Origin of the sequence: Pectobacterium versatile (genome assembly GCF_003932035.1) — a bacterium.
Lineage (GTDB): Bacteria > Pseudomonadota > Gammaproteobacteria > Enterobacterales > Enterobacteriaceae > Pectobacterium > Pectobacterium versatile.
On the sequence record NZ_CP034276.1, the window covers coordinates 288357 to 346027 of the forward strand.

Here is a 57671-nt window from a genome sequence, read left to right on the forward strand (position 1 = left end):
TCGTATCGGCAATGTGCAGCATGTCATCCTCCCGCGATTGCCTGAAAAAGCAAAATATCATCACCGTCTTGCACCTGATGCTGTGACCAGGTGGCGTGCGGGATAATGGTTTGGTTGATGGCCAGCGCTGTTCCAGGCTGGAGCCGATTTATCTGGCTCAGCAGCGCTTCAACTGTGGTGGCCTCTGGGCATTCAAAGGGTTCATCATTTAGCGTGATTTTCATGCTCCCCTCCACATACTGGGCAATGGGGCGCACGCGTCAGCTGGAGCGTGTTCCAACTCTGCTGTTTGCCATTGAACATCCTCAGCTTGCCGTCTAGCGCAGACGGTATGCCGGCCAGCAGTTTGATCGCTTCCAGCGCCTGAAGCGTGCCAATAACGCCGACCACCGGACCCAGCACGCCAGCGGTGCGGCAATTGCGCTGTGGTTCGGTCGTATCGGGGTACAGGCAGGCGTAGCAGCCAGCGTGATAAGGCGGTGCGAAGACCGCGAGCTGGCCGCTGAAACCGACGGCGCTCCCGCTGATGAGCGGCTTGCCTGCGCTAAAGCAGGCGGCGTTAACCGCATGGCGAGTTGTCATGTTGTCGCTGCAATCCAGCACCAGATCGACGCGGCTGACGGCGCTGTATAACGCGTCACCGCTGAGCCTTTCGGTAATCGCAATCGCTTCTGAGTGCGGATTTAATGCCTGTAGCTGACGCTGCGCCAACACGGCTTTGGGTTTGTCGGTGTCGCTGGTGCGATACAGAATCTGGCGTTGCAGGTTGCTGATGTGCAGTGAGTCATCGTCGGCAAGCAGTAGCGTGCCGACTCCAGCGGCGGCCAGATAGAGCGAGGCGGGCGCCCCTAGCCCACCCAGCCCAACCAGCAGAACGCGGGCGGCTTTGAGTTTCTCCTGACCTTCCGGGCCAATATCTTCCAGCATCAGTTGGCGGCTGTAGCGCATGAATTCGCTATCGCTCAGTCCGGCAGGCGTTGGATGGTGAGTTGTTACCATGTCATGCCTCCCGTCCTTCAATCATTTTGAGCAGCGTCGTGGTGGCTTGCTGCCAGTCTGGTGCCTGAGTAATGGCGCTGACGACAGCAATGCTGCCGACGCCCGTTGCCAGCACCGCAGGTACTCTGTCGATGCTGATGCCGCCAATTGCAACGGTAGGAAAACGGTCTTGCAGATCGGCAATGTGTCGGGTCAACTCGGCCAGCCCCTGCGGCGCTGATGGCATATCCTTGGTTTGCGTCGGGAAAATATGTCCCAGCGCGATATAGGACGGGTTTATCGCCACCGCGCGTGCCAGTTCACGATCGTCATGCGTGGAGACGCCTAAGCGCAGACCCGCTTTTTTAATGGCGGCCAGATCGGCAGTATCCAGGTCTTCCTGACCCAGATGTACGCCGTATGCCTGATGTTTTACCGCTAATTTCCAGTAGTCATTGATGAAGAGTTGCGCCTGATAGCGGTGACCCAATGCGATCGCCTGGATCACATCGGTTTCGGCTTGTTCATCTGACCGATCTTTGATCCTGAGCTGGATCGTTTTCACCCCGACGCTGAGTAGTCGCTCGATCCACTCCACGCTATCAACGACGGGATAAAGCCCCAGTCGCTGTGCCGTTGGGGCAAAAGGCGTCGAGTCCGTCATTTGCTTTCCTCGGTTTGCAGGCTGGTGGCGCTGTGATAAAGCTCGCCGCCGCGCGAGCGGAATTCTTGCGACATCTGCGCCATACCCACTTCAACCGGTTTGGCTTCTGCTTCCTGTTTCGCGGCGTAGTCGCGTACTTCCTGTGAGATTTTCATGGAACAGAATTTAGGGCCGCACATGGAACAGAAGTGGGCGACTTTGCCGGATTCCTGCGGCAGCGTTTCATCGTGGTAGGCACGGGCCGTTTGGGGATCGAGCGCCAGATTGAACTGGTCTTCCCAGCGGAATTCGAAACGTGCTTTTGACATGGCGTTATCACGGATCTGCGCACCGGGGTGGCCTTTCGCCAGATCGGCGGCGTGAGCGGCGATCTTGTAGGTAATCAGCCCCTGTTTGACGTCTTCTTTGTTCGGCAAGCCAAGATGTTCCTTCGGCGTCACGTAACAGAGCATTGCACAGCCGAACCAGCCGATCATGGCGGCACCGATGCCAGAGGTGAAGTGATCGTAACCCGGTGCGATATCGGTGGTCAGCGGGCCGAGCGTATAGAATGGTGCTTCGTGGCAGTGTTCCAGCTCTTCGGTCATATTGCGGCGGATCATCTGCATCGGAACGTGGCCGGGGCCTTCGATCATCACCTGTACGTCGTATTCCCAGGCGATTTTGGTCAGCTCGCCCAGCGTATGCAGCTCGGCAAACTGGGCTTCGTCGTTGGCATCCTGAATGGAGCCCGGACGTAAACCGTCACCCAGCGACAACGCGACATCGTAAGCGGCACAAATTTCACAGATTTCCCGGAAGTGCTCGTACAGGAAGCTCTCTTTGTGATGCGACAGGCACCACTTCGCCATAATGGAACCGCCGCGGGAGACGATGCCGGTCAGGCGTTTGGCCGTCATCGGCACATAGCGCAACAGCACGCCAGCGTGGATGGTGAAATAGTCCACGCCCTGTTCTGCTTGCTCCAGCAGCGTATCGCGGAACATTTCCCAGTTCAGGTTTTCCGCCACGCCGTTCACTTTTTCCAGCGCCTGATAAATCGGTACTGTCCCGATCGGCACGGGGCTGTTACGCAGAATCCATTCGCGCGTTTCGTGAATATAGCGGCCGGTTGAGAGATCCATCACCGTATCCGCGCCCCAGCGGGTAGACCAGACCAGCTTTTCCACCTCTTCTTCGATGGAAGACGTCACGGCGGAATTACCGATATTGGCGTTAACCTTCACCAGAAAATTGCGCCCGATAATCATCGGCTCTGATTCAGGGTGATTGATGTTTGAGGGAATAATTGCGCGCCCGGCAGCCACTTCCTGACGGACAAATTCCGGCGTGATATTTTCTGGCAGAAGGGCGCCAAAACTTTGCCCTGGATGCTGCTGGCGCAGTACCTCGCCGCGAATACGCTCGCGCCCCATATTTTCGCGAATGGCGATAAATTCCATTTCGGGCGTAATCATGCCCTGCCGCGCATAGTGGAGCTGGGTGACGCGTTTGCCCGCTTTGGCACGCAAAGGTCGTGGCAGGTGTTCGAAACGCAGATGATCCAGACCCGCATCCGCCAGACGCTGTTGGGTGAAGTCGGAGCTGACGCCGGATAACGCTTCGGTGTCGTGACGTTCTGCAATCCAGCTGGCGCGCAGCTTCGCTAGCCCAACGCGGACATCGGGTTGCGCAGCCGGATCGCCATAAGGCCCTGAAGTATCGTAAACCGGGATTGGCTCATTGGGTTCGTATTGGGGGTTGTCTTTACTGCCGCCAAGCAACGTCGGGCTAAGCTGAATCTCCCGCATCGGTACGTGGATGTCATCGCGTGAACCTGTCAGGTAAATGCGTTTGGAATTGGGAAAGGCGGTTCCCTGTAAGGTTTCAATAAACTGCTGGGCGGCGGCACGCTGTTCACGGCGACCGGATTTGGATGACACTGCTTTTATAGACAAGGGTTCTGTAGACATAGCAAGTTCCTGTAAGACGTAAAGGGAAGATTGCTTGTCTGGAGCCGGAGGGAGTAATAATGATATTGAGCGTCAGAGCAGGTATGTGGGAATACACAGCCTTGGGCTCAATGAGGTGCATTACTCTTGTTCCCTTCGCAGGTATTAACCCGATCAGGTTCCGCGGATCCCGAATTAACGGTCTCAGCCTGTGCGCTCATAAGTTTTGTCATAACGATTGATTTCGTAAAACAAAACACGAGCACGCTAGGCACTCCGACAAGATATGCCCGTCTCTTAAACGGGCCAATAAAACCCCTACACTGTATGTCGGCAAAACGCAGATGTCAAAGCGTGCCGCTGTTGCCTTTACAGTGTGTGATGATTTACTTAAATAGCGTCAAATGACCACTATTTGTCGTAAACCTGCTGGATCATGTTGTCTTCTAACGTAAAACGCTCTTCCAATGCTTCGCCGACGTGAGAGAGTGCGTGCTGGAATTCGAGGCAGTTATCATGGTCGATGGCTGCCGCCAGGTGGCTATCGTAAAACGCCATAATTTGCTGCGTGTTATTTTGCAGGGCGAGGTCGAGCTGGGTGGAAAGCGCTAATACTTGTTCGCTGTGCGTCGCTGCTTCATGCAGCATTTTTTCGTATAAGTGAAAGTGGCCGGTAGAAAGATAATCCACCAGATTCTGGCAAAAATTATCCAATGCCTCTTCATCCAAAAGAGAAAGCGCTTCCTTGTTCGGCTTGATGCCAACCAGATGATAGTAAGCCACCAGAAGCCGCTTACGCGCTTGTAGCCATTGGTCGATTAACGCATTATTGCCACCAACGTATTCAGTTAGACTTTGTAGCTGGTTTAGCATTGTTGACTCCGTGAACGGTAAGAAATAACTGAAATCCCAGTTATAAAACTTATGTAATCACTCTGAATGTAAAATGCCAGTGAAGTGGCAGTGGAGCAATAAAAAGATATGGAACAGACGCTAAAAGGTGATGAAACCGGCTGGTGGGTGGTTAGCGACGCGGTACAAATCTGGTTACCTCAGGGAGAATTGCCGCGCGGAACGGCAATAGAGTGGTCGTTGCAGGGGAAAACGGCTCGCCAAATCGGCGAATGGCAAGGGCTGCCTGTCTGGCTGGTCTGTCAGGGACGAGATTCCGATATGGCATCAGTTCGCCAGTTGCTCGATCAGGACGTGGGCTTATTCCAGCTCGCGGGGCGAGGCGTACAGTTGGCTGAGTTCTATCGTTCTCATCGTTTTTGTGGTTACTGCGGCCATGAAATGGTGCGGAGCAAAACGGAACTGGCGTGCTTATGTCACCATTGCAAAGAACGCTATTATCCGCAGATCGCGCCTTGCATCATCGTCGCGATTCGCCGTGGCGATGAGATTCTGCTGGCGCAGCACAATCGGCATCGCGGAAACATGTACACCGTGCTGGCCGGGTTTGTTGAAGTGGGCGAAACGCTGGAGCAGACGGTCGTACGTGAGGTGATGGAAGAGAGCCAAATTCAGATAAAAAACCTGCGTTACGTGAGTTCGCAGCCTTGGCCATTCCCTCATTCTCTGATGATGGCGTTTATGGCCGATTATGCGGGTGGAGACATCAAGCACGATCCGAAAGAGCTGCGTGATGCAGGCTGGTTCCGCTATGACCAACTCCCGCAGTTGCCTCCACCGGGCACCGTCGCGCGTCGGCTTATTGAAGATACGGTGGTACTTTGCCGCACTTATCACGAGAACGAAGGCTGACGTGGTACTATTTGCGTCATAAAGCGTTTGCCTTATAACGCATCCGTTTCATCACATCTACCCGGTGTAGAACCGCCGTGAGGTTGAAAGGAAAAGAACATGACTGATCTGAAAAACGATCGCTATTTGCGGGCGTTATTACGCCAACCCGTTGATGTCACCCCGGTGTGGATGATGCGTCAGGCGGGGCGTTATCTGCCAGAATATAAGGCAACGCGCGCACAGGCGGGTGATTTTATGTCGCTGTGTAAAAACGCAGAGCTGGCTTGTGAAGTCACGTTACAACCTTTACGGCGCTATGCGTTAGACGCTGCGATCTTGTTCTCTGACATTCTCACTATCCCTGATGCCATGGGGTTAGGGCTTTATTTTGAAGCGGGGGAAGGCCCACGTTTTCACTCCCCGATCACGTCGCATGCCGATGTGGTTAAACTGCCTGTCCCTGATCCAGAACAGGAACTCGGGTATGTGATGAACGCGGTGCGGACGATCCGTAAAAATCTCGCGGGTGAAGTACCGCTTATCGGTTTCTCGGGCAGTCCGTGGACGCTGGCAACCTATATGGTTGAAGGCGGTAGCAGCAAAGCGTTTACCGTCATCAAGAAAATGATGTTCGCCGAGCCTAAAACGCTACACCTGTTGTTGGATAAGCTGGCTGATAGCGTCATTCTTTATCTCAACGCGCAGATTCGCGCGGGTGCGCAGGCGGTGATGGTCTTCGATACCTGGGGCGGCGCGCTGAGCGGACGCGACTACAAAGAATTTTCTCTGCATTACATGCACAAGATCGTTGATGGTTTGCAGCGCGAGAATGAAGGTCGCCGTGTGCCCGTGACGCTCTTCACTAAAGGTGGCGGCCAGTGGCTGGAAGCGATGGCAGAAACGGGCTGCGACGCGTTGGGGCTAGACTGGACGAGCGATATTGCTGACGCACGCCGTCGCGTAGGCGATAAAGTCGCGCTACAGGGAAACATGGATCCGTCGATGTTGTATGCCGATCCGGCACGGATCGAGCAGGAAGTGGCATCGATCCTGGCTGGATTTGGACAAGGCAACGGCCATGTTTTCAATCTGGGTCACGGCATTCATCAGGATGTGCCGCCGGAGCATGCGGGCGTTTTTGTTGAGGCCGTGCATCGGTTGTCCCGCGCTTATCACGCATGATTCACAGGAGGTGATGTGATTGATACACAACAGCTGCGGACTGAGCAGTTGGCCCGCGCTTCTGATGTGATTCGCCACGACGATTTACCTTTTGAGCAACCCGCGTTTATCGCGGGTGCGGATGTTGGCTTTGAGCAAGAAGGCTCAGTAACCCGTGCTGCGATTGCGGTAATGCGCTATCCTTCGTTGGAACTGATAGAATACAAGATTGCGCGTATCAGCACGACAATGCCTTATATCCCCGGCTTTCTTTCGTTTCGTGAATGTCCTGGGCTGCTCGCTGCGTGGGCGTTGCTTGAACAGAAACCGGATCTGCTGTTTGTCGATGGGCATGGGATTTCCCATCCGCGTCGTCTCGGCGTTGCCAGCCATTTTGGTCTGCTAGTTGATGTGCCGACGATTGGCGTAGCGAAAAGTCGGCTTTGTGGCCGATTTGAGCCATTGGCAGAGCGTGTTGGCAGCCAGCAGCCGTTACTGGATAAGGGCGAGCAGATTGGCTGGGTATGGCGCAGTAAAGCGCGCTGTAATCCACTGTTTGTGGCGACGGGGCATCGAGTCAGTCAGGATAGTGCATTGTACTGGGTGCAATCTTGTATGCGTGGCTACCGTTTACCGGAGCCGACTCGTTGGGCTGATGCTGTCGCATCAAACCGTCCCGCATTTGTGCGTTGGCAACGGCAGCAAGCGGCTAACGTATTGTCGTAAAACTTTAGGAATTCAGGCATAGGGCGTCACTGTGATTTCAGGTACACTGCCGTCCGTCGCCGTTAATGAGCATAAAAATGTTACGTAACCCCATTCATTTACGTCTGGAAAAGCTGACGAGCTGGCAACATGTCACTTTCATGGCATGTCTTTGTGAACGTATGTACCCAAATTACCACGAGTTTTGTCGTCAAACAGAATTCGGCGACGCGATGGTTTACCGTCGCATTCTCGATCTGGTATGGGAAACATTGGTTGTTAAAGATGCGAAGGTCAATTTCGATAGCCAGTTGGAAAAGCTGGAAGAAGCGGTTCCCGCTGCTGAAGATTACGATCTTTACGGCGTCTACCCGGCTATTGATGCCTGCATCGCACTGGGCGAGCTGATTCATTCGCGTTTAAGCGGTGAAACGCTGGAACATGCGATAGCGATTAGCGAAACGTCTATCCGCACGGTTGCCATGCTGGAAATGACGCAGGTGGGCAAAGAAATGACCGACGATGAGCTCAAGGTTTTGCCTGCAATTGAAGAAGAATGGGACATCCAATGGGAGATTTTTCGCCTGTTGGCGGCTTGTGAAGAACGCGACATTGAGCTGATCAAAGGGCTCCGTTCTGATGTGCGCGAGGCCGGAAGTAGTAACATCGGGATAAATTTGCATCAATAACGCGATAAAACGTGATTTAAGGCCTGAAATGGCCTGTCTTAAGGCTTCACATTCGCACCCTGTCTGGTCTACATTTGGGGGGCGTAAAAAAAGTGGCTGTCGGTGCGTGTATGCAGGAGAGTGCTATTACACCCTGAAACGGGAAAGGGCATATCCGTCGCACTCGATGCTTAGCAAGCGATAAACACACTGTAAGGATAACTTATGAATAAGACTCAACTGATTGATGTAATTGCGGACAAAGCTGATCTGTCAAAAGCACAGGCTAAAGCAGCTCTGGAATCAACTTTGGCGGCAATTACCGAGTCTCTGAAAGAAGGTGATGCAGTACAATTAGTTGGTTTTGGTACGTTTAAAGTGAACCATCGTAATGAGCGCACTGGCCGCAACCCACAAACCGGTAAAGAAATCAAAATTGCTGCTGCCAACGTGCCAGCGTTTGTTTCTGGCAAGGCTCTGAAAGACGCTGTTAAATAAGCCCATGCCGGTTAAAAGTTTAAGCAGAGGGGCGTTTTCGCCCCTTTTGCTTTTACGACGTTTGTGTGGCGCAGGCCTCGTGCTGATAGCCGTGGTGGCCTGTAGTAGCCGCACCGCACCGCCGGAAGTGTTCGCCAGCGGTTACGTTGCCGATCGTGGTGTTGTGCGTTTGTGGCGTAAGGATGATGCGCAGAATACGACGGCACTGACCACCGTGTACAACCCGCTTCAAGGTAATGGTCTGGTGGTGACTCGCTATACGTTCCAACAGGATAAGCTACGCGAGATACAGCGTAATCAGCTCGGGGCGCAACAAGAAGATATGCGTTTGCGCTTTGCAGAAGATGGCACTGTCAGCTTTATGCAGCGGCAGCTTGCCGAAAGACGTGAATCGGTTTCTGATGATGAAATCGCACTCTATCAGTTTGATGCTAAGCGCATGCTGGAATTGAGCGATGTATTGCGTGCAGGTAAGGTGAGGCTAAAGCAAGGAAAATGGCTGGAAGGACAGGTGCAGTCTTGTGACGGTACGATGGTTCGCCCTGATTTTGACAACGATTCACGTGAATGGATCGCGCAGCAAAAAGCGCATGCAACGCGCCCGCTAAACGTCGCGTGGCTGGAAGCGCCAGAAGGGACGCAGTTATTGCTGGTGGTGGAAGATGATGTCTGCCAGTGGCAGCCCAAATAGCTATTAGCCATAAAAAATCTGGCTATAAAAAACCCGGATTTCTCCGGGCTTCAGTATTTATCAGACAATCGTTATCGCATCACTTATCAGGCTTGCTCGCGCTCAATAGCACGGTAGCCGATGTCTTTTCGACAGAATACCCCTTGCCACTGAATACCTGCTGCTATTTCATAAGCGCGCTGTTGCGCTTCAGCGACGGTATTACCTAATGCAGTGACGCACAGTACGCGGCCGCCGTTGGTGACGACATCAATGCCGTTCAACTTGGTACCAGCGTGGAAGACTTTGCCATCTTCGGCATCCTGCTGTGGTAAACCGGAAATCACATCGCCCGTATTGTAGTCAGCCGGGTAACCGCCCGCAGCCAATACCACGCCCAGAGACGGACGTTCATCCCAGACAGAATCTTTCTGATCCAGCGTGCCGTCACAGGCTGCCAGACACAACTCCACCAGATCGGAACGCAGGCGCAGCATAATTGGCTGTGTTTCTGGATCGCCAAAGCGGCAGTTGAATTCGATCACTTTTGGCTGGCCATCGGCAGAAATCATCAGGCCGGCATACAGGAAACCGACGTAGGTATTTCCCTCAGTGGCCATGCCGTTCACGGTCGGCCAAATTACCTGATCCATCACTCGCTGGTGGATTTCATCGGTCACGACCGGAGCCGGCGAATAAGCGCCCATGCCACCGGTATTCGGGCCAGTGTCTTTATCCCCGACGCGTTTATGATCCTGACTGGTTGCCATCGGCAGCACATTCTTGCCATCCACCATGACGATGAAGCTGGCTTCTTCGCCATCAAGGAACTCTTCCACCACGATACGGTGTCCGGCATCGCCGAATGCATTTCCCGCTAGCATATCCTGAATGGCGTTTTCCGCTTCCTGCAAAGTCATGGCGACAATCACGCCTTTGCCAGCGGCTAATCCGTCAGCCTTGATGACGATTGGTGCACCTTTGCTGCGAACATAAGCCAGTGCGGGTTCCACTTCGGTGAAGTTCTGGTATTCCGCTGTCGGGATGTTATGGCGTGCCAGGAAATCTTTAGTAAAGGCTTTAGAGCCTTCTAACTGTGCAGCGCCTTGCGTTGGACCAAAGATTTTTAGACCAGCGCTCAGAAACGCATCCACAACACCGATAACTAACGGTGTTTCTGGGCCAACGATGGTTAGATCGATGTGGTTTGCCTGCGCAAAAGCGACTAACGCTGGAATATCCGTTGCGGCGATATCGACGTTGGTCAGCGCAGGTTCAAGTGCGGTGCCCGCGTTTCCCGGAGCAACATAAACATGTTTCGCCAGCGGTGACTGTGAGGCTTTCCAGGCCAGCGCGTGTTCGCGTCCGCCATTACCAATTACTAAAATGTTCATTTCGGTCAGCTCCAGAATTAATGGCGGAAATGGCGCATGTCGGTAAAGATCATCGCAATGCCGTGTTCGTTGGCGGCGGCAATGACTTCATCATCACGAATAGACCCGCCCGGTTGGATCACGCAGGTAATGCCAACGGCAGCTGCGGCATCAATACCATCACGGAATGGGAAGAACGCATCAGACGCCATAGCGGAACCTTTTACTTCCAGCCCTTCATCGCTCGCTTTGATTCCGGCGATTTTCGCTGAGTAAACGCGGCTCATCTGGCCAGCACCTATCCCAATGGTCATGTTATCGCGTGCGTACACAATCGCATTGGATTTAACGAACTTAGCCACTTTCCAGCAGAAAAGGGCATCACGTAATTCCTGTTCGCTCGGCTGGCGCTCGGTCACGACACGCAGTTGAGATGCATCGACCATGCCCAGATCGCGATCCTGTACCAGCAAACCGCCGTTGACGCGTTTGAAATCCAGACCAGGAACGCGTTGCTGCCAGCTACCGCTGGTCAGGACACGTACGTTTTGTTTGGCTGCGGTCACCTTCAATGCGGCATCACTGGCAGATGGGGCAATAATGACTTCGACAAACTGGCGGCTGATGATGGTCTGCGCCGTCTCTTCATCCAGTTCGCGGTTGAAAGCGATAATGCCGCCGAATGCAGATGTCGGGTCAGTTTTATAGGCGCGTTCGTAGGCATCAAGAATTGAACTGCCAATCGCTACGCCGCACGGATTCGCGTGTTTAACGATAACGCAGGCTGGCTCGGCAAATTCTTTCACACATTCCAGCGCCGCATCGGTGTCGGCGATGTTGTTATAAGACAGCGCTTTGCCTTGTAACTGTGTAGAAGTGGCGACAGAGGCCTCGTGAATATTCTCTTCTATATAGAAGGCCGCTTGCTGATGGCTGTTCTCGCCGTAGCGCATGTCCTGCTTTTTGATGTAGTTCAGGTTCAACGTGCGCGGGAAGTGGCCCGATGGTTTATCGGTATCACCGTGGTAAGGCGGAACCAGTGCACCAAAGTAGTTGGCAATCATACTGTCGTAAGTGGCAGTGTGTTCGAAGGCTTTAATGGCTAAATCGAAACGGGTTTCGTAGGTCAGTGAACCTTCGTTAGCGTCGATTTCATTAATGATGGTGCTGTAGTCGCTGCTCTTGACTACGATAGCCACATCTTTATGGTTCTTGGCGGCGGAGCGGACCATCGTCGGGCCACCGATATCGATATTCTCAACCGCATCTTCTAACGTGCAGTTCTCACGGGCGACGGTCTGAGCAAACGGATACAAATTCACAACGACGATATCAATCGGTTTGATGTCGTGCTGCGTCATGATCGCATCATCTTGATCGCGCCGTCCCAGAATGCCGCCATGTACTTTTGGGTGCAGGGTCTTCACACGCCCATCCATCATTTCCGGGAAACCGGTGTAGTCAGAGACTTCTGTCACCGCTAACCCAGCATCGGCCAGCAAACGGGCTGTTCCACCCGTTGAAAGGAGCTCGACGCCACGGTGGGACAGAGCTTGAGCAAATTCGACAATACCTGCTTTGTCAGAAACGCTGAGCAGAGCGCGGCGAATTGGACGGCGTTGTTGCATGATGATGTTATCCCCTGGATTTGGGTAGTCAGTAAAGAACGGTATGTGAATATCGTCTTTGTCAGAGCAATAATTGCGGAATAAAGAGAAATATTCAGTTAGCGTTCGCAAAATACGACGATTTTGAACGGGGTGAATTGTAGCGAAAACGTTTGCGTGATGCTCGTCAATTTTTGAGTAGAATGCTTTCTGTGGATAAGTTTGTGCAAAAATAGGTATAAAGCGGGGTTTTGCTGTGGAATGCAGCAAACAGTTATTTTTCTTTAAAACACCTATTGCGGCCTGACGAGAAGTCCCTATAATGCGCATCCACTGACACGGCAACAGCGATACGCGGTTGTGGTGACAGCAAAAAGATTCAACGAAGCAGTCAGTAATGACTTGACTTCACAGCGGAAAAGCATAGCATATGCAGCCGCGCCACCGATGAAGTGGCACTGCTCTTTAACAATTTAATCAGACAATCTGTGTGGGCACTCACAAGACCGTATCTTAACGATATAAAAAAGTCTTGAAGAGTGAACAACAGTAAAATTCATTACGAATGAACAGTTACTAATTCTTTGAGCATCGCTGGCGAGTTCAGCAAATCAAACAAATCTTAAATTGAAGAGTTTGATCATGGCTCAGATTGAACGCTGGCGGCAGGCCTAACACATGCAAGTCGAGCGGTAGCACAGGAGAGCTTGCTCTCTGGGTGACGAGCGGCGGACGGGTGAGTAATGTCTGGGAAACTGCCTGATGGAGGGGGATAACTACTGGAAACGGTAGCTAATACCGCATAACCTCGCAAGAGCAAAGAGGGGGACCTTAGGGCCTCTCGCCATCAGATGTGCCCAGATGGGATTAGCTAGTAGGTGAGGTAATGGCTCACCTAGGCGACGATCCCTAGCTGGTCTGAGAGGATGACCAGCCACACTGGAACTGAGACACGGTCCAGACTCCTACGGGAGGCAGCAGTGGGGAATATTGCACAATGGGCGCAAGCCTGATGCAGCCATGCCGCGTGTGTGAAGAAGGCCTTCGGGTTGTAAAGCACTTTCAGCGAGGAGGAAGGCGGTAAGGTTAATAACCTTATCGATTGACGTTACTCGCAGAAGAAGCACCGGCTAACTCCGTGCCAGCAGCCGCGGTAATACGGAGGGTGCAAGCGTTAATCGGAATGACTGGGCGTAAAGCGCACGCAGGCGGTCTGTTAAGTTGGATGTGAAATCCCCGGGCTTAACCTGGGAACTGCATTCAAAACTGACAGGCTAGAGTCTTGTAGAGGGGGGTAGAATTCCAGGTGTAGCGGTGAAATGCGTAGAGATCTGGAGGAATACCGGTGGCGAAGGCGGCCCCCTGGACAAAGACTGACGCTCAGGTGCGAAAGCGTGGGGAGCAAACAGGATTAGATACCCTGGTAGTCCACGCTGTAAACGATGTCGATTTGGAGGTTGTGCCCTTGAGGCGTGGCTTCCGGAGCTAACGCGTTAAATCGACCGCCTGGGGAGTACGGCCGCAAGGTTAAAACTCAAATGAATTGACGGGGGCCCGCACAAGCGGTGGAGCATGTGGTTTAATTCGATGCAACGCGAAGAACCTTACCTACTCTTGACATCCAGAGAATTAGCTAGAGATAGCTGAGTGCCTTCGGGAACTCTGAGACAGGTGCTGCATGGCTGTCGTCAGCTCGTGTTGTGAAATGTTGGGTTAAGTCCCGCAACGAGCGCAACCCTTATCCTTTGTTGCCAGCGATTCGGTCGGGAACTCAAAGGAGACTGCCGGTGATAAACCGGAGGAAGGTGGGGATGACGTCAAGTCATCATGGCCCTTACGAGTAGGGCTACACACGTGCTACAATGGCGTATACAAAGAGAAGCGACCTCGCGAGAGCAAGCGGACCTCATAAAGTACGTCGTAGTCCGGATTGGAGTCTGCAACTCGACTCCATGAAGTCGGAATCGCTAGTAATCGTAGATCAGAATGCTACGGTGAATACGTTCCCGGGCCTTGTACACACCGCCCGTCACACCATGGGAGTGGGTTGCAAAAGAAGTAGGTAGCTTAACCTTCGGGAGGGCGCTTACCACTTTGTGATTCATGACTGGGGTGAAGTCGTAACAAGGTAACCGTAGGGGAACCTGCGGTTGGATCACCTCCTTACCAAGAAGATGTGTGTTAAGTGAAGTGCTCACACAGATTGTCTGATGAAAATACTGAGCAAGCGCACCTGTTGATGCGATGAGTGTAAACTCATGCTGACGCGATAGTGCCGAATTTCTGATTCGGTACGGATTTTTCGTGTCCCCATCGTCTAGAGGCCTAGGACACTGCCCTTTCACGGCTGTAACAGGGGTTCGAATCCCCTTGGGGACGCCAATCCGATAATGAGTGAAAGACATTATCATGAATATCTTAAAGATGATTCTTCGGAGTCATGTTTACGATATTGCTCTTTAACAATCTGGAACAAGCTGAAAATTGAAACATGACAGCTGAACATGCATTGGTACCTGCGGGTATGAATGGTGTATCAGTGTGTCAATGAGTCTCTCAAATAATCGCAGCACGACAGTGACTTTGATTAATCAAAGACACCTTCGGGTTGTGAGGTTAAGCGACTAAGCGTACACGGTGGATGCCTAGGCAGTCAGAGGCGATGAAGGGCGTGCTAATCTGCGATAAGCGTCGGTAAGCTGATATGAAGCGTTATACCCGACGATACCCGAATGGGGAAACCCAGTGTGTTTCGACACACTATCATTACGTGAATACATAGCGTAATGAGGCGAACCGGGGGAACTGAAACATCTCAGTACCCCGAGGAAAAGAAATCAACCGAGATTCCCCTAGTAGCGGCGAGCGAACGGGGAGGAGCCCAGAACCTGAATCAGTTTGTGTGTTAGTGGAAGCGTCTGGAAAGTCGCACAGTAAAGGGTGATAGTCCCGTACACAAAAATGCACAGATTGTGAGTTCGATGAGTAGGGCGGGACACGTGACATCCTGTCTGAATATGGGGGGACCATCCTCCAAGGCTAAATACTCCTGACTGACCGATAGTGAACCAGTACCGTGAGGGAAAGGCGAAAAGAACCCCGGCGAGGGGAGTGAAATAGAACCTGAAACCGTGTACGTACAAGCAGTGGGAGCCTTGATTAATCAGGGTGACTGCGTACCTTTTGTATAATGGGTCAGCGACTTATATTCTGTAGCAAGGTTAACCGTATAGGGGAGCCGTAGGGAAACCGAGTCTTAACTGGGCGTTAAGTTGCAGGGTATAGACCCGAAACCCGGTGATCTAGCCATGGGCAGGTTGAAGGTTGGGTAACACTAACTGGAGGACCGAACCGACTAATGTTGAAAAATTAGCGGATGACTTGTGGCTGGGGGTGAAAGGCCAATCAAACCGGGAGATAGCTGGTTCTCCCCGAAAGCTATTTAGGTAGCGCCTCGTGAATTCATCTTCGGGGGTAGAGCACTGTTTCGGCTAGGGGGTCATCCCGACTTACCAACCCGATGCAAACTACGAATACCGAAGAATGTTATCACGGGAGACACACGGCGGGTGCTAACGTTCGTCGTGAAGAGGGAAACAACCCAGACCGCCAGCTAAGGTCCCAAAGTCATGGTTAAGTGGGAAACGATGTGGGAAGGCACAGACAGCCAGGATGTTGGCTTAGAAGCAGCCATCATTTAAAGAAAGCGTAATAGCTCACTGGTCGAGTCGGCCTGCGCGGAAGATGTAACGGGGCTAAACCATGCACCGAAGCTGCGGCAGCGACACTCAGGTGTTGTTGGGTAGGGGAGCGTTCTGTAAGCCGTCGAAGGTGACCTGTGAGGGTTGCTGGAGGTATCAGAAGTGCGAATGCTGACATAAGTAACGATAATGCGGGTGAAAAACCCGCACGCCGGAAGACCAAGGGTTCCTGTCCAACGTTAATCGGGGCAGGGTGAGTCGACCCCTAAGGCGAGGCTGAAAAGCGTAGTCGATGGGAAACAGGTTAATATTCCTGTACTCGGTGTTACTGCGAAGGGGGGACGGAGAAAGCTAGGTTATCCGGGCGACGGTTGTCCCGGTTTAAGCGTGAAGGTGGATGACTTTGGTAAATCCGGGTCGTCATTAACACTGAGGCGTGATGACGAGTCACTACGGTGATGAAGTAACCAATGCTACGCTTCCAGGAAAAGCCTCTAAGCTCCAGGTAACATCAAATCGTACCCCAAACCGACACAGGTGGTCAGGTAGAGAATACTCAGGCGCTTGAGAGAACTCGGGTGAAGGAACTAGGCAAAATGGTGCCGTAACTTCGGGAGAAGGCACGCTGATGGTAGGTGAAGTGACTTGCTCACGGAGCTGAAATCAGTCGAAGATACCAGCTGGCTGCAACTGTTTAATAAAAACACAGCACTGTGCAAACACGAAAGTGGACGTATACGGTGTGACGCCTGCCCGGTGCCGGAAGGTTAATTGATGGGGTCAGCCGCAAGGCGAAGCTCTTGATCGAAGCCCCGGTAAACGGCGGCCGTAACTATAACGGTCCTAAGGTAGCGAAATTCCTTGTCGGGTAAGTTCCGACCTGCACGAATGGCGTAATGATGGCCAGGCTGTCTCCACCCGAGACTCAGTGAAATTGAACTCGCTGTGAAGATGCAGTGTACCCGCGGCAAGACGGAAAGACCCCGTGAACCTTTACTATAGCTTGACACTGAACCTTGAGCCTTGATGTGTAGGATAGGTGGGAGGCTTTGAAGCGTGGACGCCAGTCTGCGTGGAGCCAACCTTGAAATACCACCCTTTAATGTTTGATGTTCTAACGTGGGCCCGTGATCCGGGTTGCGGACAGTGTCTGGTGGGTAGTTTGACTGGGGCGGTCTCCTCCCAAAGCGTAACGGAGGAGCACGAAGGTTAGCTAATCCTGGTCGGACATCAGGAGGTTAGTGCAAAGGCATAAGCTAGCTTGACTGCGAGAGTGACAGCTCGAGCAGGTGCGAAAGCAGGTCTTAGTGATCCGGTGGTTCTGAATGGAAGGGCCATCGCTCAACGGATAAAAGGTACTCCGGGGATAACAGGCTGATACCGCCCAAGAGTTCATATCGACGGCGGTGTTTGGCACCTCGATGTCGGCTCATCACATCCTGGGGCTGAAGTAGGTCCCAAGGGTATGGCTGTTCGCCATTTAAAGTGGTACGCGAGCTGGGTTTAGAACGTCGTGAGACAGTTCGGTCCCTATCTGCCGTGGGCGTTGGAAGATTGAGAGGGGTTGCTCCTAGTACGAGAGGACCGGAGTGAACGCACCACTGGTGTTCGGGTTGTGATGCCAATTGCATTGCCCGGTAGCTAAGTGCGGAAGAGATAACCGCTGAAAGCATCTAAGCGGGAAACTTGCCTCGAGATGAGTCTTCCCTGGGTACTTGATACCCCTGAAGGGCCGTTGAAGACTACGACGTAGATAGGCTGGGTGTGTAAGCGTAGCGATACGTTGAGCTAACCAGTACTAATGACCCGAGAGGCTTAACCTTACAACACCGAAGGTGTTTTGAGAGTGACTCAAAGAGATGTTGATAATCAGCTTGTTTTAGGATTGGTTCTGATGGTTATGCGAGAGCGAAAGCGAAGCATGACGGTTGGAATGAAACAGAATTTGCCTGGCGGCGATAGCGCGGTGGTCCCACCTGACCCCATGCCGAACTCAGAAGTGAAACGCCGTAGCGCCGATGGTAGTGTGGGGCTTCCCCATGTGAGAGTAGGGAACTGCCAGGCATCAAACAAGTGGAAAGCCCCTGTCGAAAGACAGGGGCTTTTTGCTATGGGAAATTTTTGGTGTATGTTGTTTATACCTTGCCAGTGGTAAAAGGCAGTCGGTATCTTGCGTAGATCGGGTAAACTATGTGATATCTGAATTAGATTTGCTCGCTGTGCATTTATTGCGGTGTATCCGGCAGATAACCTGACAGTCATGGAAGATGAGGATGTTTTTTAGGATGCAGAAACCTTCCTACCTTATCCAGTTCGCATTAGTTATGTGATACGAGCTGTGATAGCCATCATAATGGCGATAGTGGGGAAGGCCTGCGTAGGACACGCAGGCAGGATGCTTCAGATTAGTGCAGGATTTGTGAGAGAAATGCCTGAGTACGCTCTGAACGAGGGCTGGAGAAGAAGATATCCGGTGGGGCTTGTTCTACGATCTCACCTTGATCCATAAAGATCACCCGATCAGCGACGGTTCTCGCGAATCCCATTTCATGCGTGACGCAAAGCATCGTCATTCCATCCTGAGCTAGCCCAAGCATAGTATCTAGCACCTCTTTTACCATTTCAGGATCCAGCGCAGACGTCGGCTCGTCAAACAGCATAATCTTGGGCTTCATGCACAGTGAACGGGCGATGGCCACACGTTGTTGCTGGCCTCCAGATAGCTGCCCCGGAAATTTATGCGCATGTGCGGCGATACGCACGCGTTCCAGATAGTGCATTGCCAGCTCTTCCGCTTCTTTTTTCGGCGTGTGGCGTACCCAGGACGGTGCCAGCGTGCAGTTCTGCAACACAGTTAAGTGCGGGAAAAGATTGAAATGCTGAAAAACCATGCCGACTTCAGTACGAATTTTTTCGATGTTGCGTAAATCATTATTCACTTCGATACCATCAACGACAATCCGCCCTGCCTGATGTTCTTCAAGATGATTAATGCAGCGTATGGTGGTCGATTTTCCCGACCCCGAAGGGCCGCACAGCACAATCCGTTCCCCTTGCCTGACCTGCAGATTGATGTCTTTAAGCACATGAAATTGCCCGTACCACTTATTCACATTCTCTAAGGTAATCATGTGATCGGTTGATTGAGTTAATGCAGTCTGATTCATGGATGGCCTCAGTGTGACTTGTGTCCGGTGTTAAAACGATTTTCCAGATGTTGGCTATAGCGCGACATGCTGAAACAGAAAATCCAATAAACCATTGCGGCAAAGACATAGCCTTCTGTCGACATGCCCAGCCAGGTGGGGTCGACCGTTGCCTGTTGGATACTGCTGAAGAGATCGAAAAGGCCGATGATGATCACCAGGCTGGTGTCTTTAAAGAGAGAAATAATGGTATTCACCAGACCCGGGATAACCATTTTTAGCGCTTGCGGTAGGATGACCAGCCCCTGCATGCGCCAATAGCCTAAGCCCAGGGATTCAGCGGCTTCATACTGTCCTTTTGGCAGTGCCTGCAAGCCACCGCGAACCACCTCAGCGACATAAGCGGACTGGAATAAAATAACGCCGACTAATGCCCTCAGCAGTTTATCGATCGTGGTGCCTTCCGTTAAAAACAACGGCAGCATCACGGATGACATAAAAAGTACGGTGATTAACGGTACACCACGCCAGAACTCGATGAACACAACGGAAAGCATGCGGACAATCGGCAGAGTGGAACGGCGACCTAATGCGAGCAAGATACCAAGTGGCAGTGCACCCGCAATACCCACGGCGGCGATGATCAGCGTCAACGTTAGGCCGCCCCATTGATAGGTTTCTACTCTACTGAGTCCGCCAAAGCCACCGTAAAGCAACCACCAGGCGATGAGCGGATACGCCACTGCCCAGACGGCAAGATAGCGTCCGCGATAGGGGATGCTTTTTAGGAACATCGGCAGAATGCTGAGTAACCCGATGGCGAGTGCGAAGTTGATGCGCCAGACTTCTGCTGCTGGATACAGGCCATACATGAAATGACCAAATCTGGCGTGAATGAAGACCCAGCAGGCCCCATCACGCGTACAGTCATTGCGGGTTGTGCCGATCCAGTTCGCCTGAAAGATCGTCCAGTTGAGCAGCGGCGGTATGGCAACCCACAGTAGCCAGAGGCAAAACAGCGTTAACAGGCTATTGCCGATACTTGAGAAGAGATTACGCCGTGCCCACTGCATCGCTTTGAACAGAGGGGACTGATGGCCTTGCGTATAATGGTTCATCGTCATGACGTCCTCTTATCGTTCGACTAACGCGATTTTGCGGTTATACAGATTCATCAGCAGCGAGATCAGCAGGCTGATAATGAGGTAAACCGACATGGTAATGGCGATGGTTTCAATAGCCTGACCGGTCTGATTCAGTACGGTTCCCGCGAACAGCGACACCATATCGGGATAGCCAATGGCGGCAGCCAGCGAGGAGTTCTTCACAATATTGAGGTACTGGCTGGTCAGTGGCGGAATGATAACGCGCAGTGCCTGTGGAAGGATCACTTTGCGTAGCGTAACGGGATTCGGTAAGCCGAGAGAACGCGCGGCTTCGTGTTGACCGTGGGAAACCGATTGAATGCCTGAACGAATGATCTCGGCAATAAATGATGACGTGTAGACCGACAGAGCGACGGTTAACGCCGCCAATTCAGGGATCAGCACCATGCCGCCGCGAAAGTTAAACCCTTTTAATTCCGGCATATCCCAGTGGAAAGCGGGACCAAAAATCAAGTGGCTGAGTGCGCACAGCACAAGTAACAGGCCTAACGTCAGTGGCCAGGTTTTGCGCGGTTGACCGGTTAAGGCGTGATAGCGCTGGTTACGTCGAAAGACGCGCCATGTCACGGCCGATACGATCAGCAGAGAAAGAAAAAATGCCGCTGCGCCCGGTCCCATTTCAGGGGATGGCAGATAAAAGCCTCGGTTGCTGAGGAATGCGACATCAAACGCGTTGATTGACTGGCGTGGCCCCGGTAGATTCCGCAGTACGGCAAAATACCAAAAAAAGATCTGCAACAACGGTGGAATGTTACGGAATATCTCAATGTAAATGTTGGATATTTTTCGTAGCAACCAGTTGTCAGACAGCCGGGCCAAACCAACAGTGAAGCCGAGAATCGACGCAAACACGATACACAATGCCGAAACCAGAAGCGTGTTGAATAACCCAACAAGAAAAACGCGGGCGTAGGTATCGCCTTGTTGATAGTCAATCAGGTGTTGGACGATGCCAAAGCCGGCGCTTTTATTTAGAAAATCGAAGCCAGAGGTAATGCCCCTTTGTGCCAGATTGGTCACGGTGTTGTGCAACAGGTAGGCTGCGACAGCCAATACAGCGATAACAACGACAATTTGATACAGCCAGGCGCGCACCGCTGGATTAGTCAGTGATAAATCACCTTTTACGGTTGGGCGTTGTAGCATGTTTGAACCTCGAAACGGGGGTACTGAAGGGCGCAGCAATCCACTGCGCCCGGGGTTTTCTGATAATTAACGGACCGCTGGCGCGTACTGGAGACCGCCTTTGTTCCACAGTTCGTTCAGGCCGCGCTTAATTTTCAACTCGCTGCCCATACCGACGTTACGTTCAAAGATTTCGCCGTAGTTACCGACTTGTTTGATGATTTTGAATGCCCAATCGTTTGGTAATTTGAGATCTTTACCGTAGCTGCCTTCGTGACCCAGCAGGTGAGACATATCTGGCGTAGTGGGTTTTGCTGCCAACTGGTCGACGTTTTTCGAGGTTACCCCCATCTCTTCAGCATTCAGCATGGCGAACAGCGTCCAGCGTACAATCGCGAACCACTCTTCATCGCCACGGCGTACCACTGGACCCAGCGGCTCTTTGGAGATGACTTCTGGCAGAACGATGAATTCAGCTGGTTTGCTCAGCTTGATACGCAGTGCGTACAGCTGTGACTGGTCTGATGCCAGCGTATCGCAGCGGCCAGACTCCAGCGCTTTGGCGCTTTCATCAGAGCGGTCGAATGTGACGGGGGTGTACTGCATTTTATGGGTTTTGAAATAGTCAGCGACGTTCAGCTCGGTATCAGTACCTGCCTGAATACAGACGGTTGCACCGTCCAGCTCTTTGGCGCTGGTTAAGCCCGCTTTGTTGTGCGTCAGGAAGCCGATGCCGTCGTAGTAGGTCACGCCGGTAAAGAGCATGCCCATGCCGCTGTCACGGGAAGACGTCCAGGTGGTGTTACGTGATAGCACATCGACTTCGGCGGATTGCAGTGCAGTGAAGCGTTCTTTTGCCGTCAGCGGCGTGTATTTAACTTTATTGGCGTCGCCGAATACGGCGGCGGCAAGGCCGCGGCACACGTCAACATCAATGCCGGAGTATTTGCCGCTGGCGTCCGCGTAGGAAAAGCCGGGCAAGCCATCACTGATACCGCATTGCACAAATCCTTTCTTCTGAATGGCGTCCAGCGTTGCACCCGCATGGGCTTGATTGATTGCGGCAAAGAATGACGCGCCAGCAACCAGAGTAGAAATCACTATTCTTTTCATAATCATCCTAGCGTCTAGAGTTATCTGCTGTTGTTGCAGTACACAGTTGTGTTGCGGTGCACAATGAGGTGCACCATACCTGTCTGTCGGTATGCCGACGTGAGCAGAGCAAAGCAAATAAAATGCCAATTTTCTATTTGCTTGATAATGAAGACGAAAAGGAATGCTTATTGATCTAAGTGGGTAATCCTAATTAGGTATGTGCGCACCGTGACAAATGCAAAAAGGCCGATGCGCCCTCTTTTAGTGCGTCAAAATGGAGATCGTGAGGCATTTTCAGGCTTGCTAGCGATGGGATTGCTCGTTGAGCAGGGAGAGTCTGGGAACGTGGTTATGTTATCAGCCCAGCGGATGGCGTGGGCTGATGCAGGAGGCGTTACTGTGTGATGTGGCGCTGATAATATTTTTCGAGCTTAACCTGTAGCTGGCTTAGCACCGTGCTGAACATCAGATAAATCAGCGCAGCCTCAACATACAGAATCAAGGGTTCATAGGTAACCGAAACGATGCGTTGAGCGGATAAAAACATCTCTGGCACGGTGATGACGGCAGCCAGCGATGTATCCTTGATTAAGGAAATAAACGTATTGGAGAGCGGCGGCAGCGATACGAAAACGGATTGCGGGAAGATGACCCAACGGATCGCCTGCCTTCCGTTCATACCGAGAGAATAAGCAGCATTCCATTGGCCTTTTGGGACTGACAAGATGGCCCCACGGACGATCTCCGAGCTATAGGCACCCACGCTGATAGTGAAACCAATAAGGGCAGCCGGAAAGGCATCCAGAGTAATACCCGCGCTGGGCAGCCCATAAAAAATCAGGAAAAGCTGAACCAATAATGGCGTTCCACGAATAACCCAAACGTAGAAATCCCCCACCCATTTCAGCGGCTTTGGGCCATAAAGGCGAACCAGCGCGATGATAATGCCGAGAGCTAAGCCAAAGATGAAAGACAGGATAGCCAGAGGGACGGTAAATTTCAGTCCCGCAGACAGCAGGCTCCAGAAGGAGTCTGCCATGAGTTGTAGCCAAGGCGGCATGAAAACGAGCTCCGATAAAGATATGCTCTAATTACAGAGCGCGCTGATACCCGTCATACTTCAAACTGCTTGTGCGTTGGCTGCCCTTACTCACCCCAGTTACTTACTTTTGTAAGCTCCTGGGGACTCGTGCGGTTGCCGCGTTACAAGGCCATAAATGGGCCTTGCCCTAAAGGGTCAACGCATAGCGTTGTTCAAAACGCTAACGTTTTGTCACGCAACTTGAATTATTTAGGGTATATAACAGTCCTGTTTATAACAACGCGCTCTGGTAACAGTGCGATTATTGAGAAACATCCTCCCCGAAGTATCGCACAGATATTGTTTTATAGGTGCCGTCTGCTTTGATTTCATCCAGAGCTTTATTCAATGCTTCCACCAGTGGCGCCTGATTTTTACGTACCAGAATCGCGGAAGGCTCACCGTCTTTTGAGGTTGCCGCAATCTTCACGTTGGCATCCGGCTTCTGTTTTTTGAAATCCAGGAATGACAGGTTATCGTTCAACGTGGCATCGGCACGGCCGCTGAGAACCAGATCCAGAGACTGGTTAAAACCATCCGTTGGTACAATTTCCGCACCGTAGCTGGTGGCTTGCTTAGAGTAATTACTGGTCAGGCTCTGGGCAGATTTTTTGCCTTTCAGATCGCTGAAATCTTTGATGGTGGTGTTATCGCCACGGACAACCAGCACCGCTTTGGAATCAATATAAGGCTTGGAGAAATCATACTTAGCCTGACGCTCTTTGGTTACGCCAACCTGATTGATGACCGCATCGTAGCGCTTGGCATCAATACCGGCGATTAAACCGTCCCAACGTCCTTCAATGAACTGGGCTTTCACGCCAAGTTTTTCCGCCACTGCACGGCCAATATCCACATCGAAGCCAACCAACTGGCCTGATTTATCATGATAGGTGTAAGGCGCGTAGGTGCCTTCTGTGCCGATCTTGATAACCCCTGCGGACTTGATGGCGCTAAGGTCATCTGCATGAGCGAATACGCTGGTAGCAAGCAGGGCGCTGGTCAGTAAAGCAAAACGTATTTTTTTCATTATGAATTCCTGTGAGTAGTGTGCAGTGATGCGCTTATAACTTTTGCTGATAACGAATCTACGCTACAAGACATCTGTTTATAAATCACGTTGTGTGATGATTTATATCAGAAGTGAATATAGTGCATGTGTTGAGAATATAGTGCGCTTGTCAGGTTTTAACCATTTTGAGCAAAAGAACGATAGAAAGAGTCTATTGCGCCGTAAATGTTACCCAACTGTCACAATGGGCTTCTATCCTCAAAAGGACATCATTGCTTTTGCCACTACCCAGCAGGAGACAACAATGAAGATCCGTATCGCCAGCTATAACGTTGAGAACCTGTTCCACCGTAGCGCGATTCTCAATCTCCCCGATTCCCAGCAGATCGACGCTTTATTGGAGCAGGTCAGGCAGCTTCTGCAACTTCTCGAACAACCCCAATACGATGAGGCTCTGAAGGATAAGGTATTCCGCCTTTCTATCGCATTACGCCCTTATATTGATATCCGCACCGATGCAGGCACGTTGGGGCGATGGAAAAAGGAGGAAGCTGGCACCGGATTTAGGATCAATAAAAGCTGCCGTGGCCGTGGAGATTGGATCGGTGAAATCGTGTTCAAATCGCAGGAATTCAGCAGCCAGCAGCGTAAGAATACGGGAAAAGTTATTACTTTGCTTAACGCCGATATCCTGTGCGCCGTTGAAGTTGAAAACATGGACGTCTTGCGTGATTTCAACAGTCAGGTACTGGGGAGAAATAAATTCAGCCAGTTCGTGATGATCGACAGCCCGAACGATCCACGCGGCATTGATGTTGCCTGCCTGACGCGTTACCGGATTGCTCAGCTCCGCACGCATATTTTTGATGCCGGAAAACAGTTTGACCCCGTCTTTAGCCGCGATTGCCTTGAGGTCACGCTGGATGCGGGCCTCAAACAGCCGATTTATATCCTTTGTAACCATTTCAAAAGCCAGAGCGGTCAAACTGAAGAAGAGCGGCAGCGCGGGGCGCAGAAGCGGCGTGACCAATCCGAACGTGTCGCAGAGATTGTCCAACAGACTTACGATCTCAAGAAGGACTACGTGGTCATTCTCGGCGATTTGAACGAGGATTCGTCAAACCCCTGGCACAGTTTGGCTCCGCTGTTTTCTCTGTCGGACTTACACCCGGTTATGGATCCTGAACGTCCGGAGAAAGAGCGTTATACCTACTATTTCTCCGGGGGAAAGAAGGGCGCACGGTTAAATCAGCTGGACTATATTTTCCTATCTGCACCGCTGCATCAGGCGGTGGTGGCGTGGGGAATCGAACGTCGGGGTATTTATAATATCGACAAGATTGCCGCCAAAGAGGGCGCTGAACCGGTGACGCCGCTACCGGAAGTCACCTCATGGGACACGGCTGCGTCCGACCATGCGGCACTCTGGGTGGAAGTGGACATTACCTGATGGCCTCTTTACGGCTATGATTGCGTAAGAAAAGAGAGCAATCATAGCCGTATAAACCGAGGAAGATGATGAGCCATAAACAAGGATTGGAAAAGTACCCAGACGCGCTGCGCTGGCCATTTGGCGACAGCCCCGAGCTGGCGGATGAGCTTCTGCAACTGGTGCGGGAAGGGCATAAAACGGCAACCTGTAGCTCGTACCACGCATTCAAAAACGAGCAAACGCCGCAGGTAGGCGATTACAACATTGTTCTGGATGGTGCTGAACAGCCTTCCTGCGTGATTCGGACGCGCTCGTTAACGCTGGTGCGCTACTGCGATGTTACCGCTGAGATGGCGGCGAAAGAGGGCGAAGGCGACAAAAGCCTGGCTTTCTGGCGTGAAGGCCATCAGACATTTTTCGAACGGGAAAGCACCTTCACCCCAGATATGCTGCTGGTGTTTGAAGAATTTGAGCTTGTTGAGGTGTTTTGATTCTGGGTTGATCGTTTTCAAGCTGACTGTGTTTTGTCGTAAGGGTCTACATTTGATAGTCGGGAGGGACTACAGGGCGTTAAGCGGACATTGTGCAATGTCCGTAAATGTTCACAGAAGGAGTAGTCGATGAAAGAAGATAATGGAAATTTATAAGAAATGAGCTGAATTAAAACGATCAAATTTATAATTACTCATTAATTTTAACAGTTAGGTTAATTTATCAAAAAATCAAAGAGTAAAATTTATACGCAGCCTAATTTTTTATTGCCATGTTAATTTATTTAATTCATCACTTTCACCTATTTTTCTCTCAATTCTTTTTTTAAGTTTTTTTTCTAGCTTTATTTCATTTTTCTCATGACGTTCCTTTAGATACGTAGCACAATTGTCGAGTAACCATTTTGTGAAATCATCAGCCTCTTTTAAAAGCAGATCTCGAACTGAATGGCCCAAATGATTTTTGCTCGGATCTATAACCTCACCAATATTTGCTTCATAACCAAGTGATATTAATTTTGCTTTATCGCTCTGAGTCACCAAACCTTGATTATGAGAAATGGTGTGCCGTATTTGAAATATTGCTTGCAAGGCTAACAACCTAGGCCTAAGAGAGGATTTGATATCGTTTGGAGAGTAGCGTCTTTTCTTGACAAGCATGTTGGAAGCTTCATCAATTTTTTCAAAATCATGATAAAGTTGGTGTTCAAAAATTAACGCAGCGAACGAAACTTGACCTTCTGCTGCCCATAAAACCTTCGCATCTACCATTCCCTTCAACTGACTTGTTGGTATATATCGTCTTAACGATTTGGCTAAAGCTATGAATGTGGTTTTATAAAAAACTTCAAATCCATTGATTGCTTCAAGTAATGTAGTTTGCTCGGAATACCACCGATATTTTTTATAAATGTCATCTTTTGGCCCCCTAATTCCTGGTGATAATTTTTTTTTAATGCCTTGTAACTCCTTATGTCGGCTATCAATCCAGGCTAGGTAATTTTTCTGATGGCTAAGAAGTGATTTAAATTGTTCAAGTGGCGTTTGCTCCGGTCGCTTGGTTAAGTGCCTAATAGCTAGTGTATCTGTTGTTTCAACTAGATTTCGATCTTGAAAAGAAACAATGTTTTTGGCTCCAGACGTCCTTCCCATTAATTCTAACTCCTATTACATAAGTGGCAATTTTCTTAGATAGCTTACAACTAGTAAATCATTATCTCTTATCACAATGATTGAAATTAAAAGTTATCTTTTTTTTTAATTACAATCAATAGATTTTGAAAATTTCTCGACAAACTACAAGTGAACTGGGTTTGGGATATGCAAGTATTATCTACTCAAACTATTGCCCGCAGTTGGCATGAACTGACTACCACATTAAGTACTAGCCTATACAGCTTACTCTACCCGCATAACAAGCGTCAGTCTTTGGATTCATCTTTGGGCTGCTTGCGCTGGCGGCGTTTGATCTCGCTTTTTACTGCGGTAATGATGAATTGCGCCTTTGTCTCACCAGCCTCAAGGCTGCTTTCCATTTCAGCAACAACATCGTGTGGGAACCTTGCATTCAACTGCTGTGACTTGTTGTTAATCGAACCCGTTGCCATTGCTGGATCTCCATGTACTAAGTGCGATTCAGTATACGTAAAAATAATTCTAAAAAACACCTTGAGGTGCGATTCACTTGGGCGTAATGTTAGCTACATAGGTGCGATTCACCTATGAAATGCGAAGCCCGGCAGTGTTGGAGCACTAACCGGGCCTCTAACCACAATGTTATAGGAGCTAACACTATGGCTGATATCCAGTCTACCCAAACTCGCCCCGAATTTCAGTATCGCTTTCTTGCTTTGGGAACATCCTCCCAGCGTGTCGTGCATATTATCGCTACCACCGAACGTCAGGCGCGGGAGCATTCCCCTGATGGTCATGTCATGGTCTTCGCTGGTCGCCTGCCCATTCAGGAGGTTCGCCATGTTTGATAACACGCCGTTAGAGCCAGAAGAAGCACTCGATCAGTGTCGTGCGCTGGCTTACGCCATTGTTGAATTGAACAACCCAGAATCGAAAGAGATTTTAACGTTCGTGTTAGCAGAGCGATTAGACAATCTGCACCGACTCTTTCATGCGCCGGAAGTTGATCAATAAGAAGGGATGAGTCATTAACAACCGATTCCCCATCTCACAGACGCCAATGCTCATCGCGTCCACGCTAAGGCCGTTGTTACCTTAATCAACGGCAAAGAAAAAGGCGCTTAACCAGAAAGGTAAAGCGCCTTTTTTCAAATGCTTAACTGATTAGCATCAGTTCATGCCGTATTTTTTCAATTTCTTACGCAGAGTACCGCGGTTGATGCCCATCATCAGGGCGGCGCGGGTTTGGTTACCGCGGGTGTATTGCATCACCATGTCCAACAGTGGCTGTTCAACTTCAGCCAGTACCAGCTCATACAGGTCACTTACATCCTGACCGTTCAATTGAGCAAAATAGTTCTTCAGTGCCTGTTTAACCGAGTCGCGCAGGGGTTTTTGGGTTACCTGAGCCTGAGAGTTTACAGTGGAAACGGTCAGTACGTCAGAATTCACGCGTTGTTCGAACATAGTTCTGTCAGCTCTTTTTCTGTTTACGCAAGATTTTCAAAATATGCCTTCAACGCCTCCAGCTGCTCGCTGGCATCCTCAATGGCGTTGAATGTGCGCCTAAACTGGTCGTTTGGGGCATGCTCCTGGAGATACCAAGATACGTGCTTACGAGCGATACGAAATCCCTTGCCTGGACCATAAAAGTCGTGCAATTCCCGTATGTGCTCGATCAACAAGCGCTTAACCTCTGCCAACGGCATTGGTGCTAGCAACTCCCCTGTGTCCAGATAATGCTGGATTTCCCGAAAGATCCAGGGTCTTCCCTGAGCGGCTCGTCCTATCATCAGGGCGTCAGCCCCGGTGTAGTCAAGAACCGCTCTGGCTTTATGCGGGTCTGTAATGTCGCCATTCGCAATAATAGGAATGGAAACGGCCTGCTTAACTGCCCGAATGCTGTCGTATTCGGCGAAACCATTGAACAGGCACGCACGCGTGCGTCCGTGAATGGTTAACGCCTGAATCCCACAGTCTTCAGCCAATTTGGCAATTTCTACACAGTTGCGGTGCTCTGGTGCCCAACCGGTTCGGATTTTCAGTGTCACCGGTACGTCTACCGCTTTCACTACCGTAGAGAGGATCTGTTTGACCAAATCCGGATACTGCAACAATGCAGATCCTGCCATCTTGCGGTTCACCTTCTTCGCCGGGCAGCCCATATTGATGTCGATGATCTGGGCGCCGGAATCAGCGTTGATTCTCGCTGCCGCCGCCATCTCATCGGGGTCACAACCGGCAATCTGCACGGCTCTGATACCCGGTTCATCGCTATGTACCATTCGCAAACGCGACTTGTCTGAACGCCACACTTCCGGGTTGGAAGAAAGCATTTCAGACACGGTCATTCCAGCGCCCATCGCATGACAGAGTGCTCTAAATGGGCGATCGCTAATACCAGCCATTGGGGCTGCTATCAAGCGATTACTAAGCTGAAATTGTCCAATGTGCATAGACAAAAATTGACCATACTGTGCCTGCAAGGGCGCGTATATTACGCATTTTTTACGTCAGATGAAAGGCCAAACTTTGACCAATTTACGGCTATCGATCAATGAAAATGCACTTCATAAAGTTGTATAAAAATATTATTCATATTTAACAGTTAGTTATGTTTTTGTGTCGATTTTTTGTTCTGGGAAATAATCATCTGTTTACAGAATTTTATCTGCAAGCGCGGTCATTTTTAGTGGAGATACAGCAGGCTATCAATGCTTTATCAGTGAAATACGTTGGTTAATGCGGCAAAAAAGGGTACCGATTTACCCGAGGCTGGTCGACAGACCGTCTGACCAGCCTCGTGGAGTGGCTTAATGGATGATGATTCGGCCATTAAGCGGTTGTGTGGGGCGATTATTGGCGTGATGCATGACCGAGCGGAACTGGTTTATTTGTTCAGCAGAGGCGGTGACGGGGTGATCCAGTACGAGCCAGCGAATGCCTTCCGAACACGGTGGCGTGGTGAGCGACCCACTAAACCGATAGTAGTTTAATGACGTCGGTAACAGGGCTTGAATCTCTATCGGCGTGCGCACGTCCTCTGCCTGATTAACCTGAGCCGGAATCTGCTGCCATGTCGTGGCTAACGGCAGATTGGCTTCTCCTTCCTGAAACATCAGCGCGATAACGGTGAGCGCACCGCTTGCGTCTTTATAGACAAAATGGCCTTCCAGCGGGAACTGTTTACCGTCAATTTCATTCTCGCTCGGTGCGTGAAAGTGAAACTGCTGCAAGGTGAATGTCTCGTTATCCAATACCAGCGTATTCCCCGGGCCAACGTTAACCTGAACGGTATGCCCATTGTTGATAATTTGCTGTGTCCCGGGCAGGAAAGCCAGCTGTAAGGGGTCGTGTTGAGCGTTCAGAGCCTGGCGGATATTGATGGGAGATTGGTTTTTACCCGTTTCACATAACGAGAAGTCTGGAGACAGCTTTCCCCAGTGTGCGGGATCACCGTTGCCTTCGTAGCCCCAGTGCACCGGATCGGCCGCCAAGGCGGAAAAACTGGCGGATAGCATCAATACGATAGAGAGTTTACCTTTCATTTTTCATCCCTTGAAAATAATGATATGGCATCGTTGAGCGCCGGGCGCAGGTGACGTCCAGTCGCTTGCCGAGCGGCATCATACGCCTGTTTATGGGGATCAATCGTGAGATATAGCAAGAAGAAAGGTGCCCACCGTTGCACATACGGTGGGCGGGACTAGCGGGATAGCGTTATTACGATGCGCGGCGTTGGCCGGTAATGCGGCACCACTCTTCGCGTTCAGCCACCGGATCGAGCGTGAACTTGTCTGCGTAGGCTTCTGCGACGCCATCGGCCTGCGTGGCCAGTACACCGGACAGGCCAAGGTGCCCTCCCGCTTTTGGCAGATCGCTAATCAGCGGTGCCAGTTCGCGCAGTGGGCCAGCAAGGATGTTGGCGACGACGACATCGGCAGACAGGTCAGCAGGCTGATCTTTCGGCAGATAAAGCTCAAGACGCTCGGAGACGCCGTTGCGCTGTGCGTTATCGCGGCTGGCCTGAATCGCCTGCGGATCGATATCAATCCCGATGGCGCGTGCTGCACCCAGTTTCAGGGCGGCAATTGCCAGAATGCCGGAACCGCAGCCAAAATCGATGATGGTTTTCCCTTCCAGATCCAGCCCGTCGAGCCATTGCAGGCACAGCGCGGTTGTTGGATGGGTGCCGGTGCCAAATGCCAGGCCAGGATCGAGCATGACGTTGACGGCAGTCGGGTCAGGAATGTCACGCCAGCTTGGGCAAATCCACAGACGTTTGCCGAACTGCATCGGGTGGAAGTTATCCATCCACTCGCGTTCCCAGTCTTTGTCTTCCAACTGCTCGATCTTGTGTTTAAAACCCGCGCCCAGCAGCGGTTCCTGCTCCAGTATGGCGATAACCGCGTTCATATCGGTTTCGGCATCATACAGCGCAATCGCGTCAGTATCGCCCCACAGGCGAGTCTCGCCCGGCAGTGGCTCAAACACGGGGGTATCGTGCGTATCCTGAAACGTAACGGATACCGCACCGCTTTCCATCATGACGTCACCCAGTTGTTCTGCAACCTTTCCTGAGGTGTTTATTTTCAGTTGAATCCACGGCATAGCAGTCTCTATTACATTTAAAGTGAAGATGAAGCGGCAACCGGCGCTGGTGGATTATGACCAAAGCGGTTGCCAATAATAAACGCCATCAGGCTGAGTAACAGCGATGGCACAATCGGGTGATACCCGCCCAACTGAAGGTTGAAGCTAGCCAGTAAGGTATAGCAAATCGCCCCGGTGAACATGGCGCTAAGCGCACCCGCGGCATTCGCGCGTTCCCAATACAGGCCCAGTACCAGCGGCCACAGGAACACCGCTTCCAGTCCGCCAAACGCCAGCAGGTTCAGCCAGATAATCATTTCCGGCGGCCGTAAGGAGGCCAACAGCACCAGCAGGCCCAATAGTAGGGTGGTCATGCTGGACAGGATCTTGATGCGGCGTTCGTTATGGATCTGCTGCGGGCGTACGCTGAGGTAGAGATCTTTGATGATCGTGGCGGAGGCCTGAAGCAAATGCGCATTAATGTTGGACATGATAGCGGCCATTGGCGCGGCGAGAAAGATCCCTGCGGCCAGCGGCGGTAATACGGTGACCATCAGCGCCGGTAAAACCTGATCGGGAATCGTCAGATTTGGCATCACGGCGCGGCCCAGCGCACCGGCCAAGTGCATGCCGAGCATCAGGATGCCGATGACGATGGTGCCGATGATAATGCCACGGTGCAGCGCTTTGCTGTCACGATAAGAGATGCAGCGCACGGCGGTGTTCGGCAAGCCGATGACGCCGAAGCAGACCAGCACCCAGAATGAGGCCATAAACGGCATCGACAGAATGCCGTTGCTGCCCTGTGGCGATACCAGCATCGGGTCGATTTGTTGCAGTTTATCGACTGCGCTATGCAAGCCGCCGGCGGCATAGATCACGCCGACCAGCAGGATGACGGTGCCGATCAACATCACGATGCCCTGCATCGCATCATTAAGCACGCTGGCGCGGAAACCGCCAAACGTGGTGTACAGCGCGATGGTGACGCCGAAAATCAGTAGGCCGATGTCGTAAGGGATGTTCGCTGCGGTTTCCAGCAGGCGTGCGCCGCCGATGAACTGCACAGCCATGGCGCCGATAAACGCGACCAGCAGGCTGATGCTGGCGAACCAGACCAGCAGCGGGCTGTTGTAGCGGGCGTACAGCATGTCGTTCAACGTGATGGCGTTGTAGCGCCGCGCCAGAATGGCGAATTTTTTCCCCAGAATCCCCAGCGACAGCAGCATGGTAGGAAGCTGGATCATCGAAAGCAGTACCCAGCCTAGCCCGTATTTATACGCCGCACCCGGCCCGCCGATAAAAGAGCTGGCGCTAACGTAAGTGCCGATCAGCGTCATCGCGAGAACAAACCCGCCCATTGAGCGGCCGCCGAGGAAATATTCGTTAAGAAAGTTACCCGCCTGACGGCGACGGTACGCATAGACCGACAGCCCGAACACCAGCAGTAGATAGCCAATCAGCGGCAATAAAATTTCAATTTGCATCGTCACTCTCCAGTGAGATATCGCGGAAAATGACGCGCACCATTAGCCAACACAGCAGCGTAAACACGAGCGGCAGCAGCAGGCAGGCCATCTCAAACCAGTGTGGAAGGCCGGTGATCCCTTGTGTGTTGTCAGGCAAATAGGCGGCAAGCACCCAGGCCACTAAATAAACCAGCGTCAGGCCAAAAGCCCAGCGGGCCTCTTTGTGCGCCTGAGGAAAGCGTGTATCCATGTTCTTCTCCACCGTAAATGGGAGGATTGGCATCGTTATGAACGTCGTGATGACGAAAGCGGGAATTTTACGGCATGTGGGCCAATTGACTAGTAAGAATTACGCCAGAAGCGTAAAAGCCAGCCGTGGGGTACCATTACTTGACGCGAGAACATTTTACTCCAAGCGCCAACAGGGAGTGAGCATGACGGTTTTTTCAGAGTGAAAACGCGGAAAAGGAGCCGAACGGTTTAATGATTGTCACTTTTGCGTCATTAGTTGTCACCTCCGGATGAGCGTGCTCATGGCTCTCTGGATAACACTGAGGTTCCATTAAAAGGAGCCCGATCATGTTGAATAACCCTTCATTGAAATACAAAGCGCATCCACCGATTGGCCTAAAAGATCGGCAATGGCCTAGCAAGACATTAACCCAACCACCACGTTGGCTTTCCACCGATTTACGGGACGGTAATCAGGCTCTTGCTGAGCCGATGAATGAAATGCGTAAACTGAAATTTTGGGATCTGCTGATTGCCTGCGGATTCAGAGAGATTGAGGTCGCTTTTCCGTCTGCTTCACAAACTGATTTTAATTTTGTTCGCTTATTGATTGAAGAAAAGCGTATTCCGCAGAATGTGACAATTCAGGTTTTAACGCAGGCGCGAGAAGATTTGATTACGCGTACATTTGAATCGCTGAGTGGTGTACATCGCGCCACCGTTCACTTATACAACGCGACTGCACCGGTTTTCAGGGATGTGGTGTTTCGTCAGACACGTGATGAAATTATTCAGCTTGCGGTCAATGCGACGAAGCAGATCCGTCAGTTATGTGCTGAGGCGCAGGAGACTGACTGGACCTTTCAATATTCACCGGAAACGTTCTGCTTTACCGAGCCAGATTTCGCGCTTCAGATTTGCGAGGCTGTCGCCGATGTCTGGGAGCCTGATGCGTGCCGCCCCATGATTATCAACCTTCCCGCGACCGTTGAGGTCAACACGCCCAATGTGTATGCCGATCAGATAGAATATTTTTGCCGACATTTTTCCCGTAGAGATAAGGTCTGTATCAGTGTGCATCCGCATAATGACCGCGGTACAGGCATTGCCTGCGCTGAACTTGCTTTACTGGCTGGCGCTGAAAGAGTGGAGGGCTGCCTGTTTGGTAATGGAGAACGTACCGGTAATGTCGATTTAGTGACGCTGGCGCTTAATCTTTACACGCAGGGAATCTCTCCTGAGCTCGATTTCAGCCACATGAAGAAGGTGGTGGAAGTGGTTGAGGAGTGTAATCAACTCCCCGTCGCACCACGTCACCCTTATGCCGGAGAACTCGCTTTTACGGCTTTTTCCGGATCGCATCAAGATGCGATTAAAAAAGGGTTTGCAGCACGACTGCATTCGGCCTCGCCAGTATGGGAAATTCCCTATCTTCCGCTCGATCCGGAAGACATCGGTTGCAATTATGAGGCCGTTATTCGCGTAAACAGCCAGTCAGGAAAAAGCGGTGCTGCCTGGCTGCTTGAGCAAAACCATGGCCTCATCTTGCCTCGTCAACTTCAGAAGGCATTCAGTCTGCTGGTACAGAAAGCGTCTGAATCTGAGGGGAAAGAGATGTCGCAGATGGCTATCTGGATGCTATTTCGTGAGGCTTACGGTTTAGTCGAATTACCGCTGATTCGGTTAACTAAATATACCTGCGATAATCAGCTTGGGCAGAACACAACGCTTTCAACTGAAATCATTTTCCGCGAGAAAAGACTGAATTTGAAGGGCGCAGGAAACGGTTTTCTCTCTGCGGGAATGACGGCTCTCTGCCGAGAGGTGAAAGCAGATCTTAATATTGTGAGCTATCAGGAACACACGTTAGGTCAGCGTAGTGACAGCCGTTCTGTGGCTTATGTGTGCTGTCAGAACCATGCGGGTGAATGTGCATGGGGTGTCAGCATTGACAGCGATGTTACCCGAGCCTCTTTGCAAGCGATGCTGAATGCCGCAGGGCGTTTGATTATGGGTTGAAGTAATTGCCGGGCGTCACGCCCATGACTCTGCGAAACATGGCAGTGAAAGCTCCCGGGTTGGCATAGCCTAAATCAAGCGCCACTCGGGTGACTTGTTCGCCCTGTGCCAGACGCGTTAGGGCAATCAGCAAACGTGCACGACGAACCCACTCACTAAATTGCATACCGGTTTGCTGATAAAAATGTCGGCTGAGTGTTCTTACGCTGACGTTGGCTTGCTCGGCAGCGTTGGCCACAGTCCAGGCCTCATAGGGGGCCTGACGGACGGCATTGCACAATAATTTCAGGCGCTCAGAAATCGGCTCAGGAAGACAAAAAGGAAGCGTATTCATCAAACGTATTTCATCAAGGATAAGTTCATAAATACGTTCGGTCCGACTTCCTGGCTCATAATTAGCGGGAAGTTTCAGGACATCGATGATGAGTTCTCGTAATAAAGGTGTTATCCCCACGACCTGACAGATAACAGGGAGGTCTGCTCTGGCAAGCGGTTCGACAAAAAGTACTCTGGCCTTAACTTCACCCACAATATGTAAGGCATGTGGAATATCTGCGGGTATCCATACCCCACGCGAGGGTGGAACCACCCAGATTCCCTGTTGGGTTTCAACCCGAATAACCCCACTAAGCGTATGAATTAACTGAGCGCAACTGTGAGTGTGCCAGCTTTCATAATCCCCGTGATTATAGTTGTGTGCGTACGGAATTAATGGTCTGCACGAGAAATCAAAATCGGATTGTCTTGTCACTCTGCAACCACCATCTCATCCTAAAAAAGACGATATATCCTACCTCGTTTGCTTGCGGGTTGCTTGTGCTAGTCAGCGTTTGCGAACGGCATGACGACTCGGAGGCATAAATAACAAAGGCCAGCATAGGCTGGCCTTTTGACTCGATTGAGTGGTGTTTACTGCAAGCCGAGTTTCTTTTCCAGATAGTGGATGTTAGTGCCACCTCTCTGGAAGTTTTCGTCACTCATGATCTTTATCTGAAGTTCGATGTTGGTTTTGATGCCATCGATGATCAGTTCAGCCAGCGCGTTCTTCATACGGGAAATCGCGATTTCCCGGGTTTCGCCGTAGGTGATCAGCTTGCCGATCATGGAATCGTAATACGGCGGTACGGTATAACCGGCGTAAATATGTGATTCCCAACGGACACCAAAGCCACCCGGCGCGTGGAAACGCGTGATTTTACCCGGGCTTGGCAGGAACGAGTTCGGGTCCTCGGCGTTGATACGGCATTCCACCGCATGGCCGCGAACCTTAACGTCTTTCTGCTTGATGGACAGTGGCAGACCGGCAGCGATGCGCAGCTGCTCTTTGATCAGGTCCACGCCGGTAATCATCTCGGTAACCGGATGCTCCACCTGAATACGGGTGTTCATTTCAATGAAGTAGAACTCACCGTTTTCGTACAGGAACTCAAACGTACCCGCACCACGATAGTTGATATCGATACAGGCTTTGGCGCAGCGCTCGCCGATATTGCGGCGCAGCTCGTCCGTAATGCCCGGTGCTGGCGCTTCTTCCACCACTTTCTGGTGGCGACGCTGCATGGAGCAGTCGCGCTCGGCCAGATAGACGGCGTGGCCCTGACCATCAGCCAGAATCTGAATTTCCACGTGACGTGGGTTTTCCAGATATTTTTCCATGTAGACCATGTCGTTGTTGAAAGCCGCTTTGGCTTCCGCACGGGTCATGTTGATGGATTGTTCCAGCTCTTTGTCGCTGCGCACGACGCGCATACCACGACCACCGCCGCCGCCAGAGGCTTTGATGATGACCGGATAGCCGATGCGTTTTGCATGAGCACGGTTAGCGTCCATGTCACCGTCTAACGGGCCATCAGAGCCTGGTACGGTCGGAACACCCGCTTTTTTCATTGCGGTGATGGCTGACACTTTGTCGCCCATCAGGCGAATGGTTTCTGCGCGTGGGCCGATGAAGATAAAGCCAGAGCGTTCAACCTGCTCGGCAAAATCCGCATTTTCGGACAGGAAACCGTAGCCAGGGTGAATCGCGACGGCACCGGTGATTTCCGCAGCGGAAATAATCGCTGGGATGTTCAGATAGCTTTTTGTTGACGGAGCCGGGCCGATACACACGGTTTCGTCCGCCAGCAATACGTGTTTCAAATCGCGATCCGCACTGGAGTGAACGGCGACGGTTTTGATGCCCAGCTCTTTACAGGCACGCAAAATACGCAGCGCGATCTCTCCGCGGTTAGCGATAACGATTTTATCTAACATGATAAGCCTCGTTATTCGATGACAATCAGTGGCTCGTCAAATTCGACCGGCTGACCGCTTTCGAGCAGAATGGCTTTAACCACGCCCGCTTTGTCGGCTTCGATCTGGTTCATCATTTTCATGGCTTCGACGATGCACAGGGTATCGCCAACGTTGACGCGCTGACCCACTTCCACGAAAGCTTTAGCATCTGGGCTTGGGGTGCGATAGAAGGTTCCAACCATTGGAGAACGAACGATGTGTCCACTGATGGCAGCCGGTGCGGCAGGCGCTTCCACCGGCGCTGGTGCAACGGCGGCAGCCAGAGCAGGCTGTGGCTGCATCATTGGCGTAGCGTAAGCCTGTTGCATCATCGGGTAGTTAACCGCTGCTGGGGCACGACTGATACGTACTGATTCTTCACCTTCAGAAATTTCCAGTTCGGCGATGCCGGACTCTTCAACCAGTTCGATCAGTTTTTTGATTTTACGAATATCCATGGATGTGGTTCCGTACTCTTTTGTTTAATTGGAAGTTGACAGGCGTTTTACCGCCGTCTGTAAAGCATACTGATAACCATCTGCCCCCAGGCCACATATCACGCCTACCGCAACATCAGAAAGATAGGAATGATGACGAAAAGGCTCACGTGCGTGCACGTTGGACAGATGAATTTCGATAAACGGAATCGCGACTGCCAGCAGGGCATCACGCAGCGCAACGCTGGTGTGGGTAAATGCCGCCGGGTTAATCAGAATGAAGTCTGTGTTTCCTCTGGCCTGATGGAGGGTATCGATCAGAACATGTTCCGCATTGGATTGCAGATGGGAAAACTTCACGTTCAATGCCTGCGCCTGTGTTTCCAGCTCGCTGACAATGTCTGCTAACGTCGTGTTACCGTATTTGTCGGGCTCTCGGGTTCCTAGCAGATTCAGGTTTGGACCGTTCAAGAGCAAAATGTGAAACTTTTCTGCCATTGTGCTGCTATCTCCCGCGATTGACCAAGATTGCCAAAACCGTGTCGCACAAAATAGCGCGAAGCTATTCGTTTGTCACCTTTCGTGACGCAAATTGTCCGGCCCGAGAAATTAAAGTCGTGCATTATAACCATATCGTGGCAATTCGCAGCTAAATACTGGTCTTATCTGCGGAGATATTCCTGCACCAAGCCGTGCGAAGGCGTGAATTTCACTGCGGTCCGTAACCGGCTTTTCCTGTATTGCTGCGGCGTTTAGCGCCACCATTGGCGAAATTTCTTATAACGTAACAGCAGCAAGATCATCGCCGCGAGCGCGTACAAAATAGGCTGTGGGGAGAGCGTTTTAACTGACCAAAGATAGTGGATAGGCGCAAGGATGGCGACTAAATAGACGAAATTATGCAGTTTTTGCCATTGCGATCCCAACTTGCGCATTATTACCTGTGGTGAGGTCACCGCCAGCGCCAGCAAAATCAGCCAGCTTATGATTCCCAACGTTAGATACGGCCGGGATATCAGTTCTTTTCCCAGCAGCGCCAGATGATCCAGACCCAACTCCAGCAGTGCATAGCTCACCAGATGTAACGTCGCCCAGAAAAAGCACCACAGCCCGAGGAGGCGTCGGCAGCGAATCAGCAGAGGCTGTTTACCGTAGCGCGCCAGTGGCGTGACCAACAGCGTCGCCAGCAGCAATTTCAGCGCCATTCGGCCGGTAAAATGCTGGATATCTTTGGCTGGGTCCGCGCTGAACCACCCTTGGTCAACTGACAATATCAGCCACAGCAGCGGCAGAAAACCAGCCAGATGGAGTAGCACTTTTAGCCCGTTAATGTGTAGTAACGTCAGTCTCATGCTGATGTGGATCCCTATCCTGACAGGATGCTGTAGCGAGAAGTTTTGTGTTATTAGCTAGATGTTTTGTGTTATTAGCTAAAAGTTGTCGCGCAGATTCAGGCCGCGATACAGCGAGGCAACCTGATCGGCATAGCCGTTGAACAGCAGCGTGGGTTGGCGTTCAACGTTAAGCAAACCACCTGAGCCAATGACGCGCTCTGTCGCCTGCGACCAGCGGGGGTGATCCACATGCGGGTTAACGTTGGCATAGAAGCCATACTCGTCTGGAGCCGCCAGATTCCATGTGCAGGGCGGCTTCTCACGAGTGAGCCGGATATGTACGATGGATTTGATGTTCTTGAATCCGTATTTCCACGGTGTAACTAACCGAATGGGCGCACCGTTCTGCGGCGGTAGTGTCTTGCCGTAGACGCCGACGGCCAGCAGTGCCAGGGGATTCATGGCTTCATCCATCCGCAGCCCTTCTACATAGGGATAGTCTAGCCCGCCGCCCATGAAGCGATCTTTTTGCCCCGGCATCTGCTCTGGGTCGTAAAGCGTCTGAAACGCCACGTAGCGGGCGTTGCTGGTGGGTTCGGCGAATTTAATCAGCTTGGCCAGCTCAAAGCCGACCCACGGAATCACCATTGACCACGCCTCGACGCAGCGGAAACGGTAGATCCGTTCTTCCAATGGAAAGCGTTTTAGCAAATCGTCGATATCTAGCGTGAGAGGCTTAGCGACGTCACCGTCTATCTTAACGGTCCAGCTTTCGGTTTTTAACCCGCCCGCATTGGCCGCCGGATCGGCTTTGTCCAACCCGAATTCATAGAAGTTGTTATAGCCCGTAACTTTATCTTCCGGCGTGAGCGGCAGATCGAGCTTCCAGTCGGCGGGTTGGCTAAACGTGAGCGGTTTACCCGGTGGCGCTTTGGGTTTATCGCCGCCTTTAAACCAGGCCAGCAGGTCAGCCTGTGCAGAAAACGGCAGTGAGAGCGCCGCAGCGGAAATACCCAGCGCTTTTAATACGCGCCGACGCTGATAGAAGAGGGATTCCGGGGTAACGTCGGCTTCCGTGAATTTGCGATGTTTGTGCATGTGAACTCCCGCCAGTCATTATTATTGTTGACGCAAAGTGGCGTTTTTAATGCTTACCGTTCACTTAGTTATAGATGACTTGCGGTAGAAACTGCGACAGGAGAGATGAAATACTTTTTTGCAGGGTGTAACAGCGCTCAAGATTACTGATAATGCGTTGGGCGATGATAATGGATAGATCGTAAAGACGCTGTGAATACATCCATGTACGCTCGAGCCGCGCAGATATGAATCTCATCCCTGAGATTCACCCTTTCAGGGCCGTCGCAAGCGACGTTCAAAGGCGTTCCTGACGCCTTTGTCCCTGTCGCGGACGCTTTACTCTTCTATTCCATTATCACCGTTTTCGTTCCGCAAATTAATACGTCAACGAACGGTGTTAGCTGATTTTCACCAGCGTACGGCCAGTGACTTTGTTTTCCAGCAGCGCAGCGGCAACGGCAGGGACATCCTCCAACCCGATTTCCTGCGTAACTTGCTGATAGAACGACTCAGGCAGGATGGCAGCCAGACGCTCCCACGCTTGCTGACGGCGCGCCAGTGGTGCCATCACGGAATCCACGCCTTGCAGGCGAACATTGCGTAAAATAAATGGCATCACGGTCGTTGGCAGAGCAATACCGCCAGCCAGACCGCACGCGGCAACCGTCGCGTTGTAATCCATCTGCGCCAGCAGCGTCGCCAGCACGTTGTCGCCGACGGTATCAACCGCGCCAGCCCAACGTTGTTTCTCTAGCGGGCGAGGGCTGCCGCTGAATTCGCTGCGATCCAACACCTGTTTGGCACCCAATTTTTTCAGATAATCAGTGTTGTCGGCACGGCCGCTGACGGCAGTCACCTGATAGCCTAGCTCTGCAAGCAGGGCGACTGCCGTGCTGCCGACGCCGCCGCTGGCGCCCGTCACAATGATGTCGCCGCTTTCCGGGGTGATGCCGCCGTCTTCCAGCGCCATCACGCACAGCATCGCGGTAAAGCCTGCTGTGCCAAGAATCATAGCTTTACGCGCATCCAGCGACGCGGGCAGAGGGACCAGCCAATCGCTCTTCACACGCGCCTGTTGTGCCAAACCGCCCCAGTGGTTTTCACCTACGCCCCAACCCGTCAGGATTACGGGCTGACCGACGGCAAACCGATCGCTGTCGCTGTGGCGTACTGTACCTACGAAATCGATCCCAGGAACCATCGGGAAGTTACGAATAATTTTGCCTTTGCCAGTAATGGCAAGCGCATCTTTATAATTAATACCGGACCAACTGATATCAACAGTCACATCCCCGGCGGGAAGCTGCTCCGCATCAATCTCGCGAATCTGAGCGTGGGTCAGTCCGTCTGACTGTTCAAGAACTAAAGCCTGCATGGGCTATCTCCTGTAGCAGGGTGAAAAATGGGGGGAAGTCATTAACGACTATATAGCCGTCATATCTCAAGCTGCATGTGCGTTGGCTGCGCTACTCGCCCCGTTGGGGCCGCTGCAAGCCGCGTTCAAATCTGCCAAGGCAGGTTTGTCAGTCACCTGAATCACTTACTTGAGTAAGCTCATCGGGTCTCCCTCGCTTGCCGCCTTCCTGCAACTCGAATTATTTAGGGTATAGTTATTACAGCTACCTTAGTATTGGTACTATGCGTTGTAGCTGGCCTATGCGAACTGATAAAAAACAACAAACTCGCAGAAATGACAATTATTTGGAATAGGACGCAGGGATGGGATTTACGACCAGGTTCTCGATACTCATAGTATTGCTGACGGTTCTCGCCATTTTTCTTATGCTTTTCAGTAGCATATTTAGCCTCTGTTATTATAGCCAGTTGCGAACCGAGCAGCAGCTACGCGAGGTCACGGCCAGTATCGATCAGGCGTTATTAGTGCAATCGCCCGAAAATATCCAATATTGGCTGCCGGGAATGATGAAGACGGCAGGCATTGTGGCGTTGGATATTCAGGATAACGATTCGACCCTCTATTCAATACAACTGCCCGAGGCCGGTTGGGAACGCACGCACCTCTATCATGAGGTCGAATTTCCGCTGATGCATCATTTGAACATGACGATCGCCTTAAAATATGTCGATCCGCTGATTGGTTTACCGCGTTTCGTGGTGTCGACGCTATCGGTATTGTTGGCCGCGGGCCTGATGCTCCTGATGCTGTACTTCTCCATTCGCTGGCTACGCCGGCAGGCTGCCGGACAGGAAGAGTTGGAAAAACGCGCACAGCGTATTCTCAAGGGCGAGCGTGAATCGGTTATGCAGGGGTCGGTACGTGAATGGCCGGTCAAGACCAGCGGGGCGCTCGATCAGCTGCTGTCTGATTTAGTAGAAGCGCGTGAGGAGCGTGGGCGGGTTGATACGTTAATCCGTGCTTTCGCTGCGCAGGATGCTGAAACCGGGCTGAGTAATCGTCTGTTTTTTGATAATCAGTTGACCACACAGCTGGAAGATGGCGAAGAAGTGGGAACGCACGGCGTTGTCATGATGATTCGCGTGCCTGATTTTGAAACCTTGCAAGAAACGCATGGCGATACCAGTGCGCTTCAGGAATACCGTTTCACGCTGGTCAACCTGCTGTCGACGTTCGTCATGCGCTATCCCTCTGCGCTGCTGGCGCGTTATTTCAGCAGCGATTTCACGGTATTACTCCCCCACAGCACGCTAAAGGAAGCCAATGCGATTGCCACGCAGCTGGTGAAGTCTATCGATATTCTTCCCGCCTGCCCGTTGATCGATCGCGAGGAGGTTCTCCACATTGGTATTTGTGCCTATCGCGGCGGGCAAAGCGCCGAGCAAGTGATGGAGAGTGTGGAGGACGCGACGCGCAATGCGGTGTTGCAGGGGGGTAACAGCTGGTGCGTGTTTGACAGGCAGGTGCCAGACAAAGGGCGCGGCAGCGTGAAATGGCGGACCTTGCTGGAACAGACGCTGGCACGCGGTGGCCCACGGCTGTATCAGAAGCCTGCGGTGACAAAAGAGGGTGTGGTGCATCATCGTGAAATGATGAGCCGGATTTACGACGGAGAACAGGAACTGCTCGCGGCGGAGTATATGCCTCTGGTTCAACAACTGGGGCTGGCGGCCAGTTATGATCGGCAGCTTGTGACGCGAATTATTGATTTGTCTGCGAGCTGGCCCGGAGAAACACTGGCTTTACCAGTAAGTGTGGACTCACTTTTGCAGAAGCCTTTCCTGCGCTGGCTGAAGGAAGTCTTACTGCAATGTCCGAAAACGCAGCGTCAGTGCATTTTATTTGAACTTGCAGAGGCAGATGTCTGTCAATATATCGGCCGCCTGCGCCCGGTTCTCAATTTGATTCTGGGTTTAGGCTGTCGCCTGGCGGTCACGCAGGCGGGTTTGACGCTGGTCAGTACGACGTATATCAAGTCACTCCCCGTGGAGATCATCAAGCTTCATCCCGGTTTGGTCCGCAGTCTTGAGCGCCGCCCGGAAAATCAGCTGTTTGTACAAAGCTTGACCGAGGCTTGCAAAGGTACGCAAACGCGGGTGTTTGCCGCTGGCGTGCGAACCAAAGAGGAGTGGCGGATGCTGTTGGGCAAGGGAGTTTATGGTGGGCAAGGTGATTTTTTTGCCGCATCAGTCCCTGTAACGGATGAGCTGAAAAAATATTCACCGCGGCATCGTGTTTAATATAAACGTCCCGTTCAAATTGACGTAGAATGAGGCGGTTGTTAAATCGGTTAGTGTGTGCTTACGTTAGCGGCAATCCGATTAAATGTTAGATTTTATGTCCTGTGTTAGCGCAATTCTGTCGGGTGGACAGTGGTAAGATGCCTTGCCGCCTGAGGAGAAAGCATGTTGTGCCTTCTCCCTGACGCCGACGTGCGCAACGCAGACTCATTTTTCACCGAAGCAGAGCCTTTTCGTGCCTTGTCGCTGCTTCGTGTGGTTGGTAAAGTAGGCGGATTTATTTTTCGCCCCCAGCTTGCAGGATTATCCTTTCGTTATGTTTAAGAAATTTCGTGGCATGTTTTCCAACGACTTGTCCATCGACCTGGGTACCGCCAATACCCTGATTTATGTTAAAGGGCAGGGCATCATACTGAATGAACCCTCTGTGGTTGCGATTCGTCAGGATCGTGCGGGTTCTCAAAAGAGCGTGGCAGCAGTCGGCCATGACGCTAAGCAGATGCTAGGTAGAACGCCTGGGAATATCGTGGCGATTCGCCCGATGAAAGACGGTGTGATTGCCGATTTCCAGGTTACAGAAAAAATGTTGCAGCACTTCATCAAGCAAGTGCATAGCGACAGCTTTATGCGTCCGAGCCCGCGCGTGCTGGTGTGTGTGCCGGTTGGCGCAACGCAGGTTGAGCGTCGTGCCATTCGCGAATCTGCGTTGGGTGCCGGTGCCCGTGAAGTGTTCCTGATCGAAGAGCCGATGGCGGCTGCGATTGGTGCTGGCATGCCAGTATCCGAAGCGACCGGTTCCATGGTTGTGGATATCGGTGGTGGTACCACGGAAGTTGCGGTGATCTCGCTGAACGGCGTGGTGTACTCCTCTTCTGTACGTATTGGTGGTGACCGCTTTGATGAAGCGATCATCAACTACGTTCGTCGTAACTACGGTTCACTGATCGGTGAAGCAACGGCAGAACGTATCAAGCATGAAATCGGTTCCGCTTATCCAGGCGACGAAGTGCTGGAGATTGAAGTACGTGGCCGTAACCTTGCAGAAGGTGTACCGCGTGGGTTCACGCTGAACTCCAACGAAATTCTGGAAGCGCTGCAAGAGCCGCTGACGGGTATCGTCAGCGCAGTCATGGCGGCGTTGGAACAGTGTCCACCGGAACTGGCCTCCGACATTTCCGAGCGCGGTATGGTGTTAACCGGCGGGGGTGCGCTGTTGCGTAACCTGGATCGTTTGCTGATGGAAGAAACCGGTATTCCGGTTGTGGTGGCTGAAGATCCGCTGACCTGTGTTGCCCGTGGTGGCGGCAAGGCGCTGGAAATGATCGACATGCACGGTGGCGATTTGTTCAGCGAGGAGTAATCCTGTCTGGAAAAGGGGGGACCGGATGGATGAACGCCTGCGTTTTTCATCTCTCGTGGTTACCCCTTTTTTATTTGCCTGAACAATGAAATTCGCCCTACGGGGTATCGCTTTGTGACGTTAAAAATCGCCAGGTGCGATTTGAGGTTGCTGTCGAGGAATACGCAAATTTTATGAAGCCGCTTTTTAGCAGGGGGCCTTCCCTGCAATTACGACTTTTTCTTGCTGTCGTTACCGCGATTGTCGTGATCGTTGCGGACAGTCGGCTCGGTTCGTTCGTCAAAATCAGAACGTACATGGACACCACTGTCAGCCCATTCTACTTTCTGGCGAATGGACCCCGTCAGGTTTTGGACAATATGTCTGCCTCACTGGCAACCCGTGAACAATTAAGCCTTGAAAATACCGCGCTGCGTCAAGAACTGTTGATGAAAAACAGTGACCTGTTGCTGCTAGGCCAGTTCAAGCAGGAAAATGCGCGGTTACGTGAACTGCTCGGCTCGCCGCTGCGTCAGGATGAGCAGAAAATGGTGACGCAGGTGATGTCCGCCGGAACCGACCCTTACAGCGATCAGGTGGTGATTGATAAAGGTCAGGCGAACGGCGTGTATGAAGGGCAACCGGTCATCAGCGATAAAGGCGTGGTAGGTCAGGTTGTGGCGGTTGGTCAGTTTACCAGCCGGGTTTTGTTGATTTGTGATGTTTCCCACGCGTTGCCGATTCAGGTGCTACGCAATGATATCCGCGTGATTGCCGCCGGCAATGGCTGCGCCGACGATCTGCAACTCGAACACTTGCCTAACAATACCGATATCCGAGTGGGTGATGTGCTGGTCACATCGGGTCTGGGCGGTCGTTTCCCCGAAGGGTATCCCGTTGGTGTCGTGTCATCGGTCAAGGCCGATACACAGCGAGCCTATACGATTATTCAGGCACGTCCGACTGCGGGGCTACAGCGCCTGCGCTATCTGCTATTACTGTGGGGTGTGGAAAACAACTCCAATACGGCGCTGCCGCCAGCAGAAGTGCATCGGGTTGCCAATGAGCGTCTGATGCAGATGATGCCGCAGGTTTTACCGTCGCCTGACGACATGGGGCCGCCGCTTCCTCCTGATACCGCTGTGCCCACCGCCGAGCCGCAGAGAGGCCGCCAATGAACCGTTATCGCAGGCATGGCAACTGGATTATCTGGCTTTCTTTTCTGATCGCCATGGTTTTGCAGATTATGCCGTGGCCGGATGAAATCTATATGTTTCGCCCTTCCTGGCTGACGCTGTTTCTCATTTACTGGGTGATGGCATTGCCACATCGGGTGAATGTCGGCACAGGATTTATATTAGGTCTGATTATGGACCTGATTCTTGGGTCTACACTGGGAGTACGGGCGCTGGCGCTGAGCATTGTTGCTTATCTGGTCGCCTTTAAATTCCAGCTATTCCGAAATATGGCGTTATGGCAGCAGGCATTAATTGTCATGCTATTGTCGCTGGTGATGGACCTCACGGTATTCTGGGCAGAATTTTTAGTTATTAATGTCTCTTTCCGACCAGAAACACTCTGGAATAGCGTCGTTGATGGCGTACTCTGGCCGTGGCTGTTCCTGCTGATGCGTAAAATTCGTCGTCAGTTTACTGTGCAATAAGGTGATTCATGACTCAGCTTTATCTGGCTTCCGCTTCTCCCCGCCGTCGCGAACTGCTCACGCAGCTCGATATTCCTTTTTCTGTACTGAATGTCGCGGTGGAAGAACAGCGGTTACCGGAAGAAGCGGCAGAAGTTTATGTCCGACGTCTGGCACATGAGAAAGCGGCTGCGGGTGTCGTGGCGGCACCGTCTGATTTACCGGTTCTGGGTGCAGACACCATTGTGGTACTGAACGGCCAGGTATTGGAAAAACCACAGAATGAAGCTCATGCGGCAGAGATGCTGAGTCAGCTGTCTGGAAAACCACATCAGGTGATGACGGCCGTTGCGCTGGCAGATAAAGATGATGTCTTGAGCTGTCTGGTGACAACCGATGTCGTCTTTCGCCCGCTTTCGCAGCAGGATATCGAACGGTATATCGCCAGCGGCGAACCGATGGATAAAGCCGGGGCCTACGGTATTCAGGGCAAAGGTGGATGCTTTGTCCGGTCGCTTAATGGGAGCTATTACGCGGTGGTTGGGTTGCCGCTGGTAGAAACCCATGAGCTATTCAGTAATTTTGCTGCGTTGCGGAGTGCAAGAGGAAAACATGACTGCTGAGTTACTGGTAAACGTTACACCGTCAGAAACGCGCGTTGCCTATATCGACGGCGGCATTCTGCAAGAAATTCATATTGAACGCGATGCGAAGCGCGGCATTGTCGGCAACATTTATAAAGGCCGCGTGAGTCGCGTCCTGCCGGGCATGCAGGCGGCGTTTGTGGACATCGGTCTGGATAAAGCGGCATTCCTGCACGCGTCCGATATTATGCCGCACACCGAATGCGTTGCCGGTGACGAACAGAAGAATTTTCATGTCCGCGATATCGCCGAACTGGTACGTCAGGGTCAGGATCTCATGGTGCAGGTGGTCAAAGACCCACTGGGAACCAAAGGCGCACGTCTGACGACCGATATCACGTTGCCGTCGCGCTATCTGGTGTTTATGCCCGGGGCATCGCACGTCGGCGTGTCACAGCGGATTGAAAGCGAAGCGGAACGCGAGCGCTTAAAGAAAACGGTCGCAGAGTATTGTGATGATGACGGTGGTTTCATCATTCGTACCGCAGCGGAAGGCGTCGGTGAAGAAGAGCTTTCACAGGATGCGGCGTTCCTGAAGCGTCTGTGGGTCAAGGTGATGGAGCGTAAAAAGCGCAACCAGACCAAATGTAAGCTCTACGGTGAGGTGGCACTCGCCCGGCGGATTTTGCGTGATTTTGCTGGCGCTGCGCTGGATCGCATTCGGATTGATTCCCGACTGACGTATGAAGCGCTGCTGGAATTTACCGCCGAATACATTCCAGAGATGACCCGCAAACTTGAACACTATGCGGGTAAACAGCCGATTTTCGACCTGTTTGACGTGGAAAATGAGATCCAGCGTTCGCTGGACAGAAAGGTTGAACTGAAATCCGGCGGCTATTTGATCATCGATCAGACAGAAGCGATGACGACCGTCGACATCAATACGGGGGCATTCGTCGGCCACCGCAACCTGGATGAAACCATTTTCAATACCAACACGGAAGCGACGCAGGCGATTGCACGACAGCTGCGTTTGCGTAACCTTGGCGGGATCATCATTATCGACTTCATCGATATGAATAACGAAGATCACCGCCGGCGGGTGCTGCATTCACTGGAGCAGGCGCTAAGTAAAGATCGGGTTAAAACCAGTATTAGCGGCTTCTCTCAACTAGGATTAGTGGAGATGACGCGCAAACGCACGCGTGAGAGTATCGAACACGTGTTGTGTCATGAATGCCCGACGTGTAATGGTCGTGGCACGGTGAAGACGGTAGAAAGCGTCTGCTATGAAATCATGCGTGAAATCGTGCGTGTCCACCACGCTTATGACACCGATCGTTTCCTGGTCTATGCTTCACCGGCAGTCGGGGAAGCGCTGAGAAGTGAAGAGTCGCACGCGTTAGCTGAGGTTGAAATTTTCGTCGGCAAACAGGTCAAAGTACAAATCGAACCCCTGTATAGCCAGGAGCAGTTTGACGTCGTAATGATGTAAATTCGTGCGCTCGTCGTCGGCGACGAAAGAAGGAGAAATTAGTGAGGCGACTGCCCGGAATACTTATCATCACGGGTGCCACTCTTGTCGTGATGGTAGCGCTGTTAGTCAGCGGCTTAAGACTGGTGCTGCCACAGCTCGATCACTTCCGGCCACAGCTGGTGGCCTGGGCGCAGTCTGCTGCCGGTGTTCCGTTAGAGATCGGCTCGATGACGGGGCGCTGGGAGTCCTTTGGCCCCACGCTAGAAATTGAAAAGCTTCGCACGTCCCTGCCGGAATCGGACTGGCAGGTTGACCGCATTACGCTGGCGTTGGATGTGTGGCAGTCGCTGTTGCACGGGCGCTGGCAGTTTCGCGATCTCACGTTTCACCAGTTAAAACTGGATATTAATAGCCAATTTACCGGGCAGCAGCAGGATAGCAAACTGATGGAGTCAGGAAAGGTCAGCGATCTTTTCCTGCGCCAGTTTGACCACTTTGACCTGCGTGATAGCCACGTTACCTTTCTTACCCCTTCCGGTTCCCGCGCGGAGCTGAGCATTCCGCAACTGACCTGGCTGAATTCCGAGAAGCGCCACCGAGCGGAAGGTTTGATTAGCTTGTCGAGTTTTAACGGCCAGCACGGTGTCGTGCAAATGAGTATGGATTTGCACGACGATCAGGGGCTACTCAGCAACGGCACGTTCTATCTGCAGGCTGACAATATCGATATGAAGCCCTGGCTCAGCCGCTGGATGAAAAACAATACCGGGCTGGAAAGCGCTGATTTTAGTCTGGCGGCGTGGATCAACGTCCGTGATGGTGACATCCACAGTGGCGATGTGCTCCTTAATCAGGGTACGGCGAATTGGGGGGAAGGCAGCGATGCGCATCGCCTGAATGTGGATGATATGACGCTGCACGTCAGCCGTCAGGAAAATGGCTGGCAGGTGGATGTGCCTGAATTGAATCTGGCAACGGATGGCGTCGCCTGGCCGAAAGGTCGGCTCTCCGCGCTCTGGCTGCCAAAGAATGAACACATGTTAGGGCCAGATCGGCAGGAAGAGCTGCGCGTGCGAGCCAGCAACTTGGCATTGGCGCGAGTAAGCACGCTGCTTCCGCTGCTGTCCGGCACGACGCCAGAATTGAAAGCGCGCTGGGATGAACTGCAACCGACGGGCACCTTGAATACTGTTGCCGTTGATATCCCTCTGCAACAGCCGGAGCGAAGCCGCTTTCAGGCCGACTGGCAGGATGTGAGCTGGAAGCAGTGGAAATTGCTGCCGGGCGTCGATCATTTCTCGGGCTCTGCCCGCGGTAGTGCCGAACACGGGCAGGTCAGCATCGCGTTAAAGCAGAGCACGCTGCCCTATGTCGATATGTTCCGTGCGCCGCTGGAAATCAAGCAGGCCAGCGGTACGATAGACTGGCGTAATGATGCGCAAGGCCTGTCGCTTTGGAGTCATGGGCTGGACGTGCAGGCGAAATCGCTATGGGCTAACGGTGATTTCCGCTATGAACAGCCCGCCAAGCAGGAACCGAAGCTGGATATTCTGGCTGGGATTCGACTGACCGACGCGGCTGATGCCTGGCGCTATTATCCCGAACTGTTTATGGGCACCGAGCTGGTGGACTATCTGAGCGGCGCGCTGAAGGGCGGTCGTGTTGATAACGCGACGCTGATCTTTGCTGGCAATCCGCAGCATTTCCCGTATACGCACAACGAAGGCCAGTTTGAAGTCTGGGTGCCGGTTAAAGAGGCCACCTTCGAATTTCAGCCGGGCTGGCCTGCGCTGACGCCGCTGGATATCAATCTGGACTTTGCTAACAACGGCCTGTGGATGTTTGCACCACAAACCTGGCTGGGCAAAGTGGAAGGCAAAAACATTAGTGCGGTCATTCCCGATTATGAAAAAGAGATGCTGTTCGTCGATGGCGAACTGGACGGTCCGGGGCCAGAGGTGGGGAACTACTTTCACCAGACGCCGCTGAAATCCTCGCTGGGCACGGCGCTGGACGAGCTGAAAATTGGCGGGCCGGTGAAAGGGACGCTGCATCTGGATATTCCGCTTGCCGGTGACGATGTCCGCGCCAGTGGCGACATTACGCTGAACAATAACAGCCTCTACATCAAGCCGCTGGATACCACGATTAAGAATCTCACCGGTAAATTCCGCTATGAAAACGGTAACTTACGCAGTGAAACTCTTCAGGCGAATTGGCTGAATCAGCCGATGGCGGTCAATTTCACGACGGAAGAGCACGAGAAGGCTTTTCTGGTGAATGTTGGCTTGCAGGGCGACTGGCAGCCTGCGCTCTTGCCCGGTTTACCGGCATCGGCCAGCAAAGCCCTGTCCGGAACGGCAGGCTGGAAAAGTACGATTGCCGTCAACCTGCCGCATTCTGGTAAAACAACTTATGATGTTGATGTACAGGCTGATTTAAATAAAGTAAGTAGTCACTTACCTAACCCGCTCAGTAAACCCTCTGGCGAGAGCCTGCCGCTGGAAGTGAAAGCCAGCGGCGACCTGAATGGTTTTGCCATGCAAGGGAGAGTGGGCAAAGATAACCGTTTCAATAGCCAATGGCTGCTAAAAGGCGACACCGTGACGCTGGCGCGGGCAAGCTGGCAGAACGGGGCAACGGCGGCGCCTGCATTGCCAGAAGATTCCGCTCTGGTACTCGATCTCCCGCCGCTGGATGCTGAAAGCTGGCTGGGGCTTCTGCCTTCGCTGCGTGCTTCGACACCAGCCGAAGGGAAAAAAGCGCATAGTTCTCTTCGTTTTCCTGAAGCCGTGACGCTGCGGACACCTGAGCTACAGTTGCTGGGGCAGCAGTGGCACGATCTGGACATCACGCGTAAAAATACGCTTGCTGGCAGTGAAGTGCAGGTAAAAGGGCGCGAAATTGACGGAATGGTTGAGATACCCAATCGCGGCACGTGGCGCAGCGACATCAATTATCTCTACTACAATCCTCAGTGGAAAGGGAATGAAGCGACCAACCCGGTGGCATTAGCAGAGAAAAAATCGCCGCTAAACGACCCGAGCATCAGCTTTGAGGACTGGCCGTCGCTGGCGGTTAACTGTCGCCAGTGCTGGATTCTCGGGCAGAATATGGGACGTATTCAGGGAACGCTGCTGCCAGAAAAGGAAAAATTAACGCTGGCAGACGGTATTATTGATACAGGCAAAGCTCGCCTGACGGTAAACGGTTCCTGGCAGGAAAACGCAGAAGGCGTGCGGACGGCGTTAAAAGGCCGTCTGACAGGTGATAGCCTGGAGCAGAACGCTAACTGGTTTGGCGTTGATTCACCGCTGAAAGCTGGTTCTTTCGATGTGGACTACGATCTGTACTGGCGCGGTACGCCTTGGGCACCGGATATTGCCAGCCTGAGCGGAATATTGCACACGCGCATCGGTAAGGGTGAGATTGCTGAAGTGGGGGCGGGTCAGGCGGGTCAATTGCTGCGTTTATTGAGCTTTGATGCGCTGATGCGTAAGCTGCGGTTCGATTTTAGTGATACGTTTGGCCGCGGATTTTACTTCGACTCGATTCGCAACACGGCATGGATTAAAGACGGCGTGTTGCATACTGATGATATGTTGGTCGACGGTTTGGAGGCCGATATCGCGATAAAAGGCGATCTCGATCTCGCTAAGCGACAGGTCAATATGGAAGCGGTTATCGCCCCAGAAATTTCCGCGACGGTGGGGGTGGCGACCGCATTTGCCGTTAACCCGGTTGTTGGGGCCGCGGTGTTTGCTGCCAGTAAAGTGCTGGCACCGCTATGGAACAAGATTTCGCTGATTCGCTACCAGATTTCCGGTAGCCTCGATCAGCCAAAGATTCAGGAAGTGCTGCGTGAGCCGAACAAGAAGAAAGGCGAATAATGCCGTTAGGGCAGCGCAGCGTACTCAGCCGATTATCTGATAAAGAGTGAAAAACTATGAGCCTTTCGTTTGTCAGTGAGCAGTTACTCACCGCCAACAAATTGAATCTTGACGATCTCGCCGCTGTGCTGGGGTCGCTTAATGAGCGTCGACTGGACTATGCCGATCTCTATTTCCAGTCCAGCTACCATGAGTCCTGGGTACTGGAAGATCGCATCATTAAAGACGGTTCTTACAATATCGATCAGGGCGTGGGTATCCGTGCGATTGACGGTGAAAAGACCGGGTTTGCTTATGCCGATCAGATCACGCTGAACGCATTGCACCAGAGTGCGCAGGCAGCACGCAGCATTGTGCGGGAACAGGGTACAGGCACGGCGCACACGTTGGGAGCGGTATCGCATCATGCGCTCTATCCAACGTTGAACCCGCTGGATAGCCTGACGCGTGAGGACAAAATTGCGCTGTTGCAGCGTGCTGACACGGTCGCGCGTGCCGCAGATGCGCGCGTGCAGGAAGTTTCAGCCAGCCTGACCGGTGTGTATGAGCTGGTGCTGGTGGCGGCGACGGACGGTACGCTGGCGGCGGATGTGCGACCGTTAGTGCGTTTGTCGATCAGCGTGTTGGTCGAAGCCGAGGGCAAACGTGAACGCGGCTCCAGCGGCGGCGGCCTGCGTGGCGGCTATGACTATTTCTGGGAAGTGGCTGACGGCGAAGCGCGCGTCGATGCCTGGGCAAAAGAAGCCGTGCGTATGGCGCTGGTTAACCTGTCGGCGGTGGCTGCACCTGCGGGGCCAATGCCTGTAGTGCTGGGTGCTGGCTGGCCGGGTGTGCTGCTACATGAAGCGGTAGGACACGGTCTGGAAGGCGATTTTAACCGTCGCGGTACGTCAGTATTCAGCGGGCAGATGGGGAAACTCGTTGCGTCAGAGCTGTGCACGGTGGTGGATGACGGCACGCTGACCGGACGTCGCGGTTCAGTTTCGATGGACGATGAAGGCGTTCCGGGGCAATACAATGTCCTGATCGAAAACGGGATTCTGAAAGGCTATATGCAGGACAAGATGAATGCTCGTCTGATGGGCGTTGCGCCAACGGGCAACGGTCGCCGCGAATCTTATGCGCACCTGCCGATGCCGCGCATGACGAACACCTACATGCTGGCTGGGAAATCTACGCCGGAAGAGATTATCTCCAGCGTTGAATACGGTCTGTATGCGCCAAACTTTGGCGGCGGTCAGGTCGATATCACTTCTGGCAAGTTCGTCTTCTCGACATCCGAAGCATACCTGATCGAAAAAGGCCGTATCACTACGCCAGTCAAAGGCGCAACGCTGATTGGTTCCGGCATTGAAGCGATGCAGCAGATCTCGATGGTCGGTAACGATCTGGCGCTGGATAACGGCGTCGGCGTGTGCGGAAAAGAAGGGCAAAGCCTGCCTGTCGGCGTGGGTCAGCCTACGCTGAAACTGGAAAGCCTAACCGTCGGCGGCACTGCGTAATTCGTGCTGATATCCCTAGATCCCTTTAAGACCGCGCTTTATTAGCGCGGTGAATCGTGGCAGTTTAGTCATTCAAAGGAAAAATTGTTTATAAGTGATTGAATTAAAGCTGTTTTATGTTGTTGATGGGTACGCTGCAAGTAAGTGATTGGGGTGAGCAAGGGCGGCCAACGCATAAGCAGCTTTAAGTATGAGAGGTATAGACGTTAATTAACTTGATCTTAGAGATTTTTAACGTAACTATAGTTACAAGTAAAATAACATCTTAAAAGGATTTTTATGGCAAATATAATTTACGCGACTGTTAATGGTAAAAAACAGGGGCTTATTTCTGCTGGATGTTCAACTTTTAGCTCTATTGGTAATAAGTATCAAAATGGCCATGAAGATCAAATAATGGTATTGGCTTTTGAACATGGAATAACAAGAGACCATAATGTTTCTCATGGGCCTATATCATTTGTCAAACCAATAGACAAGTCATCCCCACTATTTGGAATGGCTATATCTGATAATGAATATCTAGACATTGATTTCTTTTTCTATAGAACCGCTTCTGGCGGTGGGCTGGAATTGTTTTATTCTGTGAAATTAATTGATGCCAATATAATTAGAGTGAATGTTGTATATCCTCATGCTATAAATCATTCCGACAATCAGCCAGAAGAAATTATTACATTTAGATATAAGTCTATTTCATGGTCACATGTTATAGCTGGAACATCTGGTTATAGCATATGGACTGAAATGGGTGTTTGATTTTGTTTTTATGGCAGGCGGATATTTAACGCCTGCCAGGTTATTTAGTTAAAACCAAAGACAGTTTCTGTATTTTACAATAAAAAACCAAATCCAAACAAATAAAAAAACCAACAGCATTATATTTATTGAAATTATTCTAAATTTGTTGAAGGCTCCATATATAACAACAGGTGTTATTAATGCTAATGTGGCAATAGCAACAGTCTCTCTGTAATCATCAACTACTATTGCTCTTAATACATCGCAAACATTTTTTATTTCATCTCCATCTATAAACCATTCTTCTTTAAATACCCCTCCCATCATGCAAGTAATAATAACAAAAAATGAATATATAACCATTATGATGTTAATTGTGGATTTAATAATATTATTATTCATTGTTCATCCCGATTATTTTATAAATTACATTCTTTCTTTTAATAATAGTCCTTCCGTAAGAAGAGTAATCCCTTGAGGGATCACCGTTGGGGGCTTTAATAGATGATATGAAATCATCTTTTTTCCTTTCTATCCCTCTATTGTATCTAGATGCGGCTATTATTAATTGCTCATCGCTTATGTTTAAAGTATCTTTTATGTTAGGGTTGTCAAAAATTATTAATGATTTAAGATGTTTGGCAACAATGTTAATGTTAAAGTCATCATCTAATAAGCAATTGGATAATTGAAGTTGTTGTGTTGTTGATAATTTAGATGGGTCAATCCCTAGTGTTTCTGCTGCTGCTCTTAATTGAATAGCTAAACTACCGACAGAAGTTCTATTCGATATGGTGTTTCCGCTATTATTGAAATAATCTCTAATCTGATAATATTGTAAAACCCCGTATGCTTTAAATCTTTCCGGTGTTCCTGCTACTTCAGAGACAGCAACTCCAGCCAATAGTAACACTGGTATTTTTTCACGATGAGCATGGCTAATTATCTTATCCTTATTATACTGAAGATATGCGGCTTTATATGCCCACAACCTAGGATTACCAGTGACATATCTTTCATCATCAGGAAGTAAATACCATAATCCAGCATCAATAAAATTCCATTTTGGGAATGTTGATGTTGAGTTTATATCGCAAAACATATTTTTCATTCAACTATCCTTGTTTATGTGTACAGGGAATATTTATTATGCCACGAAGTGATCGAAAAACAATCTTGATATACCCGTAGTCATTAAGGGCAAAGCTTGCCTGTTGGCGGCACTGCGTAATTCGTGCTGATATCCCTAGATCCCTTTAAGACCGCGCTTTATTAGCGCGGTTTTTTTTCCTCGCTATGATTCTGTCGATAGCCCTGATACGTCAGGGCGACGTTTTTGAAGTATTCCGTCATGTAGTTAATGCAGACTTGTACTTTTAGCGGCAGGTTGTCTTTGCGGGTGTAGAGCGCGTAGACCGGGCGCGGGTCGGAGTGGTAGCGGTTGAACAGGATCTCAATTTCGCCGCGATTGATTTCGTCCACGATCCACATGAGCGGCACGTACGCGATGCCCGCCCCAGCCTTGAGCCAGCGCACCAGCGTTTGCGGGTCGTTAGTGACAAAACGCCCTTGTGGTGTGACGCGGGTCGAAATGCCTTCCGGGGCGATCAGCTCGAATTCGCTGTCGGGCCGTACGCTGTATTCCAGCCAGGAAAAATTCACCATATCTGCCGGTTTATCCGGTGTGCCGTGCTGTGCCAGATAGCTTTTCGCGGCACAGACCACCATCGGCATCGAGCCTAAGCGTTTCGAGAACAGGCTGGAATCCTGTAGTGCACCGACGCGGATAACGATATCCAGCCCGTCGGCAATCAGATCGGGAGCGGGAATCCCGGTGACCAGATTGACGGATAGACCGGGATATTCCTTCAGCATCGCGGCAGTCATGGTGGACAACACATTCTGTGCCATCGTGGAAGAACTGCCGATGCGCAGCGTGCCGATCGGCGTGTTGTTGAAGGCGTAAAGCTGCTCATGGACCTCATGCGCTTCATGCAGCATGCGGCGACAGCCGT

General features: G+C 51.6%; 52 protein-coding genes, 1 tRNA gene, 3 rRNA genes and 1 riboswitch (2 of these 57 cut by a window edge). Of the genes, 24 read left to right on the forward strand and 32 right to left on the reverse strand.

Annotated features, from left to right (window positions below):
- The 6 genes from EIP93_RS01290 to rsd form a co-directional block, all read right to left on the reverse strand.
- Window positions 1-22 carry the 5' end (the start) of a thiazole synthase gene (locus EIP93_RS01290; protein WP_105880157.1) on the reverse strand. It extends 764 nt beyond the left edge of the window, so 22 of the gene's 786 nt are visible here — the first part of the coding sequence; its start codon is at window positions 20-22; its stop codon lies beyond the left edge, outside the window.
- 1 nt (window position 23) lies between these two features.
- Window positions 24-224 (reverse strand): sulfur carrier protein ThiS, encoded by a 201-nt coding sequence (gene thiS, locus EIP93_RS01295; RefSeq protein WP_039494840.1) that lies wholly within the window; start codon window positions 222-224, stop codon window positions 24-26.
- Window positions 205-999, reverse strand: a complete 795-nt coding sequence (locus EIP93_RS01300) for a HesA/MoeB/ThiF family protein (RefSeq protein WP_109226070.1) — start codon at window positions 997-999, stop codon at window positions 205-207. Before EIP93_RS01300 ends, thiS begins: the two co-directional genes overlap by 20 nt.
- Before the next feature lies 1 nt (window position 1000).
- A complete protein-coding gene (gene thiE / locus EIP93_RS01305; RefSeq protein ID WP_125232164.1) occupies window positions 1001-1642 on the reverse strand; it encodes a thiamine phosphate synthase in 642 nt (213 codons plus the stop codon).
- Complete coding sequence (gene thiC / locus EIP93_RS01310) at window positions 1639-3594, reverse strand: phosphomethylpyrimidine synthase ThiC (protein ID WP_103943002.1); 1956 nt, start codon at window positions 3592-3594, stop codon at window positions 1639-1641. Before thiC ends, thiE begins: the two co-directional genes overlap by 4 nt.
- A gap of 113 nt (window positions 3595-3707) precedes the next feature.
- Window positions 3708-3862, reverse strand: a riboswitch (TPP riboswitch).
- A gap of 122 nt (window positions 3863-3984) precedes the next feature.
- Complete coding sequence (rsd, locus tag EIP93_RS01315) at window positions 3985-4446, reverse strand: sigma D regulator (protein ID WP_125232165.1); 462 nt, start codon at window positions 4444-4446, stop codon at window positions 3985-3987.
- Window positions 4447-4554: 108 nt separating this feature from the next.
- On the opposite strand from rsd, the gene nudC reads away from it, so the two are divergent.
- From nudC to EIP93_RS01345, 6 genes are all read left to right on the forward strand, one after another.
- A complete protein-coding gene (gene nudC, locus EIP93_RS01320; RefSeq protein ID WP_010301758.1) occupies window positions 4555-5337 on the forward strand; it encodes an NAD(+) diphosphatase in 783 nt (260 codons plus the stop codon).
- Window positions 5338-5436: 99 nt separating this feature from the next.
- The gene (hemE, locus tag EIP93_RS01325; protein WP_103863019.1) at window positions 5437-6501 is read left to right on the forward strand and encodes a uroporphyrinogen decarboxylase; all 1065 of its coding nucleotides are present in this window, start codon (window positions 5437-5439) and stop codon (window positions 6499-6501) included.
- A 15-nt stretch (window positions 6502-6516) separates the two neighbouring features.
- A complete protein-coding gene (nfi, locus tag EIP93_RS01330) occupies window positions 6517-7206 on the forward strand; it encodes a deoxyribonuclease V (protein ID WP_109226067.1) in 690 nt (229 codons plus the stop codon).
- A 77-nt stretch (window positions 7207-7283) separates the two neighbouring features.
- Window positions 7284-7874: a YjaG family protein gene (locus EIP93_RS01335; protein ID WP_103863017.1), complete on the forward strand. Its 591-nt coding sequence runs from the start codon at window positions 7284-7286 to the stop codon at window positions 7872-7874.
- 204 nt (window positions 7875-8078) lie between these two features.
- Window positions 8079-8351: a nucleoid-associated protein HU-alpha gene (gene hupA, locus EIP93_RS01340; RefSeq protein ID WP_005970302.1), complete on the forward strand. Its 273-nt coding sequence runs from the start codon at window positions 8079-8081 to the stop codon at window positions 8349-8351.
- A 4-nt stretch (window positions 8352-8355) separates the two neighbouring features.
- Complete coding sequence (locus EIP93_RS01345; RefSeq protein WP_105880165.1) at window positions 8356-9042, forward strand: DUF1481 domain-containing protein; 687 nt, start codon at window positions 8356-8358, stop codon at window positions 9040-9042.
- Between the two features lie 86 nt (window positions 9043-9128).
- On the opposite strand, the gene purD is transcribed toward EIP93_RS01345, so the two are convergent.
- Window positions 9129-10415 (reverse strand): phosphoribosylamine--glycine ligase, encoded by a 1287-nt coding sequence (gene purD, locus EIP93_RS01350; RefSeq protein ID WP_107332169.1) that lies wholly within the window; start codon window positions 10413-10415, stop codon window positions 9129-9131.
- Between the two features lie 17 nt (window positions 10416-10432).
- Window positions 10433-12022, reverse strand: coding sequence for a bifunctional phosphoribosylaminoimidazolecarboxamide formyltransferase/IMP cyclohydrolase (gene purH / locus EIP93_RS01355; protein WP_107332170.1), 1590 nt, complete (start codon window positions 12020-12022; stop codon window positions 10433-10435).
- Window positions 12023-12625: 603 nt separating this feature from the next.
- On the opposite strand from purH, the gene EIP93_RS01360 reads away from it, so the two are divergent.
- From EIP93_RS01360 to rrf, 4 genes are all read left to right on the forward strand, one after another.
- A 16S ribosomal RNA gene (locus tag EIP93_RS01360) occupies window positions 12626-14167 on the forward strand.
- Between the two features lie 140 nt (window positions 14168-14307).
- Window positions 14308-14383, forward strand: a tRNA-Glu gene (locus tag EIP93_RS01365).
- A gap of 232 nt (window positions 14384-14615) precedes the next feature.
- Window positions 14616-17525, forward strand: a 23S ribosomal RNA gene (locus EIP93_RS01370).
- A 125-nt stretch (window positions 17526-17650) separates the two neighbouring features.
- A 5S ribosomal RNA gene (gene rrf, locus EIP93_RS01375) occupies window positions 17651-17766 on the forward strand.
- Together the 16S, 23S and 5S rRNA genes with 1 tRNA gene alongside form the textbook arrangement of a ribosomal RNA operon.
- Window positions 17767-18107: 341 nt before the next feature.
- Here the strand turns inward: rrf and EIP93_RS01380 are convergent.
- The 6 genes from EIP93_RS01380 to EIP93_RS01405 form a co-directional block, all read right to left on the reverse strand.
- Complete coding sequence (locus EIP93_RS01380) at window positions 18108-18869, reverse strand: amino acid ABC transporter ATP-binding protein (RefSeq protein WP_039482435.1); 762 nt, start codon at window positions 18867-18869, stop codon at window positions 18108-18110.
- An 8-nt stretch (window positions 18870-18877) separates the two neighbouring features.
- The gene (locus tag EIP93_RS01385) at window positions 18878-19972 is read right to left on the reverse strand and encodes an amino acid ABC transporter permease (RefSeq protein ID WP_125232166.1); all 1095 of its coding nucleotides are present in this window, start codon (window positions 19970-19972) and stop codon (window positions 18878-18880) included.
- Window positions 19973-19981: 9 nt separating this feature from the next.
- Window positions 19982-21160: an amino acid ABC transporter permease gene (locus tag EIP93_RS01390; RefSeq protein ID WP_103861680.1), complete on the reverse strand. Its 1179-nt coding sequence runs from the start codon at window positions 21158-21160 to the stop codon at window positions 19982-19984.
- A 66-nt stretch (window positions 21161-21226) separates the two neighbouring features.
- Complete coding sequence (locus EIP93_RS01395) at window positions 21227-22252, reverse strand: amino acid ABC transporter substrate-binding protein (protein WP_103861679.1); 1026 nt, start codon at window positions 22250-22252, stop codon at window positions 21227-21229.
- 376 nt (window positions 22253-22628) lie between these two features.
- Window positions 22629-23294: an amino acid ABC transporter permease gene (locus EIP93_RS01400; protein ID WP_010300238.1), complete on the reverse strand. Its 666-nt coding sequence runs from the start codon at window positions 23292-23294 to the stop codon at window positions 22629-22631.
- Window positions 23295-23577: 283 nt separating this feature from the next.
- Window positions 23578-24345, reverse strand: a complete 768-nt coding sequence (locus EIP93_RS01405) for an amino acid ABC transporter substrate-binding protein (protein ID WP_039470294.1) — start codon at window positions 24343-24345, stop codon at window positions 23578-23580.
- Window positions 24346-24631: 286 nt separating this feature from the next.
- Here EIP93_RS01405 and EIP93_RS01410 point away from each other — a divergent pair, with 286 nt between their 5' ends.
- Window positions 24632-25777 carry an endonuclease/exonuclease/phosphatase family protein gene (locus EIP93_RS01410; protein ID WP_125232167.1) on the forward strand — a complete coding sequence of 382 codons (1146 nt, stop codon included), beginning with the start codon at window positions 24632-24634 and terminating at the stop codon, window positions 25775-25777.
- Window positions 25778-25845: 68 nt separating this feature from the next.
- A complete protein-coding gene (locus EIP93_RS01415; protein ID WP_125233305.1) occupies window positions 25846-26250 on the forward strand; it encodes an ASCH domain-containing protein in 405 nt (134 codons plus the stop codon).
- Between the two features lie 264 nt (window positions 26251-26514).
- Here the strand turns inward: EIP93_RS01415 and EIP93_RS22800 are convergent, their stop codons facing one another.
- Both EIP93_RS22800 and EIP93_RS22705 read right to left on the reverse strand, forming a co-directional pair.
- The gene (locus tag EIP93_RS22800) at window positions 26515-27402 is read right to left on the reverse strand and encodes a hypothetical protein (RefSeq protein ID WP_206428385.1); all 888 of its coding nucleotides are present in this window, start codon (window positions 27400-27402) and stop codon (window positions 26515-26517) included.
- Window positions 27403-27671: 269 nt separating this feature from the next.
- Window positions 27672-27857, reverse strand: a complete 186-nt coding sequence (locus EIP93_RS22705) for a YlcI/YnfO family protein (RefSeq protein WP_164498004.1) — start codon at window positions 27855-27857, stop codon at window positions 27672-27674.
- 186 nt (window positions 27858-28043) lie between these two features.
- Between EIP93_RS22705 and EIP93_RS01430 the strand changes: the two genes are divergently transcribed.
- Window positions 28044-28232, forward strand: coding sequence for a host cell division inhibitor Icd-like protein (locus EIP93_RS01430; protein ID WP_125232169.1), 189 nt, complete (start codon window positions 28044-28046; stop codon window positions 28230-28232).
- A complete protein-coding gene (locus EIP93_RS22710) occupies window positions 28225-28398 on the forward strand; it encodes a hypothetical protein (RefSeq protein WP_164498005.1) in 174 nt (57 codons plus the stop codon). Before EIP93_RS01430 ends, EIP93_RS22710 begins: the two co-directional genes overlap by 8 nt.
- 156 nt (window positions 28399-28554) lie before the next feature.
- Here the strand turns inward: EIP93_RS22710 and fis are convergent, their stop codons facing one another.
- The 6 genes from fis to EIP93_RS01460 all read right to left on the reverse strand — a co-directional run bounded on the left by fis (window position 28555) and on the right by EIP93_RS01460 (window position 33696).
- Window positions 28555-28851, reverse strand: coding sequence for a DNA-binding transcriptional regulator Fis (gene fis, locus EIP93_RS01435; protein ID WP_005975342.1), 297 nt, complete (start codon window positions 28849-28851; stop codon window positions 28555-28557).
- Between the two features lie 23 nt (window positions 28852-28874).
- The gene (dusB, locus tag EIP93_RS01440; RefSeq protein ID WP_010300275.1) at window positions 28875-29840 is read right to left on the reverse strand and encodes a tRNA dihydrouridine synthase DusB; all 966 of its coding nucleotides are present in this window, start codon (window positions 29838-29840) and stop codon (window positions 28875-28877) included.
- A 357-nt stretch (window positions 29841-30197) separates the two neighbouring features.
- Entirely contained in the window at window positions 30198-30932 is a 735-nt protein-coding gene (locus EIP93_RS01445) for a carbonic anhydrase (RefSeq protein WP_103861674.1), read from the reverse strand.
- A gap of 175 nt (window positions 30933-31107) precedes the next feature.
- Entirely contained in the window at window positions 31108-31995 is an 888-nt protein-coding gene (gene prmA, locus EIP93_RS01450; RefSeq protein ID WP_103861673.1) for a 50S ribosomal protein L11 methyltransferase, read from the reverse strand.
- A 17-nt stretch (window positions 31996-32012) separates the two neighbouring features.
- Complete coding sequence (gene panF / locus EIP93_RS01455) at window positions 32013-33464, reverse strand: sodium/pantothenate symporter (RefSeq protein WP_103861672.1); 1452 nt, start codon at window positions 33462-33464, stop codon at window positions 32013-32015.
- Complete coding sequence (locus EIP93_RS01460; protein ID WP_010681541.1) at window positions 33454-33696, reverse strand: YhdT family protein; 243 nt, start codon at window positions 33694-33696, stop codon at window positions 33454-33456. Before EIP93_RS01460 ends, panF begins: the two co-directional genes overlap by 11 nt.
- A 329-nt stretch (window positions 33697-34025) precedes the next feature.
- Between EIP93_RS01460 and leuA the strand changes: the two genes are divergently transcribed.
- On the forward strand, window positions 34026-35696 hold the full coding sequence (gene leuA, locus EIP93_RS01470; protein WP_103943430.1) for a 2-isopropylmalate synthase: 1671 nt from the start codon (window positions 34026-34028) through the stop codon (window positions 35694-35696).
- On the opposite strand, the gene EIP93_RS01475 is transcribed toward leuA, so the two are convergent.
- From EIP93_RS01475 to acuI, 7 genes are all read right to left on the reverse strand, one after another.
- On the reverse strand, window positions 35686-36447 hold the full coding sequence (locus tag EIP93_RS01475; protein WP_039493100.1) for an AraC family transcriptional regulator: 762 nt from the start codon (window positions 36445-36447) through the stop codon (window positions 35686-35688). The genes leuA and EIP93_RS01475 overlap by 11 nt on opposite strands.
- Window positions 36448-36605: 158 nt before the next feature.
- Window positions 36606-37949, reverse strand: a complete 1344-nt coding sequence (gene accC, locus EIP93_RS01480; protein ID WP_103943432.1) for an acetyl-CoA carboxylase biotin carboxylase subunit — start codon at window positions 37947-37949, stop codon at window positions 36606-36608.
- An 11-nt stretch (window positions 37950-37960) separates the two neighbouring features.
- Window positions 37961-38428 carry an acetyl-CoA carboxylase biotin carboxyl carrier protein gene (gene accB, locus EIP93_RS01485; RefSeq protein WP_039507254.1) on the reverse strand — a complete coding sequence of 156 codons (468 nt, stop codon included), beginning with the start codon at window positions 38426-38428 and terminating at the stop codon, window positions 37961-37963.
- A gap of 24 nt (window positions 38429-38452) precedes the next feature.
- Window positions 38453-38905: a type II 3-dehydroquinate dehydratase gene (gene aroQ, locus EIP93_RS01490; protein WP_103943434.1), complete on the reverse strand. Its 453-nt coding sequence runs from the start codon at window positions 38903-38905 to the stop codon at window positions 38453-38455.
- A 254-nt stretch (window positions 38906-39159) separates the two neighbouring features.
- Complete coding sequence (gene msrQ, locus EIP93_RS01495; RefSeq protein WP_103943436.1) at window positions 39160-39759, reverse strand: protein-methionine-sulfoxide reductase heme-binding subunit MsrQ; 600 nt, start codon at window positions 39757-39759, stop codon at window positions 39160-39162.
- A gap of 78 nt (window positions 39760-39837) precedes the next feature.
- The gene (gene msrP / locus EIP93_RS01500) at window positions 39838-40839 is read right to left on the reverse strand and encodes a protein-methionine-sulfoxide reductase catalytic subunit MsrP (RefSeq protein WP_103971333.1); all 1002 of its coding nucleotides are present in this window, start codon (window positions 40837-40839) and stop codon (window positions 39838-39840) included.
- Between the two features lie 379 nt (window positions 40840-41218).
- Window positions 41219-42196 carry an acrylyl-CoA reductase (NADPH) gene (gene acuI / locus EIP93_RS01505; RefSeq protein WP_103861668.1) on the reverse strand — a complete coding sequence of 326 codons (978 nt, stop codon included), beginning with the start codon at window positions 42194-42196 and terminating at the stop codon, window positions 41219-41221.
- Between the two features lie 344 nt (window positions 42197-42540).
- Between acuI and csrD the strand changes: the two genes are divergently transcribed.
- From csrD to EIP93_RS01550, 9 genes are all read left to right on the forward strand, one after another.
- Complete coding sequence (gene csrD, locus EIP93_RS01510; protein ID WP_103943438.1) at window positions 42541-44478, forward strand: RNase E specificity factor CsrD; 1938 nt, start codon at window positions 42541-42543, stop codon at window positions 44476-44478.
- 316 nt (window positions 44479-44794) lie between these two features.
- Window positions 44795-45838, forward strand: coding sequence for a rod shape-determining protein MreB (gene mreB / locus EIP93_RS01515; RefSeq protein ID WP_010300322.1), 1044 nt, complete (start codon window positions 44795-44797; stop codon window positions 45836-45838).
- Window positions 45839-46011: 173 nt separating this feature from the next.
- Window positions 46012-46995 (forward strand): rod shape-determining protein MreC, encoded by a 984-nt coding sequence (gene mreC / locus EIP93_RS01520; protein WP_103971335.1) that lies wholly within the window; start codon window positions 46012-46014, stop codon window positions 46993-46995.
- Entirely contained in the window at window positions 46992-47480 is a 489-nt protein-coding gene (mreD, locus tag EIP93_RS01525) for a rod shape-determining protein MreD (protein WP_039482366.1), read from the forward strand. Before mreC ends, mreD begins: the two co-directional genes overlap by 4 nt.
- Before the next feature lie 8 nt (window positions 47481-47488).
- Window positions 47489-48082, forward strand: a complete 594-nt coding sequence (locus EIP93_RS01530) for a Maf family protein (protein WP_039482362.1) — start codon at window positions 47489-47491, stop codon at window positions 48080-48082.
- Window positions 48072-49541: a ribonuclease G gene (gene rng, locus EIP93_RS01535; protein WP_095701285.1), complete on the forward strand. Its 1470-nt coding sequence runs from the start codon at window positions 48072-48074 to the stop codon at window positions 49539-49541. The genes EIP93_RS01530 and rng overlap by 11 nt, the downstream gene beginning before the upstream one ends.
- A 41-nt stretch (window positions 49542-49582) precedes the next feature.
- On the forward strand, window positions 49583-53413 hold the full coding sequence (gene yhdP, locus EIP93_RS01540; protein ID WP_125232170.1) for an AsmA2 domain-containing protein YhdP: 3831 nt from the start codon (window positions 49583-49585) through the stop codon (window positions 53411-53413).
- A gap of 56 nt (window positions 53414-53469) precedes the next feature.
- Window positions 53470-54915 (forward strand): metalloprotease TldD, encoded by a 1446-nt coding sequence (tldD, locus tag EIP93_RS01545; protein ID WP_105879892.1) that lies wholly within the window; start codon window positions 53470-53472, stop codon window positions 54913-54915.
- A 279-nt stretch (window positions 54916-55194) separates the two neighbouring features.
- On the forward strand, window positions 55195-55674 hold the full coding sequence (locus EIP93_RS01550) for an Hcp family type VI secretion system effector (protein WP_125232171.1): 480 nt from the start codon (window positions 55195-55197) through the stop codon (window positions 55672-55674).
- Window positions 55675-55722: 48 nt separating this feature from the next.
- Here EIP93_RS01550 and EIP93_RS01555 read toward each other — a convergent pair whose 3' ends face one another.
- From EIP93_RS01555 to aaeR, 3 genes are all read right to left on the reverse strand, one after another.
- On the reverse strand, window positions 55723-56058 hold the full coding sequence (locus EIP93_RS01555; protein WP_010296608.1) for a DUF2645 family protein: 336 nt from the start codon (window positions 56056-56058) through the stop codon (window positions 55723-55725).
- Window positions 56051-56767 carry a hypothetical protein gene (locus EIP93_RS01560; RefSeq protein WP_010296614.1) on the reverse strand — a complete coding sequence of 239 codons (717 nt, stop codon included), beginning with the start codon at window positions 56765-56767 and terminating at the stop codon, window positions 56051-56053. The genes EIP93_RS01555 and EIP93_RS01560 overlap by 8 nt, the downstream gene beginning before the upstream one ends.
- A gap of 161 nt (window positions 56768-56928) precedes the next feature.
- Window positions 56929-57671: the 3' portion of an HTH-type transcriptional activator AaeR gene (gene aaeR, locus EIP93_RS01565; protein WP_039470325.1), read on the reverse strand. It continues 199 nt past the right edge of the window; 743 of the gene's 942 nt are visible here — the last part of the coding sequence; its start codon lies beyond the right edge, outside the window; it ends in the stop codon at window positions 56929-56931.

What these genes read in the sequence shown, in the direction of transcription:
- thiS (WP_039494840.1), bottom strand. Translation starts at nt 224, where the DNA reads ATGAAAATCACGCTAAATGATGAACCCTTTGAATGCCCAGAGGCCACC.
- EIP93_RS01300 (WP_109226070.1), bottom strand. Translation starts at nt 999, where the DNA reads ATGGTAACAACTCACCATCCAACGCCTGCCGGACTGAGCGATAGCGAA.
- thiE (WP_125232164.1), bottom strand. Translation starts at nt 1,642, where the DNA reads ATGACGGACTCGACGCCTTTTGCCCCAACGGCACAGCGACTGGGGCTT.
- thiC (WP_103943002.1), bottom strand. Translation starts at nt 3,594, where the DNA reads ATGTCTACAGAACCCTTGTCTATAAAAGCAGTGTCATCCAAATCCGGT.
- rsd (WP_125232165.1), bottom strand. Translation starts at nt 4,446, where the DNA reads ATGCTAAACCAGCTACAAAGTCTAACTGAATACGTTGGTGGCAATAAT.
- nudC (WP_010301758.1), top strand. Translation starts at nt 4,555, where the DNA reads ATGGAACAGACGCTAAAAGGTGATGAAACCGGCTGGTGGGTGGTTAGC.
- hemE (WP_103863019.1), top strand. Translation starts at nt 5,437, where the DNA reads ATGACTGATCTGAAAAACGATCGCTATTTGCGGGCGTTATTACGCCAA.
- EIP93_RS01335 (WP_103863017.1), top strand. Translation starts at nt 7,284, where the DNA reads ATGTTACGTAACCCCATTCATTTACGTCTGGAAAAGCTGACGAGCTGG.
- hupA (WP_005970302.1), top strand. Translation starts at nt 8,079, where the DNA reads ATGAATAAGACTCAACTGATTGATGTAATTGCGGACAAAGCTGATCTG.
- EIP93_RS01345 (WP_105880165.1), top strand. Translation starts at nt 8,356, where the DNA reads ATGCCGGTTAAAAGTTTAAGCAGAGGGGCGTTTTCGCCCCTTTTGCTT.
- purD (WP_107332169.1), bottom strand. Translation starts at nt 10,415, where the DNA reads ATGAACATTTTAGTAATTGGTAATGGCGGACGCGAACACGCGCTGGCC.
- purH (WP_107332170.1), bottom strand. Translation starts at nt 12,022, where the DNA reads ATGCAACAACGCCGTCCAATTCGCCGCGCTCTGCTCAGCGTTTCTGAC.
- EIP93_RS01380 (WP_039482435.1), bottom strand. Translation starts at nt 18,869, where the DNA reads ATGAATCAGACTGCATTAACTCAATCAACCGATCACATGATTACCTTA.
- EIP93_RS01385 (WP_125232166.1), bottom strand. Translation starts at nt 19,972, where the DNA reads ATGACGATGAACCATTATACGCAAGGCCATCAGTCCCCTCTGTTCAAA.
- EIP93_RS01390 (WP_103861680.1), bottom strand. Translation starts at nt 21,160, where the DNA reads ATGCTACAACGCCCAACCGTAAAAGGTGATTTATCACTGACTAATCCA.
- EIP93_RS01395 (WP_103861679.1), bottom strand. Translation starts at nt 22,252, where the DNA reads ATGAAAAGAATAGTGATTTCTACTCTGGTTGCTGGCGCGTCATTCTTT.
- EIP93_RS01400 (WP_010300238.1), bottom strand. Translation starts at nt 23,294, where the DNA reads ATGCCGCCTTGGCTACAACTCATGGCAGACTCCTTCTGGAGCCTGCTG.
- EIP93_RS01405 (WP_039470294.1), bottom strand. Translation starts at nt 24,345, where the DNA reads ATGAAAAAAATACGTTTTGCTTTACTGACCAGCGCCCTGCTTGCTACC.
- EIP93_RS01410 (WP_125232167.1), top strand. Translation starts at nt 24,632, where the DNA reads ATGAAGATCCGTATCGCCAGCTATAACGTTGAGAACCTGTTCCACCGT.
- EIP93_RS01415 (WP_125233305.1), top strand. Translation starts at nt 25,846, where the DNA reads ATGAGCCATAAACAAGGATTGGAAAAGTACCCAGACGCGCTGCGCTGG.
- EIP93_RS22800 (WP_206428385.1), bottom strand. Translation starts at nt 27,402, where the DNA reads ATGGGAAGGACGTCTGGAGCCAAAAACATTGTTTCTTTTCAAGATCGA.
- EIP93_RS22705 (WP_164498004.1), bottom strand. Translation starts at nt 27,857, where the DNA reads ATGGCAACGGGTTCGATTAACAACAAGTCACAGCAGTTGAATGCAAGG.
- EIP93_RS01430 (WP_125232169.1), top strand. Translation starts at nt 28,044, where the DNA reads ATGGCTGATATCCAGTCTACCCAAACTCGCCCCGAATTTCAGTATCGC.
- EIP93_RS22710 (WP_164498005.1), top strand. Translation starts at nt 28,225, where the DNA reads ATGTTTGATAACACGCCGTTAGAGCCAGAAGAAGCACTCGATCAGTGT.
- fis (WP_005975342.1), bottom strand. Translation starts at nt 28,851, where the DNA reads ATGTTCGAACAACGCGTGAATTCTGACGTACTGACCGTTTCCACTGTA.
- dusB (WP_010300275.1), bottom strand. Translation starts at nt 29,840, where the DNA reads ATGCACATTGGACAATTTCAGCTTAGTAATCGCTTGATAGCAGCCCCA.
- EIP93_RS01445 (WP_103861674.1), bottom strand. Translation starts at nt 30,932, where the DNA reads ATGAAAGGTAAACTCTCTATCGTATTGATGCTATCCGCCAGTTTTTCC.
- prmA (WP_103861673.1), bottom strand. Translation starts at nt 31,995, where the DNA reads ATGCCGTGGATTCAACTGAAAATAAACACCTCAGGAAAGGTTGCAGAA.
- panF (WP_103861672.1), bottom strand. Translation starts at nt 33,464, where the DNA reads ATGCAAATTGAAATTTTATTGCCGCTGATTGGCTATCTACTGCTGGTG.
- EIP93_RS01460 (WP_010681541.1), bottom strand. Translation starts at nt 33,696, where the DNA reads ATGGATACACGCTTTCCTCAGGCGCACAAAGAGGCCCGCTGGGCTTTT.
- leuA (WP_103943430.1), top strand. Translation starts at nt 34,026, where the DNA reads ATGTTGAATAACCCTTCATTGAAATACAAAGCGCATCCACCGATTGGC.
- accC (WP_103943432.1), bottom strand. Translation starts at nt 37,949, where the DNA reads ATGTTAGATAAAATCGTTATCGCTAACCGCGGAGAGATCGCGCTGCGT.
- accB (WP_039507254.1), bottom strand. Translation starts at nt 38,428, where the DNA reads ATGGATATTCGTAAAATCAAAAAACTGATCGAACTGGTTGAAGAGTCC.
- aroQ (WP_103943434.1), bottom strand. Translation starts at nt 38,905, where the DNA reads ATGGCAGAAAAGTTTCACATTTTGCTCTTGAACGGTCCAAACCTGAAT.
- msrQ (WP_103943436.1), bottom strand. Translation starts at nt 39,759, where the DNA reads ATGAGACTGACGTTACTACACATTAACGGGCTAAAAGTGCTACTCCAT.
- msrP (WP_103971333.1), bottom strand. Translation starts at nt 40,839, where the DNA reads ATGCACAAACATCGCAAATTCACGGAAGCCGACGTTACCCCGGAATCC.
- acuI (WP_103861668.1), bottom strand. Translation starts at nt 42,196, where the DNA reads ATGCAGGCTTTAGTTCTTGAACAGTCAGACGGACTGACCCACGCTCAG.
- csrD (WP_103943438.1), top strand. Translation starts at nt 42,541, where the DNA reads ATGGGATTTACGACCAGGTTCTCGATACTCATAGTATTGCTGACGGTT.
- mreB (WP_010300322.1), top strand. Translation starts at nt 44,795, where the DNA reads ATGTTTAAGAAATTTCGTGGCATGTTTTCCAACGACTTGTCCATCGAC.
- mreC (WP_103971335.1), top strand. Translation starts at nt 46,012, where the DNA reads ATGAAGCCGCTTTTTAGCAGGGGGCCTTCCCTGCAATTACGACTTTTT.
- mreD (WP_039482366.1), top strand. Translation starts at nt 46,992, where the DNA reads ATGAACCGTTATCGCAGGCATGGCAACTGGATTATCTGGCTTTCTTTT.
- EIP93_RS01530 (WP_039482362.1), top strand. Translation starts at nt 47,489, where the DNA reads ATGACTCAGCTTTATCTGGCTTCCGCTTCTCCCCGCCGTCGCGAACTG.
- rng (WP_095701285.1), top strand. Translation starts at nt 48,072, where the DNA reads ATGACTGCTGAGTTACTGGTAAACGTTACACCGTCAGAAACGCGCGTT.
- tldD (WP_105879892.1), top strand. Translation starts at nt 53,470, where the DNA reads ATGAGCCTTTCGTTTGTCAGTGAGCAGTTACTCACCGCCAACAAATTG.
- EIP93_RS01550 (WP_125232171.1), top strand. Translation starts at nt 55,195, where the DNA reads ATGGCAAATATAATTTACGCGACTGTTAATGGTAAAAAACAGGGGCTT.
- EIP93_RS01555 (WP_010296608.1), bottom strand. Translation starts at nt 56,058, where the DNA reads ATGAATAATAATATTATTAAATCCACAATTAACATCATAATGGTTATA.
- EIP93_RS01560 (WP_010296614.1), bottom strand. Translation starts at nt 56,767, where the DNA reads ATGAAAAATATGTTTTGCGATATAAACTCAACATCAACATTCCCAAAA.